37 protein-coding genes, 1 pseudogene and 1 riboswitch (1 of these 39 running past the window's edge) are annotated in these 57,671 nt (G+C 40.3%); of the genes and pseudogenes, 31 read left to right on the forward strand and 7 right to left on the reverse strand.

Annotation, left to right across the window (positions count from 1 at the left end; genetic code table 11):
• Positions 1 to 22: 22 nt before the first annotated feature.
• A riboswitch (ZMP/ZTP riboswitch) is annotated at positions 23 to 109 on the reverse strand.
• 195 nt (positions 110 to 304) lie between these two features.
• The 3 genes from BM086_RS10645 to addA all read left to right on the forward strand — a co-directional run bounded on the left by BM086_RS10645 (position 305) and on the right by addA (position 10,090).
• Positions 305 to 2,446, forward strand: coding sequence for a phosphodiesterase (locus tag BM086_RS10645; RefSeq protein ID WP_092326146.1), 2,142 nt, complete (start codon positions 305 to 307; stop codon positions 2,444 to 2,446).
• Positions 2,447 to 2,455: 9 nt separating this feature from the next.
• Positions 2,456 to 6,007, forward strand: a complete 3,552-nt coding sequence (locus tag BM086_RS10650; protein ID WP_092326148.1) for a PD-(D/E)XK nuclease family protein — start codon at positions 2,456 to 2,458, stop codon at positions 6,005 to 6,007.
• Positions 6,008 to 6,103: 96 nt separating this feature from the next.
• Positions 6,104 to 10,090, forward strand: coding sequence for a helicase-exonuclease AddAB subunit AddA (gene addA / locus BM086_RS10655; protein WP_092326151.1), 3,987 nt, complete (start codon positions 6,104 to 6,106; stop codon positions 10,088 to 10,090).
• 72 nt (positions 10,091 to 10,162) lie between these two features.
• Here the strand turns inward: addA and BM086_RS21605 are convergent.
• Positions 10,163 to 10,279: pseudogene (locus BM086_RS21605) on the reverse strand (Ig-like domain-containing protein); the annotation flags it as partial.
• A gap of 684 nt (positions 10,280 to 10,963) precedes the next feature.
• On the opposite strand from BM086_RS21605, the gene BM086_RS20920 reads away from it, so the two are divergent.
• The 9 genes from BM086_RS20920 (at position 10,964) to BM086_RS10710 (ending at position 22,112) form a co-directional block, all read left to right on the forward strand.
• Positions 10,964 to 14,962: an endo-1,4-beta-xylanase gene (locus BM086_RS20920; RefSeq protein ID WP_175560215.1), complete on the forward strand. Its 3,999-nt coding sequence runs from the start codon at positions 10,964 to 10,966 to the stop codon at positions 14,960 to 14,962.
• Between the two features lie 316 nt (positions 14,963 to 15,278).
• Positions 15,279 to 15,548, forward strand: a complete 270-nt coding sequence (locus BM086_RS10675; protein WP_092326154.1) for a hypothetical protein — start codon at positions 15,279 to 15,281, stop codon at positions 15,546 to 15,548.
• 190 nt (positions 15,549 to 15,738) lie between these two features.
• Positions 15,739 to 16,266: a translation initiation factor IF-3 gene (infC, locus tag BM086_RS10680; protein ID WP_242952177.1), complete on the forward strand. Its 528-nt coding sequence runs from the start codon at positions 15,739 to 15,741 to the stop codon at positions 16,264 to 16,266.
• 52 nt (positions 16,267 to 16,318) lie between these two features.
• A complete protein-coding gene (gene rpmI, locus BM086_RS10685; protein ID WP_092326160.1) occupies positions 16,319 to 16,519 on the forward strand; it encodes a 50S ribosomal protein L35 in 201 nt (66 codons plus the stop codon).
• A 61-nt stretch (positions 16,520 to 16,580) separates the two neighbouring features.
• Positions 16,581 to 16,937 (forward strand): 50S ribosomal protein L20, encoded by a 357-nt coding sequence (rplT, locus tag BM086_RS10690; RefSeq protein ID WP_092326163.1) that lies wholly within the window; start codon positions 16,581 to 16,583, stop codon positions 16,935 to 16,937.
• Between the two features lie 150 nt (positions 16,938 to 17,087).
• Entirely contained in the window at positions 17,088 to 18,536 is a 1,449-nt protein-coding gene (locus tag BM086_RS10695) for an aminoacyl-histidine dipeptidase (RefSeq protein WP_092326166.1), read from the forward strand.
• Positions 18,536 to 19,120: a TetR/AcrR family transcriptional regulator gene (locus tag BM086_RS10700; protein WP_175560216.1), complete on the forward strand. Its 585-nt coding sequence runs from the start codon at positions 18,536 to 18,538 to the stop codon at positions 19,118 to 19,120. The genes BM086_RS10695 and BM086_RS10700 overlap by 1 nt, the downstream gene beginning before the upstream one ends.
• 43 nt (positions 19,121 to 19,163) lie before the next feature.
• Positions 19,164 to 21,617 carry an alpha-galactosidase gene (locus BM086_RS10705; protein WP_092326172.1) on the forward strand — a complete coding sequence of 818 codons (2,454 nt, stop codon included), beginning with the start codon at positions 19,164 to 19,166 and terminating at the stop codon, positions 21,615 to 21,617.
• A gap of 180 nt (positions 21,618 to 21,797) precedes the next feature.
• Positions 21,798 to 22,112 (forward strand): DUF1858 domain-containing protein, encoded by a 315-nt coding sequence (locus BM086_RS10710; RefSeq protein WP_092326175.1) that lies wholly within the window; start codon positions 21,798 to 21,800, stop codon positions 22,110 to 22,112.
• A gap of 268 nt (positions 22,113 to 22,380) precedes the next feature.
• Here BM086_RS10710 and BM086_RS10715 read toward each other — a convergent pair whose 3' ends face one another.
• The 4 genes from BM086_RS10715 to BM086_RS10730 form a co-directional block, all read right to left on the reverse strand.
• Positions 22,381 to 22,758 (reverse strand): hypothetical protein, encoded by a 378-nt coding sequence (locus tag BM086_RS10715; protein WP_092326178.1) that lies wholly within the window; start codon positions 22,756 to 22,758, stop codon positions 22,381 to 22,383.
• A gap of 127 nt (positions 22,759 to 22,885) precedes the next feature.
• Positions 22,886 to 25,597, reverse strand: coding sequence for a translation factor GTPase family protein (locus BM086_RS10720; RefSeq protein WP_092326181.1), 2,712 nt, complete (start codon positions 25,595 to 25,597; stop codon positions 22,886 to 22,888).
• A gap of 6 nt (positions 25,598 to 25,603) precedes the next feature.
• Positions 25,604 to 26,521, reverse strand: a complete 918-nt coding sequence (locus tag BM086_RS10725; protein ID WP_092326183.1) for an ArsR/SmtB family transcription factor — start codon at positions 26,519 to 26,521, stop codon at positions 25,604 to 25,606.
• A 148-nt stretch (positions 26,522 to 26,669) separates the two neighbouring features.
• Positions 26,670 to 28,385 carry a methyl-accepting chemotaxis protein gene (locus BM086_RS10730; RefSeq protein ID WP_175560217.1) on the reverse strand — a complete coding sequence of 572 codons (1,716 nt, stop codon included), beginning with the start codon at positions 28,383 to 28,385 and terminating at the stop codon, positions 26,670 to 26,672.
• A 317-nt stretch (positions 28,386 to 28,702) separates the two neighbouring features.
• Here BM086_RS10730 and BM086_RS10735 point away from each other — a divergent pair, with 317 nt between their 5' ends.
• The 14 genes from BM086_RS10735 to BM086_RS10805 all read left to right on the forward strand — a co-directional run bounded on the left by BM086_RS10735 (position 28,703) and on the right by BM086_RS10805 (position 52,683).
• Complete coding sequence (locus BM086_RS10735; RefSeq protein ID WP_092326189.1) at positions 28,703 to 29,998, forward strand: adenylosuccinate synthase; 1,296 nt, start codon at positions 28,703 to 28,705, stop codon at positions 29,996 to 29,998.
• Positions 29,998 to 30,903: an HAD-IA family hydrolase gene (locus BM086_RS10740; RefSeq protein ID WP_242952174.1), complete on the forward strand. Its 906-nt coding sequence runs from the start codon at positions 29,998 to 30,000 to the stop codon at positions 30,901 to 30,903. The genes BM086_RS10735 and BM086_RS10740 overlap by 1 nt, the downstream gene beginning before the upstream one ends.
• Positions 30,904 to 31,078: 175 nt before the next feature.
• The gene (locus tag BM086_RS10745; protein ID WP_092326192.1) at positions 31,079 to 31,429 is read left to right on the forward strand and encodes a hypothetical protein; all 351 of its coding nucleotides are present in this window, start codon (positions 31,079 to 31,081) and stop codon (positions 31,427 to 31,429) included.
• Between the two features lie 210 nt (positions 31,430 to 31,639).
• Positions 31,640 to 32,116 carry a hypothetical protein gene (locus BM086_RS10750; RefSeq protein WP_092326194.1) on the forward strand — a complete coding sequence of 159 codons (477 nt, stop codon included), beginning with the start codon at positions 31,640 to 31,642 and terminating at the stop codon, positions 32,114 to 32,116.
• A 44-nt stretch (positions 32,117 to 32,160) separates the two neighbouring features.
• Complete coding sequence (locus BM086_RS10755; protein ID WP_092326197.1) at positions 32,161 to 32,748, forward strand: TetR/AcrR family transcriptional regulator; 588 nt, start codon at positions 32,161 to 32,163, stop codon at positions 32,746 to 32,748.
• 121 nt (positions 32,749 to 32,869) lie between these two features.
• Positions 32,870 to 36,676 carry a phosphoribosylformylglycinamidine synthase gene (locus BM086_RS10760; RefSeq protein WP_092326220.1) on the forward strand — a complete coding sequence of 1,269 codons (3,807 nt, stop codon included), beginning with the start codon at positions 32,870 to 32,872 and terminating at the stop codon, positions 36,674 to 36,676.
• Positions 36,677 to 36,820: 144 nt separating this feature from the next.
• Entirely contained in the window at positions 36,821 to 38,032 is a 1,212-nt protein-coding gene (locus BM086_RS10765) for a carbamoyl phosphate synthase small subunit (protein WP_092326223.1), read from the forward strand.
• Positions 38,032 to 41,307 carry a carbamoyl-phosphate synthase large subunit gene (carB, locus tag BM086_RS10770; protein WP_092326228.1) on the forward strand — a complete coding sequence of 1,092 codons (3,276 nt, stop codon included), beginning with the start codon at positions 38,032 to 38,034 and terminating at the stop codon, positions 41,305 to 41,307. The genes BM086_RS10765 and carB overlap by 1 nt, the downstream gene beginning before the upstream one ends.
• A gap of 425 nt (positions 41,308 to 41,732) precedes the next feature.
• Complete coding sequence (locus BM086_RS10775) at positions 41,733 to 42,176, forward strand: type II 3-dehydroquinate dehydratase (protein WP_092326231.1); 444 nt, start codon at positions 41,733 to 41,735, stop codon at positions 42,174 to 42,176.
• Between the two features lie 76 nt (positions 42,177 to 42,252).
• Positions 42,253 to 43,911 (forward strand): sensor domain-containing phosphodiesterase, encoded by a 1,659-nt coding sequence (locus tag BM086_RS10780; RefSeq protein WP_092326234.1) that lies wholly within the window; start codon positions 42,253 to 42,255, stop codon positions 43,909 to 43,911.
• A gap of 20 nt (positions 43,912 to 43,931) precedes the next feature.
• Complete coding sequence (locus BM086_RS10785) at positions 43,932 to 44,669, forward strand: hypothetical protein (RefSeq protein WP_092326237.1); 738 nt, start codon at positions 43,932 to 43,934, stop codon at positions 44,667 to 44,669.
• Between the two features lie 387 nt (positions 44,670 to 45,056).
• Positions 45,057 to 49,226: an endo-1,4-beta-xylanase gene (locus tag BM086_RS10795; protein WP_092326243.1), complete on the forward strand. Its 4,170-nt coding sequence runs from the start codon at positions 45,057 to 45,059 to the stop codon at positions 49,224 to 49,226.
• Positions 49,227 to 49,365: 139 nt separating this feature from the next.
• Positions 49,366 to 52,182, forward strand: coding sequence for a glycoside hydrolase family 3 protein (locus BM086_RS10800; protein ID WP_092326246.1), 2,817 nt, complete (start codon positions 49,366 to 49,368; stop codon positions 52,180 to 52,182).
• A gap of 252 nt (positions 52,183 to 52,434) precedes the next feature.
• Positions 52,435 to 52,683 carry a hypothetical protein gene (locus tag BM086_RS10805; protein WP_092326249.1) on the forward strand — a complete coding sequence of 83 codons (249 nt, stop codon included), beginning with the start codon at positions 52,435 to 52,437 and terminating at the stop codon, positions 52,681 to 52,683.
• Positions 52,684 to 52,829: 146 nt separating this feature from the next.
• On the opposite strand, the gene BM086_RS10810 is transcribed toward BM086_RS10805, so the two are convergent.
• Both BM086_RS10810 and BM086_RS10815 read right to left on the reverse strand, forming a co-directional pair.
• On the reverse strand, positions 52,830 to 53,489 hold the full coding sequence (locus BM086_RS10810) for a YczE/YyaS/YitT family protein (RefSeq protein WP_092326252.1): 660 nt from the start codon (positions 53,487 to 53,489) through the stop codon (positions 52,830 to 52,832).
• Positions 53,490 to 53,616: 127 nt separating this feature from the next.
• A complete protein-coding gene (locus BM086_RS10815) occupies positions 53,617 to 53,811 on the reverse strand; it encodes a hypothetical protein (RefSeq protein ID WP_092326255.1) in 195 nt (64 codons plus the stop codon).
• 133 nt (positions 53,812 to 53,944) lie between these two features.
• Between BM086_RS10815 and larE the strand changes: the two genes are divergently transcribed.
• The 5 genes from larE to BM086_RS10835 form a co-directional block, all read left to right on the forward strand.
• The gene (gene larE / locus BM086_RS10820; protein ID WP_092326257.1) at positions 53,945 to 54,763 is read left to right on the forward strand and encodes an ATP-dependent sacrificial sulfur transferase LarE; all 819 of its coding nucleotides are present in this window, start codon (positions 53,945 to 53,947) and stop codon (positions 54,761 to 54,763) included.
• A gap of 76 nt (positions 54,764 to 54,839) precedes the next feature.
• Positions 54,840 to 55,604, forward strand: coding sequence for a nickel pincer cofactor biosynthesis protein LarB (gene larB, locus BM086_RS10825; RefSeq protein WP_092326509.1), 765 nt, complete (start codon positions 54,840 to 54,842; stop codon positions 55,602 to 55,604).
• 87 nt (positions 55,605 to 55,691) lie between these two features.
• Entirely contained in the window at positions 55,692 to 55,817 is a 126-nt protein-coding gene (locus BM086_RS21610) for a hypothetical protein (protein ID WP_255367805.1), read from the forward strand.
• Positions 55,814 to 56,392 carry an ABC transporter ATP-binding protein gene (locus tag BM086_RS10830; RefSeq protein WP_175560218.1) on the forward strand — a complete coding sequence of 193 codons (579 nt, stop codon included), beginning with the start codon at positions 55,814 to 55,816 and terminating at the stop codon, positions 56,390 to 56,392. Before BM086_RS21610 ends, BM086_RS10830 begins: the two co-directional genes overlap by 4 nt.
• A gap of 50 nt (positions 56,393 to 56,442) precedes the next feature.
• Positions 56,443 to 57,671, forward strand: the 5' portion of a protein-coding gene (locus BM086_RS10835; RefSeq protein WP_092326262.1) for a 4Fe-4S dicluster domain-containing protein. The gene runs 244 nt beyond the window's last position; only the first 1,229 of its 1,473 coding nucleotides appear in the window; it begins with the start codon at positions 56,443 to 56,445; its stop codon lies off the right edge, out of view.

Here is a 57,671-nt window from a genome sequence, read left to right on the forward strand (position 1 = left end):
CGCCTGAGCAAACCACTGCTATAGCGGTTGCCCAGGCGGTCGACATTCAAATATTATTATCTGTACTCCCATGTGGTTACCCACTTATCCGCCAGTTGTACAGACACTTAAAACATACACTAATCTACATTTTTTTTCAAGAGGATAATTTAAATATCTAAAATAACGATAAATATATACGCAATAATGATTGTAAGCTACTTAATCATGTTATAATTAATGAGATTATGGAAGCGTGTTGCGCGGAATAATACGTAACATTACTTTTGAACGTTACATCCTACTACAACTAAAAGGATATTTCATGGAAGAGTTTAAGCAATCTTCAACTGAATATAAAGATGGATATGATGAGCTGACAGGGCTTATGAACCTAAGGGGCATTTTGCGCCATCTTCAGGAACAATATGAGGCTAAGGGATTAAAATATAATGTCATTCTCTATCTCAATGTCATGAATTTTAAAAGCTTCAACCAGCAGTATGGGTTCGCAGGTGGCAATGAATATCTAAAAGGGCTGTCACAGATTCTTCAGGATGTTTTTGCGGGCGAGCTCATCGCAAGAACAGGCGGAGATCAGTTTATTATTCTGTCACCTGATATGGAAGAAAGTAAGATCCTTAGTAATCTGGATCTTGTAAGGGAAAATGCGCGCAAGCTTGAGCGAAATCTAAAGATGCGCATAAAAGCCGGCATCTATCTTGCAAGCGGTGATGTACATGACCCTGTTGTTGCCGTGGATAGAGCAAAGATAGCCTGTGACGACATAATCAGAGTATACGATAAAGACAATAATTTTTATAATGATGAGCTGAAAAAGAAGAATGATCTAAGACAATATGTCATAGACAACTTTGAAAGTGCATTTAAGCAGAGATACTTTAAGGTTTATTACCAGAAGGAAGTGCGGGCGCTGACAGGAAAAGTGTGCGGATATGAGGCACTTTCAAGGTGGATCGATCCGATTTATGGAATGATCTCACCGGCTATTTTTGTTGAAGTATTAGAGGATGTGCATCTGGTACATAAACTTGACCTTTATATCATAGATCAAGTCTGTGCAGATATCAGACATGATATCGAATATGGACAGGCTGTCCTTCCGGTGTCTGTCAATCTTTCAAGACTTGATTTTGAACTATGCGATATAAGAAGTGAGATAGATAAATGCAGGGCCAAATATGATATCCCTGTGTATCTTTTAAATATAGAGATTACTGAGAGCGCCATTGCATCCGGTGAAGATTTCCTGGGTTTTCAGATAAAGAATTTCAGAGATGCAGGCTATCAGGTTTGGATGGATGATTTTGGAGCCGGTTACAGCTCACTTAATAACCTTAAGATTTATGATTTTGACGTACTTAAAATAGATATGAATTTCCTAAGGTCTTTTGAATCAAATAAAAGATCCATGGTCATTCTTGCGACTATAGTAAATATGGCAAAAGAACTTGGAATGCACACGTTAGCTGAAGGCGTTGAGACACAGGAACAGTATGACTTCTTAAAAAGAATAGGATGTGAAAAGCTTCAGGGATATCTTTTTGGAAAGCCAAAGCCATTGGAGGATTTTGTAAAACCTGATGATTTTTCTTTTGAAAATTGTGAGGACATAAAATATCAGCAGTATTTCAAGTGTATAGGTGACATAAATGTTCTTGGAAGTACGCCTCTTCGCGATAAAAACATGGAGGTATTCAACAATCTCCCTATCGCGATAGTTGAACTTGAGAATGATGATATCAGTTTTTTATATGCTAATAATGCCTATAATAATTTCCTTCATTCCGTTGCTATCAGTGGTATGAAAGAAGCTGCAGCCAGAGCGCATAGGATGGATATTCCCGAACAGAAGTCCTCTGTCGATGCTCTAAAGAACGCAGAAAAGAGCCCTGATAGTAGAAGCGAATCGGACATGATAATCAACGGAAATGTCGTAAACATGAAAGTTCGTTTTATTGTAAGAACAGGCGATAAGGCTGCATTTGCAATAGTTCCAAGAAATCTATCACTTTCAGGGGAAGAAAAAAAGCTTGCAGAGAATATTCAGGTTGCCATGGCGCATGTTTTTACCCAGTATTTCAGGGTGGATCTGTATGACGAGGATGGCACTGTTGTCAATATTTTCCTTAATTCAAGTCAGCTTCCAATTGCGGATAGGGAGGCAAACGCTGTTAAAGCTGTGCAGATGTATTCCAATATGTATCTTTATCCTGAGGACAGGGAGAGGTTCAGGAAATTTTATGATATTACCACTGTGAGAGACAGAGTTAAAAAGACAAATTCTGATTTTGTGGTTGACTATTATCATTCTGCGCTTCCTGGGGATAATGGCAGAATGCAGATGTACATGATACTTCCTTTCTATTATAATAACAGATGGAAGTTTATCTCGTGCTGCAGATATGCGGATGAGATAAATGATGAAATGAAATACGGGAAATAGGGAAAGATTATGCTAAGGTTTTGTTTGGGAGCATCCGGATCAGGGAAGAGCACACTTCTTTTTCAGAAGATAATCGACAGTAGTTTTAAGGAAAAAGATAAGGATTTCCTGATAATAGTTCCGGATCAGTTTACGATGCAGACGCAGAAGGATGTGGTAAAAATGCATCCTTCTCATGCGATAATGAATATTGATATATTGAGCTTTGGAAGACTTTCACACAGGATATTTGAGGAAGTTGGCCTTAGCTCTTTTTGTGTGCTTGATGATGTGGGAAAAAGCCTTATCTTAAGGCGAGTGGCAGATATATTAGGGGACAAACTCCCTGTTCTTGGTCCTAATATGCATAAGCCAGGATACATTGACGAAGTGAAATCCACCATTTCCGAATTTATGATGTACGGAATTTCGGATGATGAGCTTTCAATCCTTGAAGATAACAGTAAGGGAAGAGGCGCCCTAAACAGTAAGATCAAGGATTTAAGGCTTCTTTATCGTGAGTTTGATAACTATATCAAGGGAAAATATATCACAACCGAGGAAACTTTGGATATTCTCTGCAATTCTATAGGAAAGTCAAAGCTTATTAGTAATTCTGTGCTGGTATTTGACGGCTTTACAGGTTTTACGCCCATACAGTACAGAGTAATTGAAAAATTGTTGGAATACTCAAACGAAGTAATCGTATCTGTCACAATGGATACAAAGGAAAATCCATATTCAGGAGAATATGAGGAACAGGAACTCTTCATGCTGAGTAAGAAGACAATAAATGATCTTCTTAAGCTGGAACATAGAGTCGAGCAAAGACAGATGGAGAGCGTTGGGCGCATTCCAAACTTTCCTTTATGGGTAACTCTACGGGATAATTCTTTGGATTATCTAATATCAGATGAGCATGTAAAAAGACTATCATCTAATCCGGAACTTGCTTTTCTTGAAGAAAATCTTTTCAGATATAATTCAAAAAAATTTGAGGATGAAGTTAAAAAAATAGAGATCTATGAGGCATCAACACCTGAGGTGGAAGTAAGACAGACCATGATAAAGATTGCTGATGCCATCAGAAATAACGGCTATGCTTACCGGGATATAGCCATTGTTTGTGGTACGCTAAACGAGTATTCGGGGATAATAGATAAAACTGCAGAAAAGTTTGGAATACCTGTTTATATCGATGAAAATCAGGAACTTATGCTAAATCCATTTATCGAATACATCACAAGTGCGCTTAATATCGCTATTTCAGGGTATAAGTACGAAGATGTATTTCATTATATGCGAAGCGGAATGAGTTCTTTTTCTGAAGAAGATACAGATCTTTTGGAAAATTATGTCAGAGCTCTCGGAATCAAGGGAAGAAAGCAGTGGGATGACAGATTTTCAAGAAGGATGCCCAAGCATTTCAAGTCAAAGAAAAAAGAAGATGATTTCCGTGATATTGAGATAATGGAAAGACTTGAGAAAATGCGTATGGCCATAAGTCAGGGGCTTTCTCCATTATTTGAGATTAAAAAGGGAACCGCTTTAGATATTACTGAGGCGCTTTTGCAAGTAATCGAGCAGGATGATTGCAAGGGAAAGCTTGATTCATTCAGGGATCTCTTTTTGCAGAATGGTAATCGCAAGAAGGCAAAAGAATTTGAACAGGTCTATGACAAGGTAATGGCGCTTCTTGAACAGATAAAGACCATAATAGGAAGTGATGAAGTAAGCCTTGCGGAATACCGTGATATTCTTATGGCGGGATTTGGCGAGATAGAAGTAGGAACGATTCCCCAGGATGTTGACAGGGTTATAGTGGGTGATATTGAGAGAACAAGGCTTAAAGAGATAAAACTCTTATTTTTCCTTGGAGTAGTGGATGGTGCAATTCCTTCTAATTCCGGGACCGGCGGAATCCTGTCTGACATAGACAGGCAGTTTTTAGTGGATTTAAATACAGGTGTTGAGCTTGCGCCAACGCCAAGACAGCAGATGTATATCCAAAGGCTTTATCTTTACATGAATCTTACAAAGCCTACAGATAAGCTGTTTTTATCATATTCGGAGCTGGGAAATGATGGCAAGTCCAAGAAGCCTGCCTATCTTGTTCCTAAGCTTTTGAAGATGTTTCCAAAGCTTATTGTTTCAAGACCTGAAGACGGAGATTTTGAAAGTCAGAATATATGTCCCAAGGATAGCTATGGGAATGCGGCTGAACTTGTAAGAAGATATGCTCTTGGGCATATGAGTGAAAAAGAAAAAGAAAATCTTTTTGCTCTTATGAATGTCCTTAAAGATTATGATGTCCATGGGTCTGAACAGAATTCTATGCTTGAGAAACTGACAGATGCAGCCTTTACTCATTATGAAAACAGGCCTCTGGCCAAGCTTGTGGCGCTTTCTTTATATGGAGCTAATCTGGAAAACAGTGTGAGCAGACTGGAACTTTTTGCTTCCTGCTGCTATGCCCATTTTGTAAAATATGGTTTAAGACTTCAGGAACGTGAAGAATATGATTTTGACAGGTCTGACCTTGGAAATGTTTTCCATGAAGTCCTTGAAAAGTACACATCAGAGATGATGGATAAAAATCTTGACTGGCGTACTATTTCTGAAAAAGATTCAGAGGAAATGCTTCAGAGGGCGCTTACAGCCTGCGTCGATAAATATGGCGAGACCGTTCTTAGAAGTAGCGTGCGCAATCAGTTTATGATAGACAGAATTCACAGGATTTTGTTAAGAACCGTTTCTGTGCTTAAGTATCAGCTTTCCAAGGGCAGATTTAATCCTGCTTTTGTAGAGATGGATTTTAGAGAGACCGGAAATATTGATGATATAAACGTAACCCTGACAGAGGCGGAAGAGGGACACATTAAGGAACAGATGGCGCTCCACGGCAGGATTGACAGAGTTGACTTATACGAAGATGATTCACATGTTTATGTAAAGGTCATCGATTTTAAGTCGGGAAAGAAGAAATTCAGCATAGCCTCTTTATATTATGGCATTCAGCTGCAGCTTGTTATGTACATGAATGTCGCGCTTGCTTCACAAAAAAAGATATCTTCCGGAAAAGACGTTATACCGGCGGCAATACTTTATTATCATGTTGATGATCCTATTACAGAGGGAAAAGCTGATATGGAGCCGGCTGATATAAATCAGAAGGTTATTGAGGAACTTAAGACAACGGGCCTTGTGAATGAAAATGCAGACATTATCCAGATGCTTGATGAGGGACTTAGCTCCAAATCAGATGTAATTCCTGTTGCTATCAACAAAAACGGAAGTCTTGCTGCATCTTCACAGACAGTTTCCTACAAGGATTACAATGCAATAACTGATTATGTGGGAAAGAAGATAAAAGAATACGGAAAGCGTATTTTGAACGGAGATATTGCGGTCAATCCATATGAGCAGGGAGAAAGGTCGTCATGCACATACTGTGAATACAGGGCAATCTGTGGTTATGATGAGAAAATACCGGGCTTTTCCATGAGAAAACTTGAATTAAATGACAAAGATGCGTTGGAAGCTATACGCTCAGAATTTGAGGGAAAAGAGGATAAAACATGAGATTTTGCAGCTGAGCATTAGTTTCATGATTTTGAGAGATATTTGTCAGATAAGATGATTACAGAATTATAAAATTTGAGTACAGGATGGTAAGAAATGGGAGTCTCTTTTACAGAAGAACAGCAGGCGGTAATAGACGCAAGGGACTGTAATATATTGGTATCAGCAGCAGCCGGTTCGGGAAAAACGGCAGTGCTTGTTGAAAGAATCATACAGATGATCATGGGCGGAGTTGATATTGATCATCTTTTGGTAGTTACTTTTACCAAGGCAGCAGCGCTTCAGATGAAGGAAAAGATAACCCTGGCAATACAGGAAAGTCTTAGCAGGGATCCGATGAATAAGCATCTCCAGAGGCAGGAGACGCTTATTCACAATGCGCAGATTACTACGATAGATTCTTTTTGCCAATATGTTCTTAAGAATAACTTCAATACTATTGGAGTGGACCCGGCATTTCATGTGGGAGATGACGGGGAACTAAGGCTTTTACAGGATGAAGTCATGCAGGATATGCTGGAGGAAGAGTATGGAAAGGCCTCCGAGGGGCAAAATGAGGACTTTTTATACTGCATGGAATACTTTGCAACCGGAAGTGATGACAGGAAGGTAGAAAGCTATATTTCTCAGCTTTACAAATTTTCCATGAGTATGCCCTGGCCTGAGGACTGGATAATGGAAAGGGCGGGGGATTACGACATCGAGGGCAAGGACTTTGAAAGTCTGCCCTTTGTTGAAAACTGCTTAAAGATGACGAGGATGAAAATCTCAGAACATCTGGACAGATTAAATGTTGCTGAAAAGGTGTGCTGTGAGAGCGATGGCCCTTACATGTACGGAGAAACTCTGGAAAAAGATATTGAGAGCGTTTCTGCGCTACTTAAATGTAAAAAATATGATGACTATTTTGATGCTTTAAGAACTGTTTCTTTTGGCAAACTTCCAATCAAAAAGGACGATTCTGTAAGCCCTGATAAAAGAACTTACGTGCAGGGAATCAGAAAAAAAGTAAAAGAGGGAATTGATAAACTTGCAGAATCCTATTTTGCTCTGCCTTCTGAGACTGTATGTGCTCAAATGGCGTTATGCGACAGAGCAGTGAAGGAATTGTGCAGACTTACCCTACGCTATAAACAGCTTTTTGATGAGAAAAAACGTGACAGGCAGTTTATTGATTTCAATGACATGGAGCATTTTGCCCTTCAGATACTGGTAAATCATCCTGATGCGGAACAGACCATTGGGAAGAGCTGTCAGGAAATAATAGATATGTGCACTCCTTCCACCGTTGCCCTTGAGTACAGGGATTTTTATAAGGAAGTGCTTATTGATGAGTATCAGGACAGTAACAATGTACAGGAACTTATTTTGAAGTCTATTTCAGGAGAGATTCCGGATAAATCTGAGCGATTTATGGTTGGAGATGTCAAGCAGAGTATCTATAAGTTCAGACTGGCAAGGCCTGAGATTTTTATGGAAAAGCTTCATACCTATGACAAGACAAAGGGAGCAAAGAATCACAGAATCGACCTTCATAAGAATTTCAGAAGCCGCAAGGAAGTGCTTGAAGCTACCAACTATATCTTTGAAAAGATAATGAAGACGGATCTTGGAAGCGTTGAATATGACGAGGATGCAAGGCTTGTGCCGGGCGCGTCCTACGATGAGCCTAAGATGGATGTCACGCCTGAACTTATCATGTTTGAGAGTGACAGCGAAAGCGAAGCCCTTTCTGATTATGATGCAAAAGAAAAAGAAGCACTGGTGGTGGCAGAGAAAATTCATGCCCTTATGGATGAAAACCACGACCTTAAGTTTAAGGATATTGTTATCCTGCTGCGGTCAGTATCCGGATTTGATGATATTTTCAAAAGAATACTGGATGAGCAGGGAATTCCTGCATATATAGAGTCAAAAAGCGGCTACTTTAATGCATGGGAAGTTGCGGTGATGCTTGACTTTTTGACAGTTATAGATAATCCCAGTCAGGATATTCCGCTTACAAGCGTTATGCATTCCTGCATAGGCGGCTTTGACGATGAGGAACTGGCAAGACTCAGGATAATGACAGACGAAGTGGCAGATGAATGCCTTATCGATTCTTTTTATTATGGTCTAAAAAAGCTTTTGGAAAAGAAAAAAGACAGTGATGAGACATTGGATAAGCTTGCGAAATTTATAGATATGGTGGAAATGCTGAGAAAAGAATCAGTGTATACGCCTGTCCATGAAGTGCTGCAGAGAATATTGGATATTACAGGTTTTGATACCTATTGCCTTGCAATGCCTTCCGGTAATCAGAGAAAAGCTAACCTTGATCAGCTTTTGCAGAGAGCGCAGTCTTTTGAAAAAACAAGTTTTAAAGGTCTTTTTCATTTTGTGAGATACATCGAGAACATGAAACTTGTTCAGGTGGACTATGGAGAAGCCGGAATTATAGATGAAAATGCGGATGTTGTCCGTATTATGAGTATACATAAGAGTAAGGGACTTGAGTTTCCTGTTGTTTTTGTCTCAGGTCTTTCCAAGAAATTTAATAAAAGAGATATAACGGGTGACCTTATAGCTGACATGGATTTTGGCGTGGGTGTAAAGTGCATTGATACAAATCTTCGCGTGAAATATGACACCTTAAAAAGACTTATGATTGCAGATAAGATGGACACAGACACACTTGGTGAGGAACTTCGTGTCCTTTATGTTGCGCTTACAAGACCAAAAGAGAAACTTATCCTTACTGCATCAGTAAAGAAAATGAGAGATTTTGTTACATCGACACTAAAGACAATCCCTGTTCTTGCTTCATCAAACGGCGTGCTTCCGTACTCCACAAGAGCCGGAGCAACAAGCTATTTGGACCTTGTGTTGCCATCACTTATCAGGCACCCCGGCGTTAAAGAAATGCTTAACCAGCTTGAAATATCTGATGCCGATTATACGCCATATGTCGATAAACGTGAGGATATTCCTGCATTTTCTTTTACTGCGCTAAGTGATGAAAAGATAGTTTCCGCCATGCTGAAAAGAGAAGCACTTACCATTAACAGAAAGAGCGAGTTCATGGAAAAGTCACTTTCTTTTGATGATGAACTTGCGGGGAGACTCAGAGCTAAGTTTGAGAGCAAATATGCCTATGATTATCTGAAAGGTCTTTTTACAAAGACTACTGTTACGGAACTTAAGAAGCATAAGCTCGAAGAAGCAGGAGAGGTCTTTGGAACGGCAGCAGATTATGCGGATGATAATGAAACGCAGTTTTCTGAGGAAATTGAATTTTCAGATGCTATTGAAGATATGTTTGGAGAAGCTATCGGGAATGTGGATGTATCGGAAGAAAGGTCTTTAGGGAAAGAAGAAACGACAGCTGATAGGAAATATGAGATAGATACTGCTGATGGCGTAGATGGGAAAACGGAGAAAGCAACAGCCGGTGCAGAGAAGAAAAAGAAACTCACCGGTGCTGAGCGTGGTACAGCCTACCATAGAATAATGGAAATTCTTGACGATAGAATTTATGGCGATGAAAAGCTGATGCAGGAAGCACTTTCCTTGGCTGAGCAAATGAAGAAAGAAAAGCAGGAAGAACTTAAAACCAAAATTGGCACTGGCAAAAAAGCACCTCTTGACGCAGTTTCCAAGAGAGTATACGGATGGCTCTATGAGAAGGTCCGTGAAGGCTTTATTTCTGATGATTACAGAGCCTGCATGTGGCCAAAGGATGTCACGACATTTCTTTCTACTAAGCTGGGGCAGAGAATGGGCGCCGCTTTCAGATCAGGACAGCTTATGAGAGAAAAGCCCTTCATGATGGGAGTTCCTGCAAGCGAGCTCGACCCAAAGTTCCCACAGGAAGAAATGGTCCTTATTCAGGGAATTATCGATGCCTGGTTCATAGAAGATGGCGAGATAGTCCTTTTGGACTACAAGACCGACAAAGTTAAAGAAAGTCAGGAACTTATCGACCGCTATAAAATCCAGCTTGACCTCTACAAGCAGGCTCTTGAGCGCACCACAAATATGAAAGTTAAGGAAGTATTCATCTATTCATTTGCGCTTGGGGAAGTGATTGAACTGGCGGTTTAAAATTGCATAGTGAACATAAAGAAGAACGGGACAAAGAATAATTTTGTCCCGTTCTGATATGTTACGCAAAATTTATTTTACTGTTATAACGCAGGTTGCAATCTGGCCACTTGCGGTTTTTGCTTTGATTGTGGTCTTTCCTTTTTTCAAAGCTGTTACTTTTCCGCTGGCTGATACTTTGGCAATACCTGGTTTGCTGCTGCTCTAGATGAACATCTGGGCGGGGCCCTTCATTATGTCAATAATAAGTGTTTTTTCGAAGTTCAGAGGTGTGTTTTTCAGGCATTTTCATAGACAGCCCGGACCAAAGGTATCCGATTGGAAATGTGCAGTTCTCGGACGAGCAGGATGATTTACAAAACGAGAAATCTAAGGAAGGTCGACTGTTTCGAACAGCGCTGAGAGGAGACCTTCCTTAGATTTAGAGTTTTAGTAAATCACCGCGCAGACGAGGGATATGCACTATGCTCGAAAATACCTCGCTTAGTGCATCCCCATGGCTCGTACTAGTCTCGAAAATACCTCGACAAGTACTCTGCTCAAACACAAACATTTCCAAACAGATACCTTGGGCTGGGCGTATGACAACATATTGCTGTCTAGGTACTGTGAAAAATACACAAATAAACTGCTGTTAATAACGCTTACAAAAGGCAACATACCGAAAATATTAAAAATTCCCTTAACAAATTCTTAAAAAATAGTGAAAAAAGTTACAAAAATAGCAATTTAAGCAAAAGAGGCAGCAATACATGAGAAGTACGATATTGCAATAATTGCTAAAATGAACTTGCTCGAGCAAAAAACTAGAAAAATGCGGCAAATTTGACCACTTATTTTTGCTGCGGCTTAAAATGGAGAAAGGAATCGGATATGAAAAAACGTGTAGCGTTGGCACTATGTCTGATGCTGTTCGGGGGAGCAGTCATTGGAAGCAGTACTACTGTATCTGCAGCTAGTGTCGTGAGCGGAAGTTATGTCAAGGCAGACAATGAGAACAATCCGCTTGTGACACAGAACTATGGTGCGGACCCTGGGGTTATGGTCTACGATGGAACAGTTTATATCTACACCACTAACGATACTCAGGAGTTTGCGGGGAATAATGAGAATACTTATGGGAAGATAACTACTCTTAACTGTTATTCTTCCACAGACATGGTCAACTGGACAGACCATGGCAGCTACAAGATTGCAGGCAGAGATGGGGCAGCTAAATGGGCGAACAACTCATGGGCACCATGTATCACCAGCAAGAAAATTAACGGCAAAGACAAGTTCTTTTTATATTTCGCAAATAATGGCGGCGGAATCGGAGTGCTCACTTCAGATTCACCAACAGGTCCATGGACGGATCCTATTGGAAAAGCTCTTATTACAGGAAGTACACCGGGATGCAGCGGCGTAGTGTGGATGTTTGACCCTGCAGTTCTGGTAGATTCGGATGGAACCGGATATCTTTATTTTGGTGGCGGAATTCCAAGCGGACAGGCAGCTCATCCTAAGACAGCAAGAGTTATCAAGCTTGGCGCAGATATGATAAGCACATCAGGCTCAGCTGCAACAATTGATGCTCCTTATCTTTTCGAGGATTCCGGAATCAATAAGATTGGAAATACATATTATTACTCATATTGCTCAAACTGGAACTGTGCTAATGGTTTTAACAACGCAGCAATCGAGTATATGACAAGTTCAAGCCCTATGGGACCATTTACATACGCAGGCGAGATCATGAAGAATCCGGGCGTATTCTTTAGCGGTTCTACAGGAAATAACCATCACAGTATCTTTGAGTTCAATGGAAGCTACTACATGGCTTATCACACAAGAAGCGTTGAATCTAAGGTTATCGGACGGAGCCTTGGTTACAGAACAACTCAGATTGATAAGCTTAATGTATCAAATGGCAAGATTAACTCACTTACACCTTCAATGTCAGGCGTTTCACAGACTTCTTATGTAAATCCTTATGAAGCTGTACAGGCTGAGACAATGTTTACTCAGAGTGGCATTGGAGTTTCAGGCAATGGCGACGGTGTGGCATGGGTTAACCAGATTTCAAATGGTGATTACACAAAGGTTAAAGGAGTTAATTTCTCAAAGGGACTTGGCTCTATAACTGTAAATGTAAACAGCAGAGGCGCAGGCACTATTCAGGTTAGAGAGAACAGCCCAAGTGGAAATCTTCTTGGAACAATCAACCTTTCTAACACAAATGGCAGCAATGCGAACTTTACCGGTGAGATGAAGAATGTTTCCGGTGTAAAGAATATCTGCTTTGTATTCAATGGAAGCTTCGAGTTTGATTACTGGCAGGCAGCAGCTCCGGGTGAGACTGCAGGTCAGGGCCAGGGCGGAGAAGCAGCAGGCGGCAATCAGGGTCAGGCACAGACAAACCAGAATGATAATAAGGTTGAGTGCGAGACCATGACAAAGAGTGGTCAGTACGCAGGCACTATCAGTAATCCGTTCAATGGCGTAGCTCTTTATGCTAATAACGACAGCGTAAGCTTTGAACAGTATTTTGCTTATGATACACACAATGTTACTCTTCGCGGTTGCTCAAATAATAGAAACATGGCAAAAGTAGATCTTAAGATCGGCGGCGAGAAAAAGGGAACATTCTATTTTGGCGATGAATATCCTGCAGAGTACACTATAGAAAATGTTACTCACAAGACCGGCGCTCAGACGGTAGAACTTGTAGTATCAGCTGACGATGGAACATGGGATGCATATCTCGATTACCTAACATGGGATAATGGCCAGGGTTCTTCTCAGGGCAATACAGGCAGCCAGGGCGGAAATCAGAGTGGCAATCAGGGCGGTTCTTCTCAGGGACAGGTTGTAGAGGCTAACCTTCTTAATACCTATGGCGCTCAGTTCGGATATTCAGGAACATGTATCAACCTCTATCAGCTTAGGGATTCAAGCCAGCTTAATATCCTTAAGCAGCACTACAACTCAATAACACTTGAGAACGAGATGAAGCCGGATGCGCTTCTTGGCAGTTCAGCTAAACTTATCACTGTAGCTGAAGCTAAGAACAGAGGATATTACATTCCTTCTAATTACAGTGAAGCTTATGTGCCACAGATCAACTTCAACACAGTTGATGAAGTAATGAAGATCTGTTATGAGAATGGTCTTCGTATGAGGGCTCATACACTTGTATGGCATTCACAGACACCAAGCTGGTTCTTTAGAAACGGATTCTCAGGAAATGGCGGATTTGTAAATTCTTCTACAATGGATGCCCGTCTTGAGATGTATGTAAAGACAGTTATGAACCATGTATATTCAAATCAGTACGGAAGCGTTGTTTATGCATGGGATGTTGCAAATGAAATTCTTCACGCACAGAATTCAGGATGGGAAGCAGTTTACGGAAGCAACAAGACTAACGCTTCTTATGTAAAGAAAGCGTTCAACTTTGCTTATGAGACACTTGAGTACTTTAAGCTCACTGACTCAGTTAAACTCTTCTACAATGATTACAACACATACATGGAAGTTAATGGTGTAATCACACTTGTAAATTACATTAACCAGGGCAAGAAGGTTTGCGCAGGTGTTGGTATGCAGTCACACCTTGGAACAAATTATCCTTCAACAGATTATTATCTTCAGGCGCTTAATTCCTTCCTTAAGGCAGGATTTGAGGTTCAGATAACAGAGCTTGATATCACAAATAAAGGCGACAGTGATATGGCAAACTATGCTTACAACCTCTTTAAGGGTATTAACGCAGCTAAGAAGAACGGCGGCAAGATTACAGGTATTACATGGTGGGGACTTTCAGATCAGACAACATGGATCAACAATTCAGCTCCACTTCTTTTCTCAAAACCTGGTCAGCCTAAGCAGGCATATAATAAGGTGATTCAGGCATATACAGAAACATTTGGACAGCCAACATCAGGCAGTGGATCAAACACACCTGAGATCAATCCAAATCCTGATCCACAGACAGATCCTGAACCAACACCTGAGCCTACACCTGTTGTAAATGAGAACAGCACAGCACGCATTGAGGATGGCTGGTACTATATCAAGGGCGTAGCATCTCAGAAATATCTTACAGTTTCAGGCAATAAGGCAGATGGATGGAACAGTGTTGTTATCAGCTCCGGTACAGGAGTGGACGGCCAGAAGTGGTATGTGACAAATGTATCTGATGGCTATATCACACTTACAAGCAAACTTGGCGACATAATGCTCGACGTTGCTAATGGAGAGAATGAAGACGGAACTGACGTAGGAACATATCAGGGATATGGAGGAACAGCTCAGCAGTTTATTGTTAAGAATACTGAGAATTCAGGTATCTATACAATAGGAACAAAGGCATCTGATGCTACCAAATATCTTGACTGCTATGAAAAGAAGACTGATGATGGAACTAATGTATGCCAGTGGAAGTACAATGGCAATGCAAATCAGCAGTGGCAGTTTGAAAAGGTAGAGGAGCAGAGCCAGACTGAAGATCCACAGCCAGAGCCTACACCGGAACCAGATCCAGAACCAACACCAGATCCTACACCGGATCCGGAACCTGCACCAGAACCACAGCCTTCAGCTGACGGAATGGCACTTGATTATTCAATCAATAGCTGGGGCTCAGGATATCAGGTTAGCCTTAAGGTTAGCAACAATACAGGTGACGCTGTAAGCACATGGAAACTTAAGCTTTCAAAGAATCAGGTCAACATTGATTCCTGCTGGAATGCAAATGTAGTTGAGGATGGCGATTCTTACGTTTTGACACCTGTAGACTGGAATGCAAATATCGCAGATGGACAGAGCATTGAATTTGGCTTCATCGGCGTTGGTCAGGTAGGAAATACAATCGATTATTCGTTTGAATGATTATTAGGATATTATATAAGAACCGGTAGATGAATTCTTACATCTGCCGGTTCTTTTTTTGAAATGGAAGTTCTGGTAAAAGATGTTTAAATATGGATGCAAAGTGCTATTTTACAGCTATTTACTGTTGGATAGATACGCTGATACAGAGTGAAATTTTCTTGCGGATTTTAACTTTTTTTTGTAATAAAGATACTTGTTGACATGATTATTTGTGCCGTGTATAATTCGGAACTGTTCGGGAAAACGAATGAAAACAATTCGTTTGAAAATGTTGATACTAGTAGAGTAGATGTAAAATATGGAGGAAACTACAGTGAGAAGAAACAAAGAATCTTTTACTATTAACAGAATTGCAATCGTTGGTGGAATTATACTTGCTTTTGGTATATTTGCCGGAATCAATATTAATATATCACACAAGAACGCAGCTCTGGATGTTGTTACTGATTCAAACAGCTACACTACTTATCTCAATGGCGAAGAAGTTCACCCATTCTGGGAAGCTAACATCCTTGCTTCAGATTGGGTATCAGTTGATTCAGACAAAAAAGAAGTTCATCTTACAGAGTTTGTAGAATTTTAAAAATATTGCTTGACACGTTAAAATGAAATGTGTTAGTGTAATATAGTATTTGAAAACAAAGCAGAGTATCCACTCTCACCCTGCGGCGCAGCTGGCAGGCGTTAATATCTTCTAAATGCTATTTTGATTAAGAAGCGTTTTATTATGATTATTATGTGGATATGACTGCGGTTGTATCCACTTTTTTATTATTTCGGAGGGCAAAGCCATTAGCGAATTATTTATTAACGATCAGATCAGGGCTAAAGAAGTACGAGTTATTGGTATTGATGGGGAGCAGCTTGGAGTTATGCCGATTCAGGATGCAAGGAAGATTGCTGATGATGAGGGTGTAGATCTTGTTATGATTGCTCCAAATGCTAAACCACCTGTTTGCAGAGTTGTTGATTATGGCAAGTTTAAGTATGAACAGCTTCGCAAAGAGAAGGAAGCTAAGAAGAAGCAGAAGACGGTTGAAATCAAAGAAATCAGACTTTCACCTAATATTGATACTAACGATCTGAACACAAAGGTAAATGCTGCCAGAAAATTCCTTGAGAAAGGAAACCGCGTTAAGGTAACACTTCGTTTCCGCGGACGTGAGATGGCTCATATGGGAGCCAGCGTGCATATTCTGACAGATTTTGCAGAGGCACTTAAGGATATAGCTGTTATTGAGAAACAGCCTAAGGTTGAAGGACGTAGTATGACCATGTTCCTTACAGAAAAGAAAAATTGATTTTTACCATTTTTGGTTTAAATATTTTTTAAAACATAGGAGGATTTTAGTTATGCAGCAAAAGATGAAAACAAAGAGAGCTGCTGCCAAGAGATTTAAGGTAACAGGCACAGGAAAGCTCATGAGAAGCAAAGCGTATAAGCGCCACATCTTAACAAAGAAGTCAACAAAGAGAAAGAGAAATCTTAGACATGCTGGTCTTGTTGATGCTACAAACGTTAAGACAATGAAGAGCATTCTTCCTTACGCTTAAGCATTAGACTTAGCGAGGCAGTTGATTTTTTAGTTATTAGAATTTTAGGAGGATATTTAAGATGGCAAGAGTTAAAGGCGCATTAAATGCCAAGAAGAAGCACAATAGAGTATTAAAGCTTGCAAAGGGCTACAGAGGAGCTAGATCTAAGCAGTACAGAGTTGCTAAGCAGTCAGTTATGAGAGCACTTACATCAGCATTCGCTGGTCGTAAGCAGAGAAAGAGAGATATGAGATCTCTTTGGATCACACGTATCAATGCAGCTGCAAGAATCAACGGACTTTCTTACAGCAACATGATGCATGGTCTTAAGCTTGCTGGTGTTGATATCAACAGAAAGATGCTTGCAGAGCTTGCAGTTAACGATCCTGAAGGATTCAAGACACTTGCAGAACTTGCAAAGACAAAAATTGCTTAATTAAGAAATTAATCTAAGAATATTAGCGGAAACTATTATTGTAAAAATAGTTTTTATAAGATAAAATGTAGAGGTATCGATTATTCGATACCTCTATTTTTGATTGTTCTTAAACTTTTTAATGTGATTTATATATATGGAGGTAATAACATGGCTGCATTAGATACACTTGAACCAAAGGAAGTATTTCATTTTTTTGAGGAGTTGTGCAATATCCCTCATGGATCAGGAAATGTTCAGAAGATAAGCGATTACCTGGTTTCTTTTGCTAAGGAAAGAAATCTTGAAGTAACTCAGGATGCTGAACTGAATGTAATAATCAAAGCTCCCGGTAGTGAAGGATATGAAGACAAAGAACCTGTTATCCTGCAGGGACATATGGATATGGTGGCAGTTAAGGATGATACCACTGACAAGGATATGGTGACAGAAGGTCTTGATGTTACCACCGATGGAGAATATGTGTGGGCTAAGGGTACCAGCCTTGGTGGAGATGACGGAATAGCAGTGGCATATTGTCTTGCGCTTCTTGATTCTAAGGATATTCCTCATCCACCTCTTGAAATTGTAATAACAACCAATGAAGAAACAGGTATGTTTGGCGCAGCAGCTATTGACCTCTCCGGCCTTAAGGGACGCAGGATGATCAATATTGATAATGAAAAAGAAGGCGAATTTATAACTAGCTGTGCAGGCGGTGCCAGGGTTTATTCAAAGCTTTCTCTGGAAAAAGAAAAGGTTAAAGGAATTAAGTGTTCTGTAGCAGTTTCAGGTCTTTTTGGCGGACATTCAGGAGAAATGATAAAGCTCGGAAGAGGAAATGCCAATATTATTATTGGAAGAGTTCTTTTAAATATAATGAAGAACTTTGAGATAAGACTTGTTAGCATTGTTGGCGGCGTTGCTGATAACGCAATACCATCAGGCGCAAATGCTTCTTTTGTAACTGATTCAGCAAATATAGCTGCAATAAAGAAAATTGTGGCAGATACTCTTTCAGAGATAAAGGGCGAATTGGAGAATAAAGACGACAATGTTGATATTTCTTTTACCTGTGATGAAGAAGAAAAAGAGTTTGATTCATTCAAGGTAGATGATACAAAGAAACTTCTTAAGATGATCAGCGTAATGCCTGATGGGGTACAGGCTATGAGCGCTACTGTGGAAGGACTGGTAGAGACTTCACTTAATCTGGGAATTGTTAAAACAGAAGGAAACTTCGTGACTTTGGAGCAGTCTGTAAGAAGTAGTGTGGAATCATCAAAGAAGGTGCTTATTAATAAGCTTTTGACCATCGGCGAAGTATTTGGTGCAGAGGTGACAGTAAGCGGTGAGTATCCGGGGTGGAAGTTCAGACAGCACTCCGAGCTTAGGAATCACATGGTGGAAGTATATAAAGCTCTTTATGGAAAAGAGCCAAAGCTCATGGCTATCCATGCGGGACTTGAGTGTGGACTTTTAAGTGAGAAGATTGAGAATCTTGACTGCATTTCAATTGGACCTGATATGCAGGATATTCACTCTGCCAAGGAAAAACTTGCTGTAGAGTCTACAAAAAATGTATGGGAGTATTTAAAGGCGGTATTAAAGGGGACTTGATGTCAGACAAGGAGGGATTACATTTGGAAGAAACAAGGCAAATGATCATGGATGCCGTGATCAATCAGTTTAACCAAAAGGGGATGAAGTTTACCATGGATGATATTTCCAAGGAACTTCATATCAGCAAGAAGACTATTTATAAAGAGTTTAATGATAAGGATGAGCTCTTTTTTGCCACTGTAGATTATGGTTTTTCAGCTATCAAAAAGAAAGAGGCAGAGATAGTTTCGGATGATTCTCTGGATCTTGTGGATAAGATATCCAAATTAATAGTATGTCTTCCTGATAATTACAAGAATATTGATTTCAGGAGAGTATATCAGTTAAAAGAAAAATATCCCAAGGTTTACATGAAGGTGGCTGAGAGGATAGAGAGCGACTGGGGAGAAACTGAGAAGCTTCTTAACAAGGCTATTGAAAAAGGCGTGATAAAGAATGTGCCGGTTCCTCTTATTAAGCTTATGGTAGAGGGTGCAATTGAAAAATTCTTAAGTTCAGAGGAGTTTTCAAGGACAGATCTTAGTTATGAAGAATCATTAAATAAGATGATTGACATTATTATCAATGGCCTTAAGATATGAATAATATAAGGTTGCTTATGCAGTGAAATTTGGAGGGTATAGCATGATTTTTGCAGATGGAAGTGTATTTCTTTTACAGACAAGAAATACATCATATCTATTTAGGAAAACAAAATCAGGACATTTGGAGCATATTCATTTTGGAGGTTCAATAGTTTCTGCTGAGGATTACGAGAAGGCTGTTATTTCAGGAAATGCTGTAGATGCCTTTAAGAGTGGAAAAGAGGGATTGTATCAGCTTACGGCAGCTCTTTCTCCAAAGCATGTATTTGGCGGCGGAAACATGAATGTCTATTCTGATGAGCACAGTGATGTATTCTTGGAAATGCTTGGACTTGAGATGTCCTCTTTTGGCAAAGGTGATATAAGAGAGCCATTCGTAGAGTTAACATATGCTGACGGTTCATCTACAGTTGATTTTTTATATGATAGTTTTGAAATATCTGATGGGAAAAAAGCTTTAGAGACATTGCCATCCTCTTATGATGATGGCTCTTTAAATAGCGACTGTGTTGTAAATTCTGCAAGCGGAGAAAAATGCAGCGACAAGGCGCAGCAGCTCTTTATAACACTAAAAGATAAAGGCTATGGGGCTAAGCTTACTCTTATATATACAGTTTTTCCTGATTGCGATGTGATAACAAGAAGCGCTGTCTTATGCAATGAAAGTGATAACAACATTGTGATAGACAGGCTTATGAGTACTCAGATAGATTTTGATACTCCAAGACTTAAAATGATATCATTTCATGGAAGATGGGCTGATGAGATGGGCAAGCATGAATCAGTCTGCACAGGCGGCAAGGTTGTTTGTGAGGAACTTGCGGCTGGAGAGTCCGGAAGCAGATCCAATCCTTTTGTTATAGTAAGTGATATTTCTGCCGATGATGATCATGGCGATTGCTATGGCTTTAATCTTGTATATAGCGGCAATCATTATGAGGCACTGTCTTCAAATGCTAAGAATATAAGCAGATTTGTTACAGGTATCCAGCCTGTAGGCTTTGACTGGCTTCTTGCCCCGGGCGAGAGGTTTGAAGCTCCTGAGGCAGTTATGACATTCTCTGCCAAAGGCATGAATGCAATGAGCATCAATATGCATAATTTTGTGAGAAAGCATATTGTAAGAGGAAGCTTTAGGGACAAGGTAAGACCTATTCTTATTAACAGCTGGGAGGCTGCGTACTTTAATTTTACGCAAGGTTCTCTTTTATCTCTTGCAAAAGAAGCTAAGAAGTGCGGCATAGAGCTTTTTGTAATGGATGATGGCTGGTTTGGTCAAAGGAATGACGATAAGACTTCTCTTGGTGACTGGTATGAAAACAAGAAAAAGCTTCCCGGAGGAATCAAGGAACTTGCAGATAAGATAAATGCACTGGGAATGATGTTTGGAATATGGGTTGAACCGGAAATGGTCAATGAGGAGAGCGATTTGTATAGAGCTCATCCTGATTGGGCTGTAAGTGTTCCGGGACATGACCACTCAAAGGGCCGTAACCAGATGAATCTTGACCTTACCATGAAAGAAGTTCAGGATTATGTCATTGAATCCATGAAAAAGGTCTTTTCTGCTGGAAATGTTGAATATGTAAAGTGGGATATGAACAGAATATTCTCAGACAGATATTCAAAAAAACTTTCGGCTGACAGGCAGGGAGAATTCCAGCACAGATATTATCTTGGACTGTACAGAATCATGAAGGAACTCACAGAGAGCTTTCCTGATATTCTTTTCGAGGGATGTTCAGCAGGCGGAAACAGATTTGACTTAGGAATCCTTAGTTATTTCCCTCAGATATGGGGAAGTGATGATACGGATGCATTTTGCAGACTTGATATTCAGCGCGGTTACAGCTATGGCTATCCGGCAAGCTGCGTGGGAGCACATGTTTCGGCGTGCCCAAATCATCAGACTCTTAATAATGTTCCGCTTGAGACAAGATTTGAGATAGCTTGTCCTGGATGCTTTGGATATGAGCTTAATCTGTGTGAGATGTCTGACGGAGATAAAAAAGTTGTTGCTGATCAGGTAGAGTTTTACAAAAAGTGGAGAGAAGTTTTCCAGTTTGGTAATTATTACAGACTTCCTGACTATGGTTACATGATCGTAAGCCAGGACAAAAAGAAGGCGGTTGCTTTTGCAGTAGAAAAGGGTAGCAGACCAAATAATGATTACAGGAAGATTAAGTGCGTGGGACTTGATGACAGCAAGGTGTATAAGATTGCAAACAGAGTCGTACCGCTTAGTTTAAAAGAGTTTGGAAGTCTGGTAAATGCAGTTGCACCTGTTCATGTAAAGCAGGATGGCATTATTCATAATATCATGGATAAGGTTGTTCACATGAATGGCGAACAGCAAACTGAGATTTCCACAGGCGCTGCTTTAAATAACCATGGTTTTGCTCTGAATGCAAGCTTTGCAGGTACGGGCTACAATGAGAATGTGCGCATCATGCGAACCGGGGATACAAGGTTATATATGATGGAGGAAGTGTGAGATTATCATTCGCAGTTTAAGAGATACACTTCTAGCACCGGCAACGCTCTGTTAGAATTTATGGGGCGAATCCGGTGCCTATGATTTTTGACTTGCATAAGTATTATGAATGAGTTAAAATCATTTTGCACAATTTGTTTTTGGATGAGTTTTTAGCATATCCATAGAAAAGGTGATAAAATGGGAGCATTAAGAGATTTATTCTTTGGTAATGATACTGAAAGCGAGGAAAAAGATATGAGTAATGAAGAAATCAAGGCTGAGGCAGCCGCTGAAAATAAAGAGGGAAACATCATAACTGCAGATATGCTTGTAGGTGATATTATTGCAAAGCATCCTCTTGCAGCGCAGTTCCTTATGGAGTGCGGAATGGGCTGTATTTATTGTCCTGCATCTCAGATGGAATCTTTGTCAGAGGCTTGTGCTGTACATGGTATAGATGGCGAAGAAATCACAGATGCGCTCAATGATTATCTGCTTGAGCATAACGCATAATTGGTGAGTGCTACTATAATGTAACTGTCAGTTAAATCTGCCGTTTACTTATACAGCCTCTGTTGGATGTGCACGGATTTTGCAAAGAAATATGCCACTTTCTGTGGCCGAAATCCGTTGCCGCAAACTACATTAGATAAGAAAAAAAACAAGGGACGGTTGTTGTATTAACCGTCCCTTTACTGTTATATACAGACATGAATATTGAAATTAGTTACTGGAGTAAGCTGTATGCGAGCAAGCAGTAACACTGCATCTTTTCTGAAGATTACAATGTCCTTCTTGAAATCTCATCCTGTTTTTTGGAAGAGTAGGATGAGAGAAATTCAGTGGCAAGGAGCTTCTTGCATTCATCACAAAGTTTGCCTTTATAAATGGGTTTCTCGCATCTTTCGCAGGTAAGACCAACATTTATAGCTTTGTGGGTAACAAGACGTTCTTCACGCTGCCATTTCATGATCATCTGTACCGGTACGCCTGTTGCGGATTCTATTTCCGGTCCGCTGCACCCGGGATTCTGATCAAGGTAGTTGGATACAGCACTAAAATCTTCATCATCCTTTTTCTTGCAGACAGGGCAAAAAACCGGACCAAAGCCGGAATACTGGAAAGGCTTATGACAAATCGCACAGTTTCTGAAAAGCATGGCAAATCCCCCTTTTCACTAAAATACTATATAAAAATCTTAGCACATCTGATTGTACAGTTCTATTATTATTCGATTAAGCATTTCTTAAGAATAACGAAAAAATAGAAAAGATATGTTTGAAACATCAAAAATGCTCGCGTATCTGATTTTCGGTGCGTTTTACTTCTTCCCAGAAATCTCTTGCAGATAGGCGGATGGCTCCGCTGCTCATGACGATAATCTGCTCGATTGCGTCAGAAGTTGCAACTGTAACTCTGTATTTTTTGCCAATCTCATTTGCTGCTTTTTCTATATATTGATCGGCTGTTTCGGCTTCTTTTGTATAAATGATAGTTAGACCGGCATTTTGTTCTATATGTTCTGAACCTCCGCGTACTTTGTATGCATCAAATACCAGAATGACGTTTTCGCGCCTGTATCCTTGAAAATTGATCAGAATATCGGTGAGTTTATCCCTGGCTGCTTTTAGGTCAGTGGCAGCAAGAGATTTTAATTCATCAGAAGAATAGATGACATTGTAGCCATCCACCAAAAGATATTCTTTTTGGCGCTCTGCAAGGCGTTCATCCTTTTTACTGTTTAACTTTTTTGCAGAGAGAGTAACATTTGGCTTTGGCACATCCTGTTCATCTAAAGAAGCTTTTTTCATCTCCTCATAACGACGCCTTTCCTCAGGCGTTTCAACGTATCTTGGTTTAATTGTGCCGTAGGTTCTTTCAAAAATATCTTTAAGCTCATTTTCAGTGAATGTGAGGTCACGCTGTATTTCATCAAAACTTCTGTCGTCAGTTGATTTCTTTGTGGATTTGGACTGCAATTTTTTCAGGGCATCCATATCGATGTTATCCGTTAAGTCAGTTTTTACAACTGAAGTTTTTTCTGATGACCAGGCATTTTCAAGGTGCATGTATGAGTAGACTTCATCCCATGGAATAAGAGTCCCGGCTCCGTGAGAACAAAAAACAGAGGATGAAGGGTTTTCTGTGTCAAATTCCGGATAGTAATTCTTTTCCTCAAGCACTTCTTCTGTGTTATGGCAGGGCGCATATCCACTGAGAGTAGTAGAGATGCTGCCTTCTCCTTTGGTAAAAGACTTAAGCTCCTGGGCATAGTCGGATAGGCATGCAGCTGGGATAGTGCCTGTAAGAACAGATTTGCCATTTATAATATCAGGGAGGCCAACATTTCCATACATTTTTTGAATGTCATTTAGAACGCGGCCTATATTTTCCTGTGGTACTTCTATTCTGAAATTAAGAACAGGTTCCAAAAGGACTGAGTGTGCCTGCATAAGACCCTGTCTTACGGCTCTGTAGGTTGCCTGTCTGAAATCACCGCCTTCAGTGTGCTTTTCATGGGCTTTTCCAGTTAAAAGAGTGATTTTTACGTCGGTCAGCTCTGAACCGGTAAGAACTCCTAAGTGTTTCTTTTCCTGAAGATGCGTTAAAATAAGCCTCTGCCAGTTTAGAGACAGTACATCGGTGCTGCATTTGTTGTGAAAAGATATTCCGCTTCCTGGCTCAGCAGGTTCAAGCAATAGATGGACTTCTGCATAGTGGCGAAGTGGCTCAAAGTGTCCCACACCTTCAACGGTATCGGCGATTGTCTCCTTATATACGATATGGCCCGGACCAAATTTAACGTCAATTCCAAATCTTGTCTTGATAAGGTGAGTTAAGATTTCTTTTTGTACATCGCCCATTATCTGAACCTGTATCTGGTCGGAACTTCCCTGAAGGCTTACTAGGAGCATTGGTTCTTCTTCCTCTAAGCCCTTTAATTTTCTGTAAAAAGAAACTGTATCAGTATCATCAGGAAGAATCAGGCTGCATGATAAAATAGGCTGGATGACTTCTGACTGTACTGACCCGGAAAGTGCGCCAAGGCCTTCACCTGAACGGGTGGAAGATAGTCCTGTTACAGCTACAACCATGCCTTTGCAAGCTTCCTGCAGGTTTTCATATTTCTCGCCATTATAAATGCGCATTTGGTCAACTTTCTCATCGTGAATCTGATCTCTGACACGGAGCCTGCCGCTTATTATTTTTATGTGAGTGAGGCGTGTTCCCTGTATATCACGACTGATCTTATAAATCCTGGCGGAAAAAGAATCATCATCTGAAACATCATTTTGCTTGGAATCTGAGTAATCAGAAAGCAGATCAAGGAGTTTCTGAACACCTGTGGTCTTAAGAGCTGATCCGAAAATACAAGGGAAGCATTTGCGAGAGTTTATCAGCTGTTTTATCTCGGAGTTTGTCATTTCTTTTCCCTCGAGAAAAGCTTCCAAAAGATCATCGTCGCATACTGCAAGTTCTTCCTGAAGTTCTAAGGAAAGAGAAGAGGATGGATCTTCGTTTTCTGCATCAAAACAGATGCAATGAGAGGTTAGATTGTCTCTCAAAGCATCCATGATTTCTTTTTTATCAGCGCCTGGCTGGTCCATTTTATTAACGAAAATTAGTGTGGGAACCTGATAATGGGAAAGCAATTTCCATAAAAGCTTTACCTGACTTGTGACTTTGTCAGCAGCGCTTATGATAAGGACTGCCATATCAAGAATCTGCAGAGTTCTTTCCATTTCGGGAGAAAAATCCGCATGTCCCGGTGTATCAAGCAGGGTAAAAGTAGTGTCCTGGTATTCGAAAATTGCCTGTTTTGAAAAAATAGTAATGCCGCGTGAACGTTCGAGCTCATAAGTATCTAAAAAAGCGTCTTTGTGATCCACACGGCCAAGTTTTCTGATGGCTCCGCAGGTGTATAGCAATGCTTCTGAAAGAGTGGTCTTTCCTGCATCTACGTGAGCTAGTATTCCAATTGTAATATTTTTATTCATGTATCGTTACTCAAGCGGGCTGTAGGCAATCTTAGCGCAGATATCCTGGTTGTAGTTGCCAAATCCCCTTCCAAATATAGTAAGTCCACCTACATGTTCAGCATTTTCAGGTACTTCAAGCTTGAATTTAATGCTGCTCTTGGAGGTGAGGGCAAGCTGATCAATAGTCACATCTGAAATCTTAAGTCCATCGATAAAGGTGCCCTTATGATTTATAACCAACATCTTGAGCATACCATATTGGTTCCAGTTAGGAAACCACCAATCGGGAGTAAAGATACCCTTTACATCACCAAAATCTCCCGGAGATATCCAAGTTCCAAGGAGAGTATCATTTAGATAAAAGTAAATATCGGAAGGCCATACATTGTTAACTCCGGGAGCCTCTGAACTTAGCTCTGCAGAAATACATATTTCATCAATCTTTTGATTAAAAGGAATGAAATTGGGGATTGAGTATTCAACATAACCTCTTGTAAACCAGAGAATATCAGCTTCGTACCTTTCGGGATGGGAAAAATATCTGGTATCATCAACTTCACCAATGAGCTTTTTGCTTGAAGCAAGACCGCAGGTAGGATATACTTCGTAGTCGTTAAAAAGACCTACCTTGATATCGGAGGTATATACTTTTTCATTTTTTGGAGCGTCCTGTATGTCGATAAGTATTTTATCAAGATTTACAGAGCATACCTTCTGATTGCCGTGGCCGGAGGTTTCTGATGAAACAGTTACAATGCCGCATTCTTCAAGCTTGCGGATATGGCTTGTGAGGGCTCCGTTAGTGATCTGAAGCTTACTTGCAAGCTCGTTCATGTTCATGCCACTTTCATTTATTAAAATCTTAATGATCTCTATGCGAATGTCTGACCCCAGTGCTTTAAATAATTCAAGACCCTCATCAAGGCTTTTGATGTGAAGCATTTGACAACCCCCTCTAAATAAAAAACTAAAGTTTACAAATAAATAAAATAATTCACATAATATTATAATAGCTAAATTTACTTTATTCAACTACAAAATAAAAGCCCCCCGCGCAGGAGCATGCCTACACAAAGAGCTTTATTGGCTGTTATTCGTTTATTGTAAACTGACTGATAAGGTTGTTCAGACTTTCTGACTGTTCGGAAAGCTCCTGTGATACTGCACTGGATTCCTGGGCAGTAGCGGAGTTGTTCTGAACAACGTTGGAGATCATTTCTATTCCTCTGTCAATCTCATCCATGCTCTGAGCCTGCTGCTTAGCAAGGTCTCCGGTCTGGATTATCATGGATGTTATTTCTTCTACGCTGACCTGCATGGCATCAAGTGCCTGAGTAGTTTCAGCAACAACAGTGTTACCATTTTTGATTTCATCCATCGTATCGGCGATAAGCTGATGTGTGTTCTTGGCTGCTTCAGTACTTTGGTCTGCAAGCTTTCCTATCTGATCGGCTACTACTGCAAAACCTTTTCCTGTTTCACCTGCGCGGGCAGCTTCAATTGAGGCATTAAGCGCAAGGAGAGAAGTCTGTTTTGCAATTGCTTCTATAGTATTGGTTACCTGCTCGATTTCCGCAGAAGCTTCCGTTATCCTTGTCATGGCATCTGTTACAAGATGCATCTTCTGGGCGCTCATCTCTGCGTTATCATGAACTTCTGTGGTCATTGCTTTGCTCTTTTCAGCAACTGATGAAAGCTCTCTTGTCTTTTCAGTGACAGAATTTACAGAAGCGGTAAGTTCTTCAACAGCAGCTGCCTGATCGGTGGAACCTTCTGCAAGGTCGTTTGCTCCCTGCGACATATTTACTGCGCCCTGTGAAACCTGGGCGGAGGATTGTTTTACTTCTGAGAGGGTGCTGCTCAAATTTCTGGAAATATCATTGAGGGCATTTTTTATTGTCTCATAATCACCGATATAAAGCTTTTCATTCTGAGACCCCCTGGAAAAATCACCACCGGACATTCTCATTAGTGTGTCGTCAATATCTTTTACAATTTTACCGATAGAATTCGTTGAATGCGCGATGTCTTTTGCAAGCTTACCAAGTTCATCTTCGGAATCAGTGTCTATTGTAAGCTCAAGTTTTCCCTGGGACATTTCATCTGCGGCAGCTGTAATTGCCTTGATGGGACCAAGGATATTTGAAGTAAGAGCAGAACGGGCTTTTGTTGAGTAGATCAGAGCGTATATTACCACCACTAGTGATATTACAGTCATGACAACGACTGAAACGATGGCTATCAAATATGCTGATTGCGCCTGAGCTTTTGCTGAAATACCTACTTCTTTAAAGTCTTTTACCACGACTTTTATGGCTTCATTTACAGTCCCGACATAGTAGTCGTAAATTTCAGCATCACTTGCCCCTGAATCAAATAATTCATCAAGTTTATCATCAGCTGTATCAATGGCTTTGATATGAGTATAGATTGAAGAAACATCTCCTTTATAAACCTTACTTAGGTTATCAAGGCCATCATTAAGTTCCTGGATCTTTTCTGCGGCGCCTGCAATCTGCTCTTTTCTATCAGATTCCTCCTGAGCAGACAATGCCCACAGATAATATTTTGCCAGAGCCTGAATTGTTATTCGCACTTCTCCCTGAGCGCTGTTTTGTTCATAATAAACTGCGTAAATACTGTGGAGATTTAATAGTGCAATTAAATCAATTAATACAATTACTACAAAAATTACAATTAGATTAACCTTAAAGCGATTAAAAACCTTTTTAAATTTGTCAGAAACGGATAACCTCCTAAATTCGCTCTGGCTAAAAGAATCTTGTCTTGTAGGAGTATTTGACATATTTGCCTCCTTGATAATTATATGTTCTAGGGAAAAAATAAAAAAAATCACTCTATACATATTATCGGCAATAAATATATCTGAAATTAGTTATTTTCTTTCATTTATATCATAAATAAGCGCAAAAGTACGCAATATTACAATTAATTTATAAAATTCAGTAAGATTTTAAAATAATGATTTTACTTATTATAAATAAATTGCTATTATATCAGTGTTGTTCAAATGTAATTTTTATCTTATAGGATTTTTTATGAGATAAAGAGCTTCACTTGATATAAGGAAGCTAGATTTTTTATCAGAGAGGGAAATGAAAAATGGTTAAAGCAGTAGTAGGTGCCAACTGGGGTGATGAAGGCAAGGGAAAGATAACAGATACATTATCTGATCAGGCTGACGTTGTTATCAGATTTCAGGGCGGTGCCAATGCAGGTCACACTATTGTAAATGATTATGGAAAATTTGCGCTTCACACAATGCCATCAGGTGTATTCCACCAGAATATCATGAATATTATTGGTAATGGCGTTGCTTTTGATATTACGAAATTTATGAATGAGCTTAAAGAAATCACATCAAAGGGCGTTCCTGCTCCACAGATTATGATTTCTGACAGAGTTCAGGTTATGATGCCTTATCATGTGCTTTTTGACACACTTGAGGAAGCAAGACTTGCAGGTAAGAGCTTCGGTTCAACAAAATCAGGTATTGCTCCTTTTTATTCAGATAAGTATTCAAAGATTGGCTGGCAGATCAACGAGTTCTTCCAGGATGATGATGTTATCAAGGAAAAGATTGCCAGAGTTGCAGAAATCAAGGATGTTATTTTAGTAAATCTTTATCATGCAGAGCCAATTGATCAGGATGCATTATTTGATCAGATAGTTGAATGGAGAGAGCAGATAAAGCCATATGTTGGCAATGTATCTCTTTATCTTGACAAAGCTATTAAGGAAGGCAAGACAATTCTTCTTGAGGGACAGCTTGGAACAATGAAGGATCCTGACCACGGTATTTATCCTATGGTTACATCATCTTCACCACTTGCAGCTTACGGCGCTATCGGAGCAGGAATTCCTCCATATGAGATCAAGCAGATTGTTACTGTTTCAAAGGCATATTCATCAGCTGTTGGAGCAGGTGCATTTGTTTCTGAGCTTTTCGGTGATGAGGCTGAGGAACTCAGAAGAAGAGGCGGAGACGGCGGCGAATATGGCGCAACAACAGGAAGACCAAGACGTGTAGGCTGGTATGACTGTGTTGCAAGTAAGTATGGCTGCAGACTTCAGGGTACAACAGATGTGGCATTTACAGTACTTGATGTACTTGGATACCTGGATGAGATTCCTGTTTGTGTAGGTTACGATATTGACGGTGAAGTTACAACAGAATTCCCTGTAACACATCTTCTTGATAAGGCAAAGCCTGTTTACAAGAATCTTCCTGGTTGGAAGTGCGAGATCAGAGGAATTAAGAACTACGAGGATCTCCCTGAGAATTGCCGCAACTACATTGAATTTATCGAGGAGCAGATTGGCTTCCCAATCACTATGGTAAGTAATGGCCCTGCCAGAACTGATATTATCTATAGAAAGAGTAAGCTTTCAAAGTAATGGTTTTTAATATGAAGAATGATTCACAGACACCTATGTATAAGAGGGTACTGGCGCTTGTTGGGCTGGGCCTGATCGCAGTCCTTATTGTGGCTTTTTTGCTTGTTGCCTTATTTGGGGGACCTGATTCAAAAGATCTTTTCATGGGACTTGCGGGGCTTATAGTCGCAGTGCCGATTCTGATATGGCTCCTTTTGTGGGGGCTGTCAGCTATTACGGGAAGGCACAATATTGCATCTTTTGATGCCGGAAGCAGTAATAAAAGACATGACAGATTTGGCAATGTAATTCCTGATGGGAAGATCAACACAGTGGTCTTTGATATTGGTAACGTTCTTACGGATTTTGCCTGGGAGAAATTTCTTTTGAATAAAGGCTACGATAAAGAAATGGTACAGCGAATGGCAAAAGCAACCGTTATGAGTGAGGACTGGGTTGAGTACGACAAGGGAAACCTTTCTAACGATGAGATTGTTGCCAAGTTTGTTGAAAACGATCCTGAGATAGAGGCTGACCTAAAAAAATCCTTTGTTAATATTGATGGAATAATCGAAAAAAGAGATAGAGCAATTCCATGGATAAAGGCATTAAAAGCTGCCGGTTACAAGGTCCTTTACCTTTCCAATTTCTCAAAGCAGGCGCTTGAAGGAAACCCTGAGGCAATGGCATTTCTTGATGAGACTGATGGCGGAATTTTAAGCTATAGGGATCACGAAGTTAAGCCATATCCTGAAATTTATAAGCTTCTCGAAGAGAGATATGAGCTTGTTCCTGAGAAGACAGTGTTTATAGATGACACGCCTGTAAATATCAGAGCGGCCAAGGCACGTGGATGGAAGGGAATTGTTTATAAAGATTATAAGCAGGTTGAAGAAGAACTTCGTCAAATGGGCGTAAATTATTAATGTGATGACAGGGTTATAAAGTCATAATGTTATCATGTAGGCATGAGCACGTTATGAGCTTTGGACCCTGTCATTATTTATATATAAAATAAGTATAAAGCATATTATAATCCTCCGTTTTATGCCGATATAGCTTCTGGAATGAAGAATAATGGTAAAAATGGAGGATCTATAAATGGATTTAGGATTCCTTGCATCAGCTAATAGTATTACCAGTAAGTATTTATCTCAGAACATATCAGATGACCTTTTAAAGCCGTCTATGGGGATAAATGATGTTTTTAAGAAAAAACTTGGAGCAGAGTTTGAGGCAGCTTATGATTCTCTGATGGGAACAAGAGCAGTTGATAGCGCAATGAGGCAAAGTTATACCGCTACTCATCAGGATGATCTTAAGGAACATGCTACGAGGCTCGGGTATTGTATCGATAACAGGATAATTGATATGCTTCATCTTAAACTCACGGATGAGATGAATGATAAGGTCAATATGGCAATGGATGCTGCAATCAATAATCTAACGTGAAGTTTTTAAATAGCTACTGTATTTAGTCGTCAGAGAAAAAATTTTCTCTGACGATTTTTATTGAATAGCTTTTGCATGCAAAAACTCTATTTTATTCTGTACTTTTTATACAAGGCTTGCTATAATTGTTCAAGAACTTTGAAACGTGCGCAAAATTTTTTCCAATGCATGTTTCTGTATTGCCAGAAGCCAGAACAGGAGCGACTTTCAATGAATAGTGGAAATGACAATAATGTCAATGAAAACAGTGTTGAAGATATCGTTTCAAGATACAGGCCAGAGATTTCCAAGCTGGTTCCTTATTTGAATTGGCTCAAGGATAATTCAGGAGCAGATGTTGCTCAGAGTTATTCCAGCAATGACCTCAAGTCTATACCATTTTTGGTATATGATTCTAATTTGCTTGCATTCATCAAGGCAGCTCAGACTACCAATCTGTTGGATCGCAATTATGTCTATGTTTACACCAGAAATCATTTGAATAGTGCGAAGGATGAAATCTTATTTATACAGGATGCGCAGATTACTGATATGGATGATCTGGCAGGAATTCTATCCAAGTATATTCTTTCGGGAATGACTAAAGGAACTGTATGGATGGAGGGAGTTCGCAACGGAGTTCTTTATCTGGTTGTAAAGAAGATGGATGAACTTTGCAAATTCTGGGGTCAGGAGATGGGTAATTAAGAATCCTATTACTAAAGAATATTACATTTTTCAGGAGATTTTGAATGGGAGAGAAGGCAGACCATAAGAAGAAGCATATTTTGGACAAAGCCAGAGTTGTTTTTTCTGAAAAAGGTTTTAAGAATGTTACAATGAAGGACATTGTAGATGCCTGCGAGATCAGTCGTGGGGGTCTTTATCTCTATTTTTCAAGTACTGAAGAATTATTCCTTGCTGTATTGGCAGATACCCATGAAGATGACGATGATGAAGCGATTGCAGCAGCACTTGCCGGTGATGCTTCTGCAGGCGATATGCTGGCTCTTTTCTTAAAGGAACAGAAAAAAGAAATCCTTAGGAAAAAGAACAATCTGACTGTCGCTATCTATGAGTATTATTTCGTTAATAAAGTGACGGATAAAGACAATTTCCTTAAAGGTCAGTTCGACACAGCTGTAAGAATCGTTGAAAAGCTTATCGAAAATGGAGTTGAAACTGGCGAGTTTTGTTGCGAGAATCCTTTTGGATGTGCCCGCAATCTGATGTACGTGGTGGAAGGCCTTAAGGTGATGTCTAAAACTATCGGCATCACAGAGGAAGCTATTGATAAAGAATTAATGTATGTTTTAGAGGGATTAGTCCCCGAAGATTAAAGTGCTTAATAATTAATTAAGCACTTTTATTTTATACACAGGCTCATGCAATGACGGGCCGTGCGGCGAGTAGGAGAATGACTCTACTTGATCATTAAAATTATTTATAAGAGGAGTAATTATGAGCATTGTAAGACGAATCTACGTTGAAAAGAAAACACCGTTTGCCGGAAAGGCAAGAGAGCTGAGACATGAGATTAAAGGCTACCTTGGAATTAACAGTGTTGAGGATGTCAGAATATTTATAAGATATGACGTTCAGAACGTATCTGATGAGGTTTTTGAGAGAGCATGCACAACAGTTTTTTCAGAACCGCCTGTTGATATTCTTTACAGAGAGACAATTGATATTCCTGAAAATGCAAAAGTTTTTAGTATTGAAGCGCTTCCGGGACAATTTGATCAGAGAGCAGATTCAGCCGAGCAGTGCGTTCGTTTTATAAAGGGTGATGAGGAGCCTGTTATCAGAACTGCTGTTACATATATGCTTATTGGTAGCATGACTGATGATGAAGTTGAAAAGATTAAAGAATATACAATGAACCCTGTGGACAGCAGGATTGCTGATGGAAATAAGCCTGAGACTCTTGTAGAGAATTACGATGAGCCTGAGGATGTTAAGATATTGGACGGCTTCAAGGATATGGATGAAAAGAGCCTTAAGGACCTCTATGAATCTCTTGGACTTGCCATGACATTTAATGATTTCAAGTGGATACAACAGTACTTCCAGACAGATGAAAAGCGTGATCCTTCTATGACTGAGATTAGAGTTCTTGATACCTACTGGTCAGATCACTGCCGCCACACAACATTTGGCACTGAGCTTAAAAATGTAGAGTTTGAGGATGGATTTTTCTCAGAGCCTATAAAGAAATCCTACGAGGATTACCTTGCTGCAAGAGAAGCTCTTTATACTACTGATGATAAGAAAAAAGAAAAATTCATTTCCCTTATGGATATAGCTCTTATGGGAATGAAGAAGCTTAAAAAAGATGGAAAACTTACAGATATGGAGGAATCCGAGGAAAACAATGCCTGCACAGTTGTTGTGCCTGTTGAAGTAGACTACGGTGAAGGTCCTAAGACAGAGAACTGGCTTGTTTTCTTTAAGAACGAAACTCATAACCATCCTACAGAAATTGAACCTTTTGGTGGTGCAGCTACATGTCTTGGCGGAGCTATCAGAGATCCGCTTTCAGGAAGAGGATATGTATATCAGGCTATGCGTGTGACTGGTGCAGCTGATCCTACAGTTCCTGTAGCTGAAACAATGAAGGGCAAGCTTTCACAGAAAAAGCTCGTAAGAGGCGCAGCAAGCGGATATTCATCCTATGGTAACCAGATTGGTCTTGCAACAGGTTATGTAAAAGAAGTTTATCATCCAGGATATGTTGCAAAGAGAATGGAAATCGGAGCAGTTATGGGAGCAGCTCCACAGGAACATGTAATACGTGAGAGCGCAGATCCCGGAGATATCATCATTCTTCTTGGCGGAAGAACAGGAAGAGACGGATGCGGCGGAGCAACAGGTTCATCAAAGGCTCATGATAGCAAATCTCTTACAACCTGCGGAGCAGAAGTTCAGAAGGGAAATGCTCCTACAGAGAGAAAACTTCAGAGACTCTTTAGAAGACCTGAAGTCAGTGAACTTATTAAGAAATGTAACGACTTTGGAGCAGGCGGTGTATCAGTTGCAATCGGAGAGCTTGCGCCAGGTCTTGATATCAATCTTGATCTTGTGCCAAAGAAATATGCAGGTCTTGACGGAACTGAGCTTGCAATATCAGAATCTCAGGAAAGAATGGCAGTTGTTGTTGCACCTAAGGATGCAGACAGATTCCTTTCTTTTGCTGCAGAAGAAAACCTTGAAGCTGTAAAGGTTGCGGTAGTTACTGAAGATCCAAGACTGGTTCTTAACTGGAGAGGTAAAAAGATTGTTGACATCAAGAGAGCATTCCTTGATACCAACGGAGCTCACCAGGAGACATCGGTAAAGGTTGAAACACCTGATAAGGATAACAATTATTTTGAAAAAATCGCCAGTGATAAAGTAGCAGAAGCACTTGCAGGCGGTGACGTTAAGAAAGCATGGAAAGAAGAGCTTGAAGATTTGAATGTATGCTCACAAAAAGGACTTGTTGAGATGTTTGACTCTTCAATCGGAGCAGGCTCAGTTCTCATGCCTTATGGTGGTAAATATCAGCTTACAGAGACACAGGCTATGGTTGCAAAACTCCCTGTTCTCTCAGGCAAGACAGATACAGTTACAATGATGAGCTATGGTTTTGATCCATACCTTTCAAGCTGGAGCCCATATCATGGCGCTGCATACGCAGTGACAGAGTCAGTGGCAAGAATTGTTGCAACCGGTGGTGATTACAAGAATCTTCATTTTACATTCCAGGAGTATTTTAAGAGAATGACTGAGGATTCTCAGCGCTGGAGCCAGCCACTTACAGCACTTTTGGGAGCTTTCGATGCTCAGCTTAAGTTTGGTCTTGCATCAATCGGTGGAAAAGACTCAATGTCAGGCTCATTTAATGAGATAAATGTTCCTCCTACACTTGTTTCTTTTGCCGTTGATATCGCAAAGCTTTCAGATGTTGTTACTCCTGAGCTTAAGAAGGCAGGAAATAAGCTTGTTCAGTTTAAGATTGCCAAGGATCAGTATGATCTTCCTGATTATGATAAGGTAAAAGAACTTTATGAAAAGATAACAGCTCTTATGAGAAAAGGCGCTATCGTGTCAGCTTATGCAGAGGACTGCTACGGAATTGCAGCTGCAGTTTCAAAGATGGCATTTGGTAATGGCCTTGGAGTTAAGATAGCAGATTCTCTTTCAGCAAAAGAGCTCTTTGCAAATGATATAGCAGATATTATTGCAGAAGTTCCTGCAGCTTTCCTTGATGAAGCTCTTTTGGTTTCAGGAAGCAGAGAAATCGGTGAAGTTACAGAAGAAGCATCATTTAGCGCATGTGGCATGACACTTTCAGAAGAAGAAGCACTTTCTGACTGGAAGAATAAGCTTGAGAAGGTATTCCATTCAACTGTTAATGCTGAAAAGACACCTGTTGAGAGTAAGCTTTACAATACTTCCTCAGTACATATTTGCAAAAACAAGGTGGCAAAGCCTACAGTATTCATTCCTGTATTCCCTGGCACAAACTGCGAATATGACAGTGCGCAGGCATTTATGAGAGCAGGAGCAAATACTGATATAAGAATCTTCAGAAACAGAAATGCCAAGGATATTGAGGAGTCTGTAGCAGAGTTTAAGAAAGCAATTCAGAATGCACAGATCATTATGTTCCCGGGCGGATTCTCAGCAGGTGATGAACCTGACGGAAGTGCCAAGTTCTTTGCAACTGCATTCCAGAATGCTGAGATAAAAGAGGCTGTTGAGGACCTTTTGAATAACAGAGACGGACTTGCTCTTGGTATCTGTAATGGTTTCCAGGCTATGATAAAGCTTGGACTTGTTCCAAACGGACATATCACAGGGCAGGATGCTGACTCACCAACACTTACATTTAATACAATCGGACGCCATATTTCCAAGATGGCTACTATAAAGGTTGTTTCCAATAATTCACCATGGCTTATGAAAGCAGAGCTTGGCGGAGTTTACACAAACCCTGCATCTCACGGTGAAGGAAGATTTGTAGCTCCTAAGGAAGTGCTTGAAAAGCTCTTTGAAAATGGCCAGATTGCCACACAGTACTGTGATCTTGATGGCAATGTGACAATGGATGATGAGTGGAACATCAACGGTTCTTACAGCGCTGTTGAGGGTATTCTTTCACCTGATGGAAGATGCCTTGGTAAGATGGCTCACTCTGAGCGCCGCGGTGATGGCGTAGCAATCAATATCTACGGCGAACAGGATCTTAAGATCTTTGAAAGCGGAGTAGCATATTTCATGTAATACTAAATGAAGATGATGCTAAAGAGCACGCACTCGTTACAAGAACTTTTAATGCGACATTCTTTTTACAAAGAAGTACACTGCTTGGAGTCAGGTCAACATTGACCTGATTCTAAGCGAGAATTATAGCAACGGAGGAAATACATGAAAGCATTTTTGATATTGGAGGATGGCACTGTTTTTACGGGGAAACACATCGGTGCCAATAAGGATGTTGTCAGCGAGATAGTTTTTAACACCTCAATGGCGGGTTATACAGAAGTATTTACAGACCCATCCTATGCAGGACAGGCAGTTTGCATGACATATCCCTTGATAGGAAATTATGGCGTATGCCTTGATGATATGGAATCAGAAAAACCTTGGGTTGACGCCATTATAGTAAGAGAGCTTTCCCGTATTCCTTCTAATTTTAGATGTGATATGTCAATTCAGGAATTTCTGGAAAGATATGAGATTCCGGGAATCGAGGGAATTGATACAAGAAAACTTGTAAGGCTCCTTAGAGAAAAAGGAACCATGAACGGTTATATTACTACAAATGAAAACCTTAAGTATGAAGATGTTAAAGAAAAGCTTCATGCCTATGTCACAGGAGACGTAGTACGCAAGGTTTCCTGCACAGAGAAAAAATTTTTAAAGGGTGTCAGCGATTTAAGTGAAAATGGACCTCTCTCAGGAAGCGCAGTTTTTAACAAAGAAGATTATGCAGCAGCTCTTTCAGGTGACAAGAGTAAGAGAGAAAAAAGGCCTGCAATTGTAAAAGAACTTAATGGAAAAGGTCTTAAGATTGCTTTATATGATTTTGGAGCAAAGAAAAATATTGCGGATTCTCTGGCAGCAAGAGGGTGCGATGTGACAATCTACCCATGCGGAACATCTGCTGAGGAAGTCCTTAAGGATGACCCTGATGGAATTATGCTTTCAAACGGCCCCGGAGATCCAAAGGACTGCGGCGATATTATAAAAGAGATTAAAAAGCTCTATGATTCTGATAAGCCAATATTTGCTATCTGCCTTGGCCATCAGCTTATGGCACTTGCAACAGGAGCTGATACTTTTAAACTTAAGTATGGCCACAGAGGAGGAAACCACCCTGTAAAGGATCTTTCCACAGGCAGAGTTTATATTTCTTCTCAGAATCATGGATATGTAGTGGATGTTGATAAACTGGACAGAAAAGTTGCTGAGCCTGCTTTTGTAAATGCTAATGATGGCACAAACGAAGGTCTTTCATATGTGGGCAAAAATATTTTCACAGTTCAGTTTCATCCTGAAGCTTGTCCAGGACCACAGGATTCAAGCTACTTATTTGACAAATTTATAGATATGATAAAAAAGGGAGGTAAGAACTGATGCCAAAGAATAAGGATGTAAAAAAGGTTCTGGTCATCGGTTCAGGACCGATTGTTATTGGACAGGCTGCAGAATTTGACTATGCCGGAACACAGGCCTGCAGATCATTAAAAGAGGAAGGGATTGAGGTAGTTCTTGTTAACTCAAACCCTGCTACTATCATGACGGATAAGGACATTGCCGATGAGGTTTATATTGAGCCCCTTACAGTCAAGGTCCTTGAACAGATAATTGAAAAAGAAAAACCGGATTCAATCCTTCCGACGCTTGGAGGACAGGCAGGACTGAATCTTGGAATGGAGCTTGATGAATCAGGATTTTTGAAATCCCATGGAGTTAAGCTTCTTGGCACAACAGCTGAGACAATCAGAAAAGCAGAGGACAGACAGGAATTTAAGGACACCATGGAAAAAATTGGTGAGCCTTGCGCAGCTTCTTTGGTTGTTCACAATGTTCAGGACGGTGTTGCTTTTGCCAGTAAGATTGGCTACCCTGTAGTGCTTCGTCCTGCGTTTACTCTTGGCGGTTCAGGCGGCGGAATTGCGCATAATCAGGCAGAATGCGAGGAAATTCTTGAGAATGGTCTTCGCCTTTCAAGAGCAAATGAAGTGCTTGTTGAGCGCTGCATTTCCGGTTGGAAAGAAATTGAGTATGAGGTAATGCGTGACAGCGCAGGAAACTGCATAACTGTCTGCAACATGGAAAATATCGATCCTGTCGGCGTGCACACAGGTGATTCAATCGTAGTTGCTCCTTCACAGACACTTTCTGATAAGGAATATCAGATGCTCAGAAGCGCAGCTCTTAATATCATCGATGAGCTAAAGATTACTGGCGGATGTAATGTTCAGTTTGCACTTCACCCAACAAGCTTTGAGTACTGTGTAATCGAGGTTAACCCAAGAGTTAGCCGTTCATCAGCGCTTGCTTCCAAGGCAACAGGTTATCCTATCGCAAAGGTTGCTGCAAAGATTGCCCTTGGATACACTCTCGATGAGATTACAAATGCCATCACAGGCAAGACCGTTGCAATGTTTGAGCCTGCGCTTGACTACTGTGTAGTAAAGTTTCCAAGACTTCCTTTTGATAAATTCATTACAGCCAAGAGAACTCTTACAACGCAGATGAAGGCAACAGGTGAAGTAATGAGCATCTGCACCAACTTCGAAGGCGCTATGATGAAGGCCATCAGATCTTTGGAACAGCATGTGGACTGCCTTACAAGCTATGATTTTTCAGAGCTTGATGAAGATGAACTTTTAGAGAGATTAAAAGTAATCGATGATCAGAGAATCTGGGTAATAGCAGAGGCTCTAAGACGCGGAATCAGCCACGATGAGATCCATGATATCACTCTTATCGACCACTGGTTCATAGATAAACTCCATACTCTTGTTAAGATGGAGATAAGACTTCTTCGTTGCGGAGAAAAGAATACTGCAGGAAAAGCAGGCACTTTAGAGGATGCCAAGAAGATAATCAGTTTTGAAACACTTCTTGAGGCTAAGAGACTTGAGTATCCTGATACTGTAATAAGCAGACTTACAAGATTTTCAGTTGATGTATTAAAAGAGCTTCGAGATGAATATGGAATCTGTGCAAGCTTTAAGATTGTTGATACCTGCGCCGCAGAATTTGCTGCACAGACGCCTTACTATTATTCTGTATACAATGGCCCTGATTCAGAAAATGAAGCGCTTATAAATGATGCTAAGGATAATCACCCTAAAAAGAAAATTCTGGTTCTTGGTTCTGGTCCTATCAGAATCGGTCAGGGAATAGAATTTGACTATTGCTCTGTGCATGCTACATGGGCATTTAAGAATGCAGGATATGAGACAATCATCATAAATAACAACCCCGAGACTGTAAGTACGGACTTTGATATCGCAGACAAGCTTTATTTCGAACCACTTACAGCAGAAGATGTGGAAAACATCGTGCGACTTGAAAAGCCGGATGGAGCAGTAGTTCAGTTTGGCGGACAGACTGCGATAAAACTTACTCAGGACCTTATGAAGATGGGCGTCAAGATTTATGGAACAGACGCTAAAGATGTTGACGCAGCAGAGGATAGAGAAATCTTTGACCAGATTCTTGAACAGACACAGATAAAGAGAGCACAGGGCGCTACAGTTTATACTGCCAAAGAGGCAAAAGAAGTTGCTAACCGTCTCGGATACCCTGTTCTTGTAAGACCTTCCTATGTTCTTGGCGGACAGGGAATGCAGATTGCACTTTCTGATCAGGAAATTGAAGAGTTCATGAATATCATTAACAGATATGCTCAGGACCATCCGATTCTCGTTGACAAATATCTTCAGGGAATTGAGACTGAGGTTGATGCAGTCTGTGACGGCGATGATATTGTTATTCCAGGAATCATGGAGCATATCGAGAGATCCGGAATTCACTCCGGCGACTCTATCTCTGTTTATCCGGCTCAGTCTCTTTCAGATGAAGTAAAAGAGACTATTGCTGAATATACAAGAAGACTTGCAAAGGCTCTTCATGTTGTGGGACTTATAAATGTTCAGTTCATTGCTGTTGGAAACGAAGTATATATCATTGAGGCAAATCCTCGTTCTTCACGTACTGTGCCATATATCAGCAAAGTTACCGGAATTCCGATAGTTGATCTTGCAGCACAGGTAATGATGGGCAAGAAGTTAAAAGACCTTGGATATACACCGGGACTTCAGCCTGAGGCAGGTTACGTTGCCATCAAGATGCCGGTATTCTCTTTTGAAAAGATCAGAGGTGCTGAGATCAGCCTTGGACCTGAAATGAAGAGTACAGGTGAGTGTCTTGGCATAAGCAAGAGCTTTAATGAAGCACTTTACAAGGCATTCCTTGGAGCAGGTGTTAAGCTTCCTAAGTATAAGCAGATGATCATTACTGTGAAGGACAGCGACAAGGGTGAAGTAATAGATATTGCAAGACGATATGAGAAGCTTGGATATATAATCTATGCGACGAGATCTACAGCAGAAACACTTAATGAAAACGGAGTGAAGGCAAGAAAGATCAACAGACTTTCTCAGGAGTCACCTACAGTCATCGACCTTATCCTTGGACATAAGATTGACCTTGTAATTGATACGCCTACACAGGGAAGAGATAAGAGTCGTGACGGATTCCTTATCAGAAGAACTGCCATAGAAACAGGTGTAAATGTAATAACTGCACTTGATACTGCAAGGGCACTTGTTACAAGCCTTGAGAATGAGAGCAGTGAGGAATCACTTACACTTGTCGATATTGCAAAGCTGTAATATTGTATGACTTTTTAGATGAAATTACAGAAATCCGCACTAGCTGCGGATTTCGTGAGAACATGATACGAGAGGCAAATAGGCCCTTCGACGAAGTCGACTTTTAATGGCCTATTTGCGGCATTCTTGAATCTCTGATTCAAGAATGTATAGGATACCGAATTTCCTCAGAAATACGGTATCCGTACTGGACTAGGCTTCACCTTTAGGTGAAGGCGTATCTGCCAAAGGCAGATTTCCGAACGATTTTTCCTTGTTATCGTTCGGAAAGTCATGCATTTTCTCATTCACTGTTACAGGAAAATTGCAGTTAATGCGTGTTTATGTAACTATAATTAAGAATAAATATATAAATACCCCGTAGATCTTTTGCGGGGTATTTGTTTACAAATTGAGCTTAGTGCATTTAAAGAAAGGCTACTACATTGAAAATACTAGTTATAAATGGACCAAATTTAAATTTCCTAGGAATCAGGGAAAAAAATATATATGGAAATCAAGACTACGATTATCTATGCAAATTTATAAAAGAGAATGCTTCTGATAACGGTGATGAAGTTGAGATTTTTCAGTCAAATCATGAAGGCGCGATAATAGACAGAATTCAGGAGGCCTATAGTGATGGAACTGAAGGAATTGTAATAAATCCCGGAGCTTATACACACTATAGCTATGCAATCCATGATGCCCTAAAGAGTGTTGAGCACATAATAAAGGTGGAAGTTCACATTTCAGATATTCAGTCCAGAGAAGAATTCAGAAAAATCTCCGTGACAGCGCCTGCCTGTGACAGGCAGATTTACGGGCATGGGCTCATGGGATATATTGAAGGTATGGATTTTATCCGCCAAAGTTCATTGGTTAAATAAAGAAAAAAATGTGATATAATTACGATATATTGGCTTTATAAATCAAAAAATCATGCAGGGGTAAGACTTATTTACTATGGCTGTAGGAACCTACGATACAATTAACAGGATATTTGATACCTTCGCAGTTACGTCAAGGAGCCGCTATGTTTTTGTTTATGATATGAATAAAAACATTTCAAGATGGTCACTTAACGCAGTGGATTATTTCGGCCTTACGGGAGAGTACATTTATAATGCTTCAACTGTCTGGGAAAACCGTATTCATCCGGATGACAGGGATAATTATGAGGAATATATAAATGCGGCTTTTTCAGGGGCAAAGGTAAATCCTAATCTTGAGTACAGGGCACGTAACAAGAATGGAGAATATGTTGTTTGTTCCAGCAGAGGAGTGGTAATAAAGGATTACGCAGGAAAACCTGTATTTTATGCATGCTCGATAATAAATAAGGGTATTGTGGATAATAATGACCCGATAACTCTTTTACCAAATCAGTATGAGATGTTAAACTACATGCGGCAGCTCAAAAATCAGAAGAAACAATATGCTATTCTGATGATAAATTTTATTGATTTTGGCGATATTAACAGACGATATGGATATACTCTCGGAAATAATATACTCAGGGCTACTGCCAAGAAGCTTTTGCAGGATTCTGAGGGCAAAGGCAAAGTTTATCGTGGTGACGGCACCATACTTGCGCTTATTTCAGATTCCATGAGTGTTGATGAGGTAAAAAAGTTCTATGGAGTAATGAGAGCTTTTACCAGGGATGCCCTTACTATCAAAGGCAAAAAAGTCGGGGCAGAGATTGGCGGAGGCGTCATTCTTGCTTCTGATTTTGATATTGATGAGCATTCGATTTATACCAGCGCAAAATATGCCCTTGATTTTTCAAAGACGCAGCGTCATGGAAATCTTATTATTTTCCACAATGACGAGCTCGATAATAAGAACACCAGCATCGAGAAAGTTGATGCTGTAAGAAATAGCGTTTTAAATGGCATGGAAGGCTTTTATCTTGAGTATCAGCCTATCGTCGCTGCCAATAACGGAAGACTTGTGGGTATGGAAGTCTTTGTGAGGTGGCAGAAAGAGCCATTTGGAGCTGTTTCTCCTTCAGAATTTGTTCCGTGGCTTGAACAGGATCAGGTATTTTATAATCTGGGCAACTGGATTTTGGAAAATGCACTTAAAGATGCGCTTGAAGTAAGACATCATGTAAAGAATTTTTATTTGAGCGTAAACCTTGCGTTCATGCAGCTTGAAAGGTCCGAGTTCAGGACTACGCTTATTGACATTTTAAGAAAAACGGGATATCCTGCTACAGGATTGTGCCTGGAATTAACTCAGGGCAGCAGGCAGCTTAGCATGGAACACTTAAAGAGCCAGATAGAGTTCCTTAAGTCCTGCGGAGTCAGGATTGGACTCGATGTTACGGATTTTGCTTCACTTGATTATGTGAGACAGATTCCTGTTGATCTGGTAAATATTGTGCCTGCTCTTACTGATGGTATTGAGCAGAATACAACAAATAAGTTTGTGATTGAGGCGATTACTTCATTTACTCACAGATTGCGGATAAGAACGTGCTTTACCGGAATCGAAGATGAAGAAACTGCCGCAATTGCCAAGCAGTATCCGGTGTCTGACCTTATGGGCTACTATTATGGAAGACCATGCGGTATAGATAAGTTTAAAGAGCTGGATATTTATAAGAACATTAAATGATTTTTAAAGGATTATATTAGATGAGCAAAACCTTTCGCTATATTCAAAATGAGGATGTGCTTAAATCTTTTGAAGACTTCAGAGATACAGTGCTTAAGGAGAGGCCGGTGGTTATCGCCAGGCATGGGGACTATTCTCTTTTACTGGAAAAAAGATCTGAAGATGTTTTAGGACTTAAGATAGTTAATGATGAAAAAAAGACTGTTGTAAGTGACAGAACTTATGATATAAAAAGAACAAATAATGAGCTGATTGCAAGGGGAGTGCGTCACGCTTGTCAGAAGATGTCAGAGCTTTGCGATGAGGACATCAATAGGAAAAGATTTCAGATCTGGAAGTGGTATCTTCTGGACTGGCAGAAACATCATGCGGATGAAACACAGGAACTTATAGATAGGGAAATAGAATGGGATGAGGAAGTTGCCAAGACAGAAGCAGACCTCATGGACATGGAAAAGTTTTTACACGGAGATTACTTAAATCTTGGAAATACTCTTAGTCTTATCGATACTTATCTTAAGGATGAGACACATAAGGAAGTTTTCAGGAAGTTTGCTGTTTCAGATATTATGGAAATGACCAGCGAGGATACAAAGGTCAAATCCTTGGAAGAGGCTGAGCACAAGAATCAGAAAGAAGAGCTTAAACTTCACACTTATCAGTTTAAGGTAAGTGTTGAGGCTACTGACAGGGAACATGCCCGTCAGGCACTTATCCGTTATCTTGGTGGTGACGACCGCATATCGGTGCAGAAGTGATGATTTCACTAAAGATAAGAAAAACTGGGATCTATTTAACAAGATAATTCAATATGTTTTGTTTAGACCATATCAAGCAGAGGTTTGATATGGTCTATTTTTTGTGGTACAAAATTGGCAATCCAATGGATACTTTTATACAAGTTCATTTGCTGGTCGTAGGTGAAATCAGGTATCTGACAGTAAGGCAAGATAAACTGACGGCTTTGCATTGGGGTTGTGATATACCGCTTAACACAACATTGAGAAAACTGACAATTTTTGGCAATATTTGAAACTTTGATAGCATTTTGTGGTAAGCGGTATGTGCAAAAATACTTAATAATTATTTCATGTGTGTGAAAAATGGGGAATATGCACAAAAATAACAATGGAGGAGAAAAAAGAATGCACAAAAAATGGTTGGGGTTTTCCTCTGTCATGATGGCTGGAATGCTGGCAGTTTCTAGTGTCAGTCCCGCAGCTTTTGAGGCAAGAGCAGCTGAACTTGGGGAAGAAAAAGCTGTTATTACCGAAGAAGCTTCTCTTGATGAGACTAAGGACAGTGAAGAAACTAAGGCTCAGAAGGACACAGAGGAAAAGGCATCTGATGAAGAAGCTAAGGAGGCTGCTGAAGGAAGCAGCGCTGAAACTTCTGAGAAGGAAGAAAAGGCTTCTACAGATGTAGAAGAAAGCAAGGAAGATGATTCAAAAGCTGATGAAAAAGAATCATCTGACGAGAAGTCCGAAGATAAAGTAAAGGACGACACAGAAGAAAAGAAAGACAGCAAGGAAGAAGCTGACGAGGAAGAATCTAAAGACAAAGATTCTAAGGAAAAAGAAACAAAAGAGGACAAAGAAAAATCTGACAATGAGGATAAGTCAGAGGAAAAAGATAAAAAGGACGATAAGAAAGAAACTGATAAAGAAAAGAAGGATGATGCAGAAGATGCTGAGAAAAAGGACAACAGCCTTATTTTCTTTGACAGATGGAATCAGAGTTCTACCTTTTCAGGAGTTCTTTCTTTTGAAAAGCAGTATCAGGAGTATGTATATGACCTTGGTGAAACTTATGACGCTTCAATCGTTAAGAGCATAAAGGTTAAGGTTTCAGACCAGGGAGATAACGTATGCATTAAGCTCTATGATGACAGCCTTACAGAGAAGCAGGCTAATTACGGCTGCAACGGAAGCAGTGAATATGTGATGATTCCAAACTATGACGGAAAAGTCAGATATATAGCTGTAATGTCTATGGCTGATGGTGAGGACAAATATCCTTACGGGATCACAGTTGACGAGGTATCAGTTGATGCTGAGGCTTCTACTGAACAGCAGAATGAAGAGACAGTAGTATTTAAGGGTGACGACCTTAAGTTCTCCGGAAGATGGGATAAAAAAGAAGTAGAAGGAAATACATTAACTTATGAGGAAGCATGGTCTGAATACTGGTTCTCTTTTGGCAGAGAATTTGCAGCAGACAGCATTAAGTCCATCAAAGTTAAAGTAAAAGATCAGGACCTTTCAGTAGCATTTAAGATTTACGATGCTGATGGAGGTGAAATTCAGGCTTTCTACGGACAGAATGGTAAGAATGAATACGTACTATATCCTAGTCAGGATAAGGGCGCAACACACTTTGCTGTAATGGCAATGAACGACCAGACATATCCCGGTTCTATCACCATTGAGAGTGTTGAAGTAAAGGTTGATACAACACCCGAAAGTGAGAAGCCTGAAAAAGGTGTTGAATATGATATCGTAGATCTTCGTGATCCTATGACAGAAATTCTTGGCGATGACTTTATAGTTGGTACAGCAATCAGCTATCAGGAATTTGCTGATTCAGCAGAGATGGAGCTTGTTACAAAGCACTTCAACGGAGTTACACTTGGTAATGAATTAAAGCCTGACTCAATGCTTAAAAAAGACGCTGAGATCAAGACAGTTGAGCTTAATGGAGAAGAGTTTGCTTTCCCTGAGCTTAATTTCTCCAACCCTGAAAGATATCTTGATTTCTTTGTTGACTGGAACAATGAGCATCCGGACAAAAAGATCCGAATAAGAGGACACGTTCTTGTATGGCATTCACAGACACCTGAGTTCTTCTTCCATGAGGATTATGATACAAGCAAGCCTTATGTAACACCTGAGGTTATGAATAAGCGTCTTGAGTACTACATAAAGAGCGTTGCTGAGCATTTTACAGCAGAGGGAAGCAAGTATAGAGATCTTTTCTATGGCTGGGATGTTGTAAACGAGGCTGTAAGTGACAGCACAGGCACATACAGAAATGCAAGCGAGAATTCAAGCTGGTGGGCTGTTTATAATTCATGTGAGTTTATACAGAACGCATTTGTATATGCAAACAGATACATGCCTTCTAATATAGCTCTTTTCTACAATGATTATAATGAGACCGGTACAAACAAGATGGGTGGAATCTGTGAACTTCTTAAAACTGTTAAGAACACAGAAGGCGCTCGTATCGATGGTATGGGAATGCAGGCTCACTATCAGATTGAGAGCAATTCACCATCCATGGATCAGTTCAAGGTAGCAGCTAAGACTTATGGAGAGATCGTAGACCAGGTTCAGATTACAGAGCTTGACTTTAAGGGAAGCGCAAACAGCACAGATGAAAGACTTGCTGAGAGATATAAGGCTGTTTACGATACAATCAGACGTTTAAAAGCAGAGGGAACAAACATCACCGGTATGACAATCTGGGGAGTTGTAGATAAGCATTCCTGGCTCCAGACTGCAAATAATAACGGTGGCGGCTCAAACGGAAGCTCAAGACAGTATCCACTTCTTTTTGATGATAATTACAAGGCTAAGAATTCTTTCTGGGCACTTGCAAATGCAGGAGAACTTGAGCCTGAAATCAAGAATATCATTCTTATCCAGAATATAAACGGTGACTTTACTACAGGCAACGAATATTCATTTGGTGAGGGTGAATCAAAGCTTTCCTTCGTTCCAATGTGGGATGAAAACGGCGTTGCAGTTAAGGTAACTGTCCTTGATGGAAATGCAGAGGATAATGACAGCTTCACAGTTTATGCCGATGATGGCAATAGCATCAAAGCAGTAACAGTTACAAGAAGCGAGGCTACAGCTGTCGAAGGTGGTTATGAATCAGTTGTAAGACTTGATGTTGATAAAGACGTTCTTGCTTCAAATAAGCTTAAGCTTGATGTAACATTCAAAGATGGTGAAAAGACATTTGCCTTTGGCGATACAACCTTCAAGCAGGCTGATAGCAGCAAATACTTTGCAGAGACAGTTGTTAAGCCGCTTCTTTCAGTGAATAAGGGAACAGTTGTAGTTGACGGTGATCCATCAGATGAAGACTGGGCAAAGGCTAAGGAACTTCAGCTTACTATCAATACTGGAGCAAACGTTACAGCAAATGCCAAGACTCTTTGGGATGAAGAAAATCTCTATGTTCTCGTTGATGTAAAAGATCCTGTTCTTAACAAGGATTCATCACAGAATCATGAGCAGGATTCACTTGAAGTATTCATTGATGAGAATAACCATAAGACAACATCCTATGAAGAGGATGACAAGCAGTACAGAATCAACTATGAGAATACACAGAGCTTTAACGGTAAAAAATGTCTTGAAGAAAACATGAAATCTGCAGCAGTAGTTACAGAAGACGGCTACAGAATCGAAGCTGCTTTCAAGTGGACGGACATTACACCACAGGCAGGAAATAAGGTAGGTCTTGAACTTCAGATCAACGATGCTGATGATTCAGGAAAGAGAATCGGAACACTTAGCTGGGCTGATAAGACAGGAAACGGATGGTCATCACCTGAAGTATTCGGAACAATTCTTTTGACAGTGGAAAATGCAGATACACCTGATACTCCTGTTGATCCGGATCCTGCAGATGAACCAGTAGATCCAAATCCTTCAGATGACCCTGTAGATCCAAATCCGACAGATGATCCTGTAGATCCTAATCCATCAGATGACCCTGAAGATCCAAATCCATCAGATGACCCTGAAGATCCAAATCCTTCAGATGATCCTGTAGATCCTAACCCATCAGATGACCCTGTAGACCCGGATCCAACAGATGATCCTGTAGATCCTGCCCCGATAGTTGAACCGGAAAAGGAAGAGGCAAGACTTGTAAGCTTCCTTGGATTTACATTCTACGTAACAGCAGACGGAACAAGACTTACTGGCTTCCATACAATTGATGGAAATGATTACTACTTTGGCTCAACAGGCATTATGTACAGGCTTTCCTGGATCAACGAGAATGGTAACTGGTACTATGCAAAGCTTGACGGAACACTTGCCAAGAATGAAATAGTATCAAGACTTCTTTCAAGATATATCTTTAACGAAGAAGGCGTGATGCAGACCGGATTTGTTCACTTTAACGGTAATGATTATTACTGCGGAACAAGCGGAGCAATCTATACAAACAGCTTTATCACAGTAGATTGCAAGACCTACTATGCAAAAAATGATGGACGTCTTGCTAAGAATGAGACAATCTGGAGACTTTTCAGAAGATACAGATTCGATGAGAACGGAGTTCTTGTAAAATAATTAAATTATTATGAAAAAGGGAAGAGTGCTCTAAAAATGCGCTCTTTCCTTTTTTGATTAATGTCACATTGAATGATAAAATACCACAGGGGAAAGACTAACAGGTTATATTTGTTTTTAGCTTTTAAAGGAGAAAAACATGGCAAATAAGGTATGGGATCTGGAAAAATTCAAGCAGACAGCAAGAGAGGCAGCGGCAGAGGGAATAGTTCTTCTTAAGAATGACAAGAATGCGCTTCCTTTTGCGAAGGGTACGAAAATTGCAGTCTTTGGAAGAAGTCAGATGAATTATTATAAGAGCGGAACCGGCTCAGGCGGAATGGTAAATGTTGACTATGTGGTTGGGATTTATGAGGCTTTGGAGAAATCTGAGCATGTGTCTGTTAATAAAAATGTCAGAAAGGCATATGAGAAATTTGTAAGTGAAAATCCTTTTGATCATGGTGTTGGCTGGGCAGCAGAACCCTGGTTTCAGAAAGAGATGCCACTTGATGATGAACTTGTAAAAAAGGCTTCAAAGGAGTCTGACGCAGCAGTGTTTATCATCGGAAGAACAGCAGGTGAAGATCAGGATAACAAAAATGAGCAGGGAAGCTTTCTTTTAACAGATGAGGAGATAGCTTCTCTTAAGAAGGTGTGCAAGGCTTTCGACAGAACGATAGTGCTATTAAATGTCGGAAATATAATCGACATGAAGTGGGTCAATGAGATTAACCCTGAAGCAGTGCTATATGTCTGGCAGGGTGGGCAGGAAGGCGGAAATGCAGTACTTGACGTTCTTTGCGGTGATGTTAACCCTTCCGGAAAATTATCTGACACAATTGCGGCAGATATTTATGACTATCCGTCTACAGAGTTTTTTGGCTCTGATACCAGAAACTATCAGGTGGAAGATGTGTATGTGGGATATAGATATTTTGAGACCTTTGATAAAGAATCCGTTCTATATCCGTTTGGATTTGGTCTTTCCTATACTTCTTTTGGCATAGAGACAGATGGCTTTAAGTATGATAAAAAAGATGGCGTAAAAGTAGATGCGCTTGTTACCAATAAAGGGGATGTTCCCGGAAAAGAAGTCGTGCAGGTATATGTAGAAGCTCCTCAGGGCATTCTTGGAAAGCCTGCGAGAGTTCTTTGCGGCTTTGCAAAGACGGATGTTTTAAAGCCCTCAGAGAGCCAGAAGATAAGCTTTGATATTCCAAAATACTGGATGGCTTCATATGATGACGGAGGCGTTACAGGTAATAAATCAGCCTACGTTTTGGAAGACGGCGATTATAAGATCTTTGTTGGAAGTGATGTGAGAAGCGCGGAACTTGCAGGAGAGTTTAGCATTGCAAAGACAGAAGCTGTATATCAGTGTGAGGAAGCTTATGCTCCAGTACAGGCGTTTGACCGTCTTCTTCCTGTGTTTGACGGAAATGGATATCTTAAGGTGTTCGAGGATGCGCCTACAAGGACTCTTGATCCTAATAAGAAGAGAAAAGACAGACTTCCAAAGGCTGAAAAGTATACAGGAGATAAAGGCTATAAGCTAAAAGATGTTGAAGAAGGCAAGGTGACTATGGAGAAATTCATAGCACAGCTTTCGGATGAAGATCTTTGCGCAATGGTCAGAGGCGAGGGAATGTGCTCACCTAAAGTTACTGCGGGAATTGCGGGAGCTTTCGGAGGAGTGACTGATAAGCTGTCCGGTTTTGGAATCCCTGTTGCAGGATGCTCTGATGGCCCAAGCGGAATCAGAATGGACTGCGGAACACATGCTTTTTCTCTTCCAAACGGAACCTGCCTTGCATGTTCTTTTAATGAAGAGATAAATGAAAGACTCTTTAGCTATGAGGCACTGGATCTTAGAAGACACAGAATTGATGCACTTTTGGGACCAGGAATGAACATTCACAGAAGCCCGTTAAACGGCAGAAACTTCGAGTATTTTTCTGAGGATCCGCTGCTTACCGGAAAGCTTGTTTCTGCGCAGCTTCGCGGAATGCATAAGTATGATGTAACAGGCGTTATAAAGCATTTTGCAGGAAATACACAGGAACTTAACAGACATAATGTCAATAACATAGTATCAGAGAGAGCTCTTCGAGAAATTTATCTGAAGGGCTTTGAGATAGCTGTAAGAGAAGGCGGAGCCAGGGCAATAATGAGTACCTATGGCCCTGTAAATGGCATCTGGACTGCCAGCAGCTATGACCTTCTTACAACCATTTTGAGAAATGAGTGGGGCTATGACGGAATCGTTATGACTGACTGGTGGGCAATGGGCAATGATGAAGCCGGCGCTCCCGGAAGCTATCAGAATGTATCTTCTCAGGTTCGCGCTCAGAATGACCTTAATATGGTAAACACCAGTGCAGAACTCAATTCAGGCGGAGATGACCTTATGGATGCTCTTGAGAAGGGCAGATTATCAAGGGCGGAGCTTGCAAGAAGCGCAGCCAATATCCTTAGGTTCTTACTAAAGACACCTGTGTACAGGCATATGCTTGGAGAAGAATCAGAACTTGATAAAGAGCTCAAAGGTGCAGTTTCTGCTGACGAGGCATCACTTAAGGATACAATAAAAGTAATACTTGCTGATACAGAAGCTTCTCTTGATGTGGAAAAGATAAAGATAGAAAAGGGCAGTTCCACAGTATTTGGAGTTACCTGTCTGCAAAAATGCTTCATTGACCTTGAACTTGTCATGAAAGCAGATAACCAGCCTGATGTTGCCCAGCTTCCGCTTTCAATATTCCAGGATAAAGAACTTGTGAAGACTATTACTTTAACTGGTATGGATAAGGAGTGGAAAAACTATAGGATAACCCTGATTCCTGCGTTTATGAATAATTTCTTCCTGAAATTCTATTTTGCTCAGGGAGGCATTGCAATTAAATCTGCAAAGCTTATCAAGACACAGGAAATAGTAGATGATTCCAAAAAAGGAATTACTGAACTTACAGACTGACTTTTTGCTTTGTTTATCATTTGTTTACCTTTTTTTTATAAATGCAATATGCCGAAACTAAATTTCACTTTTTTTTAATAATTTAGCGGTGGAAAGTGCTGATATTGCTCTATCTTTTGCAGAAAATATGGTATATAATGTACCCATTAAATGAAATTTTGTTGTAAACAATGAAAGGTTGAGGGGCCACGGATTTGTTTGCAAGCCAGTTCATTTAAATAATTTTTCTTATGAGATGGAGGAAATTGAATAATGAGAAGTTCCGCAAAGACTAAAAGAGGCATGAGCCAGAGCTGCATCGAGATCATGTCAGACGCAATCAAGGCAAAGGAGCAGAACCTATCATACGGCAAATTCAAGGCTCTTGATATGTTGGGAGCAGGCAGTATGCAGGATGATGATTACGTTTCAGAATACCAGGTTCACACAGCAAACATCGTTCGCAAAACTGAGCAAACAGAGAAAAAGAAAGCAGTTGCTTTTGTTAAAGTAAGATCATAAATTTGATTCTGATAAATTTTTTTTGAAAACTGAATATTGTGCATAAAAAAGGACTGTGAAATATTATTTTTCACAGTCCTGATTTTTTTTCTTAGGGAAATTGCTTGCGCAATCTATTCTTTATTCACTCTAAAAGTAGTCCTGATTTATAGGTGGAAAATGTATTTATTCATCATTTTTCCGACCATTGAAATGATAGGACCAAGGAAAAGAGCCATGAGAACAATTCCAAGGTTTGGTGTTCCCTTAAATACGATACCGATGATGATTGCAAGTGAATCCCATGAGATTCTGATTATTGAAAAAGGTACCTTCTTAAGAACTTTTTCTGAAAGGATTTGTGGCAGCGCGTCATAGGGGGCAACTCCCATATTTGCGTTGATGTAAAATGACACTGAAAAGATAAAAGCGAACAGCGCTGCTAAAAATATGATTGCCCTTTGTGGGAAGGTGGTAAAGAAGCTTGAAGGAATTGTCTTATCCCATACCCAGCAAAAGAAATCAGCTATATATCCGATAAATACCATGTTTGCTATAGTTCCAAAGCCAATCAGATGTCTTCCAAATATAATTACTAAGATAAAGAGAAGAGTATTAAATAGTAACTGCCAGTTTCCAAAGCTTAAGTGAAAGAAGTTGGATAGTGTCAGATTCATGAAGGTGCAGGGGTCAGTTCCCAGATCTACTTTGATAAGGAACGAGAGGAAGAATCCCATGAAGAAAACTCCTATGTTCATTATCACAAGACGTTTGAAAAAATCTTTCTGAGTAAAATAATCTTTAATGTATTTCTTGATTGATTCCATAATTGTAATCCTTTTCATTGAAATATGATGATGTCTCGAATTGTTCAGTACAAGTTACTATCACAATCCTACGTAACAGTCGGAAATCATAGGGACACTTCCTACTTTTTCCTCGGGCTCCGGCGATTCATACGATGTGAAGCGCGTAGTACTGATTTTTGTAATTGATGATGACAGGTGCATTTACAAAGGCCTCATCGCCAACGTAGCAGCGGTCATTCTCGGCATCAAAAGTGTATTTACGACCTTCACTGTCGTTTTGGTTTATGTATTCCAGAGCCTGCTGTAGTGTTTCATCACCTTTACACAGATGAATGTTCATATTTTTAAACACTCCTTTATACTTTTTTCAGACATTAAATTCAGGGAATTGTCTGAATTTGTGTTAAAATGATATTAATTATGATTATGCGCTTTTGGGCGCACCAATAAACATTATACACAAAATACTAAAAATGGAAATACAGGAAAAATATAATTTACTTAAAGAGAATATTGCAGCGCTTGGAAAAGTGGCTGTTGCCTTTTCAAGCGGTGTAGACTCGACATTTTTGCTAAAGGTTTGCAAAGATGTTCTTGATGATAATGTCGTGGCGATAACAGCAAGATCAAGCGTTTTTCCGTCGCGTGAATCGGATGAGTCTTCTGTTTTTTGCAAAGAAAATAATATAAAACAGATCATACTGGATGTGGATCAGCTAAAGCTTGATAAGTTCAGTGATAATCCGGCAGACAGGTGTTATCACTGTAAGAAATATCTTTTTACTAATATGCGGGATTATTGCAAAGAGAATGATATTCCCTTCCTTGTAGAAGGCTCAAATGTCGATGATGAGGGAGATTACAGACCGGGACTTCGTGCAATAGCTGAGCTTTCAATAAAAAGCCCGCTAAGAGAGGCAAGGCTCACCAAGGAAGAGATACGGTTTTTATCACAAAAACTAAATCTTCATACCTGGGATAAGCCCTCCTATGCGTGTCTGGCGTCGAGAATTCCATACGGCGACACTATTACGAGAGAAAAGCTTGGGATGATTGAACAAAGCGAAGGGCTTTTGCTTGATATGGGATTTAGGAATATCAGATGCAGAATGCATGGAAATGTTGCAAGGATTGAGCTTCCACCTGAGGATTTTGACAGATTCATGGAAAAGAATGTGCGGGAGAGAGTTTATGATGAACTTACCAGGATTGGTTTTAAATATGTTTCCCTTGATATAAAAGGTTTCAGGTCAGGGAGCATGAATGAGGTTCTTGCTGCAGAAAAGAGCTGAATTTTATCATAAACGACATTGGTATCTGCCTAATGCCGTTTACAATAGAATTATATTGACAGAAGTGGAGAATACAGTGGAAGAAAGAGAAATAGAAAAACTCTTACATGCAGTAAAAGATGGTACTACCAGCATAGAAGATGCTATTTTAGAGTTAAAAAAGGCTCCTTTTGAGGATATGGGGTTTGCAAGACCTGATATTCACAGAGGACTTAGGCAGGGAACTGCGGAAGTGATATATGGACAGGGGAAAACGCCGGAACAGATTTTTCTGATAGCGGGAAAGCTCCTGGAAAAGGGGCAAAAGAGTGTCCTTATCACCAGAATGTCGGTGGAAGCAGCAAATTATTTTGAAGAAAATAAAAAATCTATCAGGTTTACATATGATGGCATGAGCAGGATTGGCATAGCCGGAGAGCAGATAGATGAGGTAAAAAGAACCGGCAAGATAGTCATCGCAACCGGCGGTACAAGTGATATGGCAGTTGCGGAGGAAGCCGCAAAGACTGCAGAACTTTTTGGAAATCATGTGGTGAGGCTTTACGACGTGGGAGTTGCGGGCCTTCACAGACTTCTTAATAAACAGTGCATGGATGAGATAATGAGTGCGAAGGTCATAATCGCCATTGCAGGAATGGAGGGAGCGCTTGCAAGCGTAGTCGGGGGACTTGCTGACTGTCCTGTGATAGCAGTACCTACAAGCGTAGGATATGGAGCTTCGTTTGGCGGGTTATCAGCTCTTTTATCAATGCTTAATTCCTGCGCAAGCGGGGTTAGCGTCGTGAATATCGACAATGGTTTTGGAGCGGGATATCTGGCAAGTATGATAAACAGAGGGTAATAGGCTACTGCTCAGACAAAAAATGCGCGTATTAGTTTCTACAAGCGAGTGAACAGTAACGGTAACATAATATTGGAGGAAGATACTTTGAAAGAATTGTTGGAGATGGCAAAGGTTTACAGAATGCCAACAGGGAATATCATCAGATATATTTATATTCCGTATATATTTGATAGCATCGAAAAAGCATTATTGGGGAGCAGAAAAAAGTGATAATAGAGATAAAGGGAGTAGCCAAGTCTTTTGGGGGTAAAAAGATTTTGGATGATATTAACTTAAATATAGAAGATGAGCATGCTTATGTAATAACAGGAGAAGCAGGAAGCGGAAAGACACTGCTTATGAGACTGATCCTGGGGCTTGAAAAGCCTGATGAGGGGCGTATAGGTCTTTTGGGAGATTATAAGTATCCTTATATAAATGCAGGAGTAGTGTTTCAGGATGACAGACTGGTTGAAAGTCTTGACGCAGTCACGAATGTAGCTATGGTGAGTAAGAAGATTTTCAGGGAGACTGTGGCAGAGGATCTTTTATTATTTCTTCCCAAGGAGCTTTTGATGGTTCCTGTGAGAAACTTAAGTAAGTGTCAGAGGAGAATAGTATCAATAGTTCGTGCCTGTGCTATTCCAAGCGATGTTCTTATAATGGATGAGCCGTTTACAAACGTGGATCCAGACACAAAGAATAAGCTTATTTCCTATATCCGCGATAAACAGGGAAAAGGGTCTTTGACTATCATGGCAAGAGATACAAAAGACCTTGATTTTGCAAGAATTGTAAAGATATAAATAACAGAAACTATCCATTCTTTTTTTCTTAGGCAAGGGGGTATTGCATTATGGTAACAAATGACGAAAGTATGAATAGCTTTAAGCACAAAATCATGGAAGAAGTGTGCAGACTTGAGTGGGACGGCATAAATGATCAGGAGCATATCGAGCAGCTGGTTCTTAAGACAATTCCGGGACCAAAGCCTGAGTATAGATGCTGTATCTACAAGGAAAGAGAGATTGTCAGACAAAGAATAAATCTGGCAATGGCAAAGAATCCTACTTACAATCCGGATTCTACCAATATTGTGCAGGTAATCGATCCAGCCTGTGATGAGTGTCCGATCGCGGCATATTCAGTTACTGATAATTGCAGATTCTGTATGGGAAAAGCATGTCTTAATTCTTGTGCCTTTGGAGCTATCACGCCAGGTGATACTCACATGCATATTGATCCTGCCAAGTGTAAAGAGTGCGGTAAGTGTGCAGCAGCCTGCCCGTACAGCGCAATAGTACATCTGGAGCGTCCATGTAAAAAAGCATGTCCTGTGGGAGCAATTACTTATGATGAGTACGGCTACTGCAAGATAGACGAAGATAAGTGCATTCAGTGCGGACATTGTATTCACAGCTGTCCGTTTGCGGCTATTGGAAGTAAGACCTTCCTTGTAGATATCATAAAGGAAATCAAGGCAGGAAAAGAAGTTATTGCTATGTGCGCCCCTGCAACTGAAGGTCAGTTTGGCGAGGATATCTCCATGGCTTCTATAAGAGAAGGCTTAAAGAAACTTGGATTTGCAGATATGATCGAGGTTGGACTTGGTGGAGATATGACAGCTGCCTATGAATCAGAGGAGTGGGCAGAAGCCTATAAAGAGGGTAAGAAGATGACAACTTCCTGCTGTCCGGCATTTATAAACATGCTTAAAAAGCATTTCCCTGAACAGTATCAGAATAATATGTCATCTACTATATCGCCAATGTGCGCTATATCAAGATACCTTAAGGTTACAAGACCAGGCTGCGTAACGGTATTCGTGGGACCATGTATTGCCAAGAAAGCAGAGGCTCAGGATAAATCTGTCAAAGACAATGCTGATTATGTTGTTACGTACGGCGAACTCAGGGCACTTATGCGTTCTAAGGATATTAAATTTGAGCCTGTTGATGAATCATATCAGGAGTCATCAATCTGGGGCAAGAGATTTGCAGGAAGCGGCGGCGTAGCTAAAGCTGTAATTGAATGTATGCAGGAAAGAGGAGAAGATACCTCACAGATCAAGCTTTTGGCAGCCCA

Source organism: Butyrivibrio sp. YAB3001 (assembly GCF_900112195.1).
GTDB lineage: Bacteria > Bacillota > Clostridia > Lachnospirales > Lachnospiraceae > Butyrivibrio.

Excerpts from the sequence above, each read along its gene's own strand:
- BM086_RS10780 (WP_092326234.1), top strand. The coding sequence starts at position 42,253 with ATGGCTGTAGGAACCTACGATACAATTAACAGGATATTTGATACCTTC.
- BM086_RS10695 (WP_092326166.1), top strand. The coding sequence starts at position 17,088 with ATGGCTGCATTAGATACACTTGAACCAAAGGAAGTATTTCATTTTTTT.
- BM086_RS20920 (WP_175560215.1), top strand. The coding sequence starts at position 10,964 with ATGAAAAAACGTGTAGCGTTGGCACTATGTCTGATGCTGTTCGGGGGA.
- BM086_RS10710 (WP_092326175.1), top strand. The coding sequence starts at position 21,798 with ATGGGAGCATTAAGAGATTTATTCTTTGGTAATGATACTGAAAGCGAG.
- carB (WP_092326228.1), top strand. The coding sequence starts at position 38,032 with ATGCCAAAGAATAAGGATGTAAAAAAGGTTCTGGTCATCGGTTCAGGA.
- BM086_RS10730 (WP_175560217.1), bottom strand. The coding sequence starts at position 28,385 with ATGTCAAATACTCCTACAAGACAAGATTCTTTTAGCCAGAGCGAATTT.
- BM086_RS10815 (WP_092326255.1), bottom strand. The coding sequence starts at position 53,811 with ATGAACATTCATCTGTGTAAAGGTGATGAAACACTACAGCAGGCTCTG.
- BM086_RS10745 (WP_092326192.1), top strand. The coding sequence starts at position 31,079 with ATGGATTTAGGATTCCTTGCATCAGCTAATAGTATTACCAGTAAGTAT.
- rpmI (WP_092326160.1), top strand. The coding sequence starts at position 16,319 with ATGCAGCAAAAGATGAAAACAAAGAGAGCTGCTGCCAAGAGATTTAAG.
- BM086_RS10645 (WP_092326146.1), top strand. The coding sequence starts at position 305 with ATGGAAGAGTTTAAGCAATCTTCAACTGAATATAAAGATGGATATGAT.
- BM086_RS10720 (WP_092326181.1), bottom strand. The coding sequence starts at position 25,597 with ATGAATAAAAATATTACAATTGGAATACTAGCTCACGTAGATGCAGGA.
- BM086_RS10750 (WP_092326194.1), top strand. The coding sequence starts at position 31,640 with ATGAATAGTGGAAATGACAATAATGTCAATGAAAACAGTGTTGAAGAT.
- BM086_RS10810 (WP_092326252.1), bottom strand. The coding sequence starts at position 53,489 with ATGGAATCAATCAAGAAATACATTAAAGATTATTTTACTCAGAAAGAT.
- BM086_RS10785 (WP_092326237.1), top strand. The coding sequence starts at position 43,932 with ATGAGCAAAACCTTTCGCTATATTCAAAATGAGGATGTGCTTAAATCT.
- BM086_RS10725 (WP_092326183.1), bottom strand. The coding sequence starts at position 26,521 with ATGCTTCACATCAAAAGCCTTGATGAGGGTCTTGAATTATTTAAAGCA.
- BM086_RS10805 (WP_092326249.1), top strand. The coding sequence starts at position 52,435 with ATGAGAAGTTCCGCAAAGACTAAAAGAGGCATGAGCCAGAGCTGCATC.
- BM086_RS10740 (WP_242952174.1), top strand. The coding sequence starts at position 29,998 with ATGGTTTTTAATATGAAGAATGATTCACAGACACCTATGTATAAGAGG.
- BM086_RS10755 (WP_092326197.1), top strand. The coding sequence starts at position 32,161 with ATGGGAGAGAAGGCAGACCATAAGAAGAAGCATATTTTGGACAAAGCC.
- BM086_RS10650 (WP_092326148.1), top strand. The coding sequence starts at position 2,456 with ATGCTAAGGTTTTGTTTGGGAGCATCCGGATCAGGGAAGAGCACACTT.
- BM086_RS10735 (WP_092326189.1), top strand. The coding sequence starts at position 28,703 with ATGGTTAAAGCAGTAGTAGGTGCCAACTGGGGTGATGAAGGCAAGGGA.
- larE (WP_092326257.1), top strand. The coding sequence starts at position 53,945 with ATGGAAATACAGGAAAAATATAATTTACTTAAAGAGAATATTGCAGCG.
- rplT (WP_092326163.1), top strand. The coding sequence starts at position 16,581 with ATGGCAAGAGTTAAAGGCGCATTAAATGCCAAGAAGAAGCACAATAGA.
- BM086_RS10715 (WP_092326178.1), bottom strand. The coding sequence starts at position 22,758 with ATGCTTTTCAGAAACTGTGCGATTTGTCATAAGCCTTTCCAGTATTCC.
- BM086_RS10705 (WP_092326172.1), top strand. The coding sequence starts at position 19,164 with ATGATTTTTGCAGATGGAAGTGTATTTCTTTTACAGACAAGAAATACA.
- BM086_RS10765 (WP_092326223.1), top strand. The coding sequence starts at position 36,821 with ATGAAAGCATTTTTGATATTGGAGGATGGCACTGTTTTTACGGGGAAA.
- BM086_RS10795 (WP_092326243.1), top strand. The coding sequence starts at position 45,057 with ATGCACAAAAAATGGTTGGGGTTTTCCTCTGTCATGATGGCTGGAATG.
- BM086_RS10800 (WP_092326246.1), top strand. The coding sequence starts at position 49,366 with ATGGCAAATAAGGTATGGGATCTGGAAAAATTCAAGCAGACAGCAAGA.
- BM086_RS10700 (WP_175560216.1), top strand. The coding sequence starts at position 18,536 with ATGTCAGACAAGGAGGGATTACATTTGGAAGAAACAAGGCAAATGATC.
- addA (WP_092326151.1), top strand. The coding sequence starts at position 6,104 with ATGGGAGTCTCTTTTACAGAAGAACAGCAGGCGGTAATAGACGCAAGG.
- BM086_RS10760 (WP_092326220.1), top strand. The coding sequence starts at position 32,870 with ATGAGCATTGTAAGACGAATCTACGTTGAAAAGAAAACACCGTTTGCC.